At 57.1% G+C, this 57671-nt stretch carries 45 protein-coding genes, 3 tRNA genes and 4 pseudogenes (1 of these 52 running past the window's edge); 39 read left to right on the top strand and 13 right to left on the bottom strand.

The window, feature by feature from the left end; genetic code table 11:
- The 11 genes from A7P96_RS00265 to rpoC all read left to right on the top strand — a co-directional run.
- A tRNA-Thr gene (locus A7P96_RS00265) sits at positions 1-55 on the top strand (it extends 20 nt beyond the left edge of the window).
- Positions 56-93: 38 nt separating this feature from the next.
- Complete coding sequence (gene tuf / locus A7P96_RS00260; RefSeq protein ID WP_067523875.1) at positions 94-1278, top strand: elongation factor Tu; 1185 nt, start codon at positions 94-96, stop codon at positions 1276-1278.
- A gap of 7 nt (positions 1279-1285) precedes the next feature.
- Positions 1286-1361: transfer RNA gene (locus tag A7P96_RS00255), tRNA-Trp, on the top strand.
- Positions 1362-1440: 79 nt separating this feature from the next.
- Positions 1441-1884: a preprotein translocase subunit SecE gene (secE, locus tag A7P96_RS00250; RefSeq protein ID WP_082887870.1), complete on the top strand. Its 444-nt coding sequence runs from the start codon at positions 1441-1443 to the stop codon at positions 1882-1884.
- Positions 1885-1905: 21 nt separating this feature from the next.
- Positions 1906-2448, top strand: coding sequence for a transcription termination/antitermination protein NusG (gene nusG, locus A7P96_RS00245; RefSeq protein WP_067523873.1), 543 nt, complete (start codon positions 1906-1908; stop codon positions 2446-2448).
- 97 nt (positions 2449-2545) lie between these two features.
- On the top strand, positions 2546-2977 hold the full coding sequence (gene rplK / locus A7P96_RS00240) for a 50S ribosomal protein L11 (protein WP_067448345.1): 432 nt from the start codon (positions 2546-2548) through the stop codon (positions 2975-2977).
- On the top strand, positions 2977-3672 hold the full coding sequence (gene rplA / locus A7P96_RS00235; RefSeq protein ID WP_064106419.1) for a 50S ribosomal protein L1: 696 nt from the start codon (positions 2977-2979) through the stop codon (positions 3670-3672). The genes rplK and rplA overlap by 1 nt, the downstream gene beginning before the upstream one ends.
- Positions 3673-3906: 234 nt before the next feature.
- Positions 3907-4410: a 50S ribosomal protein L10 gene (rplJ, locus tag A7P96_RS00230; protein ID WP_067523871.1), complete on the top strand. Its 504-nt coding sequence runs from the start codon at positions 3907-3909 to the stop codon at positions 4408-4410.
- Positions 4411-4457: 47 nt separating this feature from the next.
- Positions 4458-4829 (top strand): 50S ribosomal protein L7/L12, encoded by a 372-nt coding sequence (rplL, locus tag A7P96_RS00225; protein ID WP_067448349.1) that lies wholly within the window; start codon positions 4458-4460, stop codon positions 4827-4829.
- Between the two features lie 194 nt (positions 4830-5023).
- Positions 5024-9205: a DNA-directed RNA polymerase subunit beta gene (rpoB, locus tag A7P96_RS00220; RefSeq protein WP_067523869.1), complete on the top strand. Its 4182-nt coding sequence runs from the start codon at positions 5024-5026 to the stop codon at positions 9203-9205.
- Positions 9206-9400: 195 nt separating this feature from the next.
- A complete protein-coding gene (rpoC, locus tag A7P96_RS00215; RefSeq protein ID WP_067523868.1) occupies positions 9401-13576 on the top strand; it encodes a DNA-directed RNA polymerase subunit beta' in 4176 nt (1391 codons plus the stop codon).
- 279 nt (positions 13577-13855) lie between these two features.
- On the opposite strand, the gene A7P96_RS00210 is transcribed toward rpoC, so the two are convergent.
- The gene (locus tag A7P96_RS00210) at positions 13856-14650 is read right to left on the bottom strand and encodes a DUF5339 domain-containing protein (RefSeq protein WP_067523867.1); all 795 of its coding nucleotides are present in this window, start codon (positions 14648-14650) and stop codon (positions 13856-13858) included.
- Positions 14651-14808: 158 nt separating this feature from the next.
- On the opposite strand from A7P96_RS00210, the pseudogene A7P96_RS00205 reads away from it, so the two are divergent.
- Positions 14809-15558: pseudogene (locus tag A7P96_RS00205) on the top strand (DUF4198 domain-containing protein).
- A 227-nt stretch (positions 15559-15785) separates the two neighbouring features.
- Here A7P96_RS00205 and A7P96_RS10055 read toward each other — a convergent pair.
- Positions 15786-16022 (bottom strand): annotated as a pseudogene (locus A7P96_RS10055) (NnrS family protein); the annotation flags it as partial.
- Positions 16023-16126: 104 nt separating this feature from the next.
- A complete protein-coding gene (locus A7P96_RS00195; RefSeq protein WP_067448359.1) occupies positions 16127-16735 on the bottom strand; it encodes a nucleoside triphosphate pyrophosphatase in 609 nt (202 codons plus the stop codon).
- A 224-nt stretch (positions 16736-16959) separates the two neighbouring features.
- On the opposite strand from A7P96_RS00195, the gene dnaJ reads away from it, so the two are divergent.
- Both dnaJ and A7P96_RS00180 read left to right on the top strand, forming a co-directional pair.
- A complete protein-coding gene (dnaJ, locus tag A7P96_RS00190; protein WP_067523864.1) occupies positions 16960-18084 on the top strand; it encodes a molecular chaperone DnaJ in 1125 nt (374 codons plus the stop codon).
- A 329-nt stretch (positions 18085-18413) separates the two neighbouring features.
- Complete coding sequence (locus A7P96_RS00180; RefSeq protein WP_067523860.1) at positions 18414-19214, top strand: class I SAM-dependent methyltransferase; 801 nt, start codon at positions 18414-18416, stop codon at positions 19212-19214.
- A gap of 165 nt (positions 19215-19379) precedes the next feature.
- On the opposite strand, the gene A7P96_RS00175 is transcribed toward A7P96_RS00180, so the two are convergent.
- Positions 19380-20183 (bottom strand): factor H binding protein domain-containing protein, encoded by an 804-nt coding sequence (locus tag A7P96_RS00175; RefSeq protein ID WP_067523858.1) that lies wholly within the window; start codon positions 20181-20183, stop codon positions 19380-19382.
- Positions 20184-20568: 385 nt separating this feature from the next.
- Between A7P96_RS00175 and A7P96_RS00170 the strand changes: the two genes are divergently transcribed.
- Entirely contained in the window at positions 20569-22008 is a 1440-nt protein-coding gene (locus A7P96_RS00170; protein ID WP_067523855.1) for a porin family protein, read from the top strand.
- Positions 22009-22286: 278 nt separating this feature from the next.
- Here A7P96_RS00170 and A7P96_RS00165 read toward each other — a convergent pair whose 3' ends face one another.
- From A7P96_RS00165 to A7P96_RS00155, 3 genes are read right to left on the bottom strand one after another with little or no spacing between them, the layout of a single operon-like run.
- Positions 22287-23078: an SPOR domain-containing protein gene (locus A7P96_RS00165; RefSeq protein WP_067523851.1), complete on the bottom strand. Its 792-nt coding sequence runs from the start codon at positions 23076-23078 to the stop codon at positions 22287-22289.
- Positions 23075-24805 carry a biotin--[acetyl-CoA-carboxylase] ligase gene (locus tag A7P96_RS00160; protein ID WP_067523849.1) on the bottom strand — a complete coding sequence of 577 codons (1731 nt, stop codon included), beginning with the start codon at positions 24803-24805 and terminating at the stop codon, positions 23075-23077. Before A7P96_RS00160 ends, A7P96_RS00165 begins: the two co-directional genes overlap by 4 nt.
- Positions 24802-25305 (bottom strand): adenylyltransferase/cytidyltransferase family protein, encoded by a 504-nt coding sequence (locus tag A7P96_RS00155; protein WP_067523848.1) that lies wholly within the window; start codon positions 25303-25305, stop codon positions 24802-24804. Before A7P96_RS00155 ends, A7P96_RS00160 begins: the two co-directional genes overlap by 4 nt.
- A 183-nt stretch (positions 25306-25488) precedes the next feature.
- On the opposite strand from A7P96_RS00155, the gene A7P96_RS00150 reads away from it, so the two are divergent.
- The 3 genes from A7P96_RS00150 (at position 25489) to A7P96_RS00140 (ending at position 29534) form a co-directional block, all read left to right on the top strand.
- Entirely contained in the window at positions 25489-26142 is a 654-nt protein-coding gene (locus A7P96_RS00150) for a cell division ATP-binding protein FtsE (protein WP_067523847.1), read from the top strand.
- Positions 26139-27056 carry a permease-like cell division protein FtsX gene (ftsX, locus tag A7P96_RS00145; RefSeq protein ID WP_067523846.1) on the top strand — a complete coding sequence of 306 codons (918 nt, stop codon included), beginning with the start codon at positions 26139-26141 and terminating at the stop codon, positions 27054-27056. Before A7P96_RS00150 ends, ftsX begins: the two co-directional genes overlap by 4 nt.
- Before the next feature lie 450 nt (positions 27057-27506).
- Positions 27507-29534, top strand: coding sequence for a site-specific recombinase (locus A7P96_RS00140; protein WP_067523844.1), 2028 nt, complete (start codon positions 27507-27509; stop codon positions 29532-29534).
- Positions 29535-29743: 209 nt separating this feature from the next.
- On the opposite strand, the gene A7P96_RS00135 is transcribed toward A7P96_RS00140, so the two are convergent.
- Complete coding sequence (locus A7P96_RS00135; protein WP_067523842.1) at positions 29744-30142, bottom strand: VOC family protein; 399 nt, start codon at positions 30140-30142, stop codon at positions 29744-29746.
- 234 nt (positions 30143-30376) lie between these two features.
- Here A7P96_RS00135 and A7P96_RS00130 point away from each other — a divergent pair, with 234 nt between their 5' ends.
- From A7P96_RS00130 to glnE, 3 genes are all read left to right on the top strand, one after another.
- Positions 30377-30682, top strand: a complete 306-nt coding sequence (locus A7P96_RS00130; protein ID WP_067523840.1) for a hypothetical protein — start codon at positions 30377-30379, stop codon at positions 30680-30682.
- Between the two features lie 86 nt (positions 30683-30768).
- On the top strand, positions 30769-31218 hold the full coding sequence (locus tag A7P96_RS00125; protein ID WP_067523838.1) for an EVE domain-containing protein: 450 nt from the start codon (positions 30769-30771) through the stop codon (positions 31216-31218).
- A 124-nt stretch (positions 31219-31342) separates the two neighbouring features.
- Positions 31343-34027, top strand: coding sequence for a bifunctional [glutamate--ammonia ligase]-adenylyl-L-tyrosine phosphorylase/[glutamate--ammonia-ligase] adenylyltransferase (glnE, locus tag A7P96_RS00120; RefSeq protein ID WP_067523836.1), 2685 nt, complete (start codon positions 31343-31345; stop codon positions 34025-34027).
- 50 nt (positions 34028-34077) lie between these two features.
- Here glnE and A7P96_RS00115 read toward each other — a convergent pair whose 3' ends face one another.
- From A7P96_RS00115 to A7P96_RS00105, 3 genes are all read right to left on the bottom strand, one after another.
- Positions 34078-34371, bottom strand: a complete 294-nt coding sequence (locus A7P96_RS00115) for a chaperone modulator CbpM (RefSeq protein ID WP_067523834.1) — start codon at positions 34369-34371, stop codon at positions 34078-34080.
- A 3-nt stretch (positions 34372-34374) separates the two neighbouring features.
- The gene (locus A7P96_RS00110) at positions 34375-35340 is read right to left on the bottom strand and encodes a DnaJ C-terminal domain-containing protein (RefSeq protein WP_067523831.1); all 966 of its coding nucleotides are present in this window, start codon (positions 35338-35340) and stop codon (positions 34375-34377) included.
- A gap of 256 nt (positions 35341-35596) precedes the next feature.
- Positions 35597-37114 carry a polyamine aminopropyltransferase gene (locus A7P96_RS00105; RefSeq protein ID WP_067448385.1) on the bottom strand — a complete coding sequence of 506 codons (1518 nt, stop codon included), beginning with the start codon at positions 37112-37114 and terminating at the stop codon, positions 35597-35599.
- A gap of 545 nt (positions 37115-37659) precedes the next feature.
- On the opposite strand from A7P96_RS00105, the gene A7P96_RS00100 reads away from it, so the two are divergent.
- The 5 genes from A7P96_RS00100 to speD all read left to right on the top strand — a co-directional run bounded on the left by A7P96_RS00100 (position 37660) and on the right by speD (position 41708).
- Entirely contained in the window at positions 37660-38058 is a 399-nt protein-coding gene (locus A7P96_RS00100) for a DUF350 domain-containing protein (protein WP_067523829.1), read from the top strand.
- A gap of 141 nt (positions 38059-38199) precedes the next feature.
- Positions 38200-39240, top strand: coding sequence for an SPFH domain-containing protein (locus A7P96_RS00095; protein WP_067523951.1), 1041 nt, complete (start codon positions 38200-38202; stop codon positions 39238-39240).
- 36 nt (positions 39241-39276) lie between these two features.
- Positions 39277-39633, top strand: coding sequence for a hypothetical protein (locus A7P96_RS00090; RefSeq protein WP_067523827.1), 357 nt, complete (start codon positions 39277-39279; stop codon positions 39631-39633).
- A gap of 9 nt (positions 39634-39642) precedes the next feature.
- Positions 39643-41202 (top strand): DUF4178 domain-containing protein, encoded by a 1560-nt coding sequence (locus A7P96_RS00085; protein ID WP_082887869.1) that lies wholly within the window; start codon positions 39643-39645, stop codon positions 41200-41202.
- Positions 41203-41354: 152 nt separating this feature from the next.
- Entirely contained in the window at positions 41355-41708 is a 354-nt protein-coding gene (gene speD / locus A7P96_RS00080; RefSeq protein WP_067523822.1) for an adenosylmethionine decarboxylase, read from the top strand.
- A 75-nt stretch (positions 41709-41783) separates the two neighbouring features.
- On the opposite strand, the pseudogene sstT reads toward speD, so the two are convergent.
- A pseudogene (gene sstT / locus A7P96_RS00075) lies at positions 41784-43026 on the bottom strand (serine/threonine transporter SstT).
- 389 nt (positions 43027-43415) lie between these two features.
- On the opposite strand from sstT, the gene A7P96_RS00070 reads away from it, so the two are divergent.
- Together A7P96_RS00070 and A7P96_RS00065 are read left to right on the top strand one after the other, a co-directional pair.
- Complete coding sequence (locus tag A7P96_RS00070; protein ID WP_067523950.1) at positions 43416-45257, top strand: autotransporter assembly complex family protein; 1842 nt, start codon at positions 43416-43418, stop codon at positions 45255-45257.
- Positions 45258-49154, top strand: coding sequence for a translocation/assembly module TamB domain-containing protein (locus tag A7P96_RS00065; protein ID WP_067523821.1), 3897 nt, complete (start codon positions 45258-45260; stop codon positions 49152-49154).
- Between the two features lie 144 nt (positions 49155-49298).
- Here the strand turns inward: A7P96_RS00065 and waaA are convergent, their stop codons facing one another.
- The gene (gene waaA, locus A7P96_RS00060) at positions 49299-50567 is read right to left on the bottom strand and encodes a lipid IV(A) 3-deoxy-D-manno-octulosonic acid transferase (RefSeq protein WP_067523820.1); all 1269 of its coding nucleotides are present in this window, start codon (positions 50565-50567) and stop codon (positions 49299-49301) included.
- Here waaA and A7P96_RS11330 point away from each other — a divergent pair.
- The 11 genes and pseudogenes from A7P96_RS11330 to A7P96_RS00010 all read left to right on the top strand — a co-directional run bounded on the left by A7P96_RS11330 (position 50566) and on the right by A7P96_RS00010 (position 57550).
- On the top strand, positions 50566-50700 hold the full coding sequence (locus A7P96_RS11330; protein WP_255361150.1) for a hypothetical protein: 135 nt from the start codon (positions 50566-50568) through the stop codon (positions 50698-50700). The two genes, waaA and A7P96_RS11330, sit on opposite strands and share 2 nt — an antisense overlap.
- Before the next feature lie 56 nt (positions 50701-50756).
- Entirely contained in the window at positions 50757-51026 is a 270-nt protein-coding gene (locus A7P96_RS00055) for a hypothetical protein (protein ID WP_067442397.1), read from the top strand.
- A 178-nt stretch (positions 51027-51204) separates the two neighbouring features.
- Positions 51205-51561, top strand: coding sequence for a RidA family protein (locus tag A7P96_RS00050; RefSeq protein ID WP_067523818.1), 357 nt, complete (start codon positions 51205-51207; stop codon positions 51559-51561).
- A 143-nt stretch (positions 51562-51704) separates the two neighbouring features.
- Entirely contained in the window at positions 51705-52817 is a 1113-nt protein-coding gene (gene lptF / locus A7P96_RS00045) for an LPS export ABC transporter permease LptF (protein ID WP_067523816.1), read from the top strand.
- Positions 52814-53884, top strand: coding sequence for an LPS export ABC transporter permease LptG (gene lptG, locus A7P96_RS00040; protein ID WP_067523811.1), 1071 nt, complete (start codon positions 52814-52816; stop codon positions 53882-53884). Before lptF ends, lptG begins: the two co-directional genes overlap by 4 nt.
- Before the next feature lie 84 nt (positions 53885-53968).
- A complete protein-coding gene (locus tag A7P96_RS00035; protein ID WP_067523809.1) occupies positions 53969-54589 on the top strand; it encodes a riboflavin synthase in 621 nt (206 codons plus the stop codon).
- The gene (locus tag A7P96_RS00030) at positions 54586-55206 is read left to right on the top strand and encodes a lysophospholipid acyltransferase family protein (protein WP_067523807.1); all 621 of its coding nucleotides are present in this window, start codon (positions 54586-54588) and stop codon (positions 55204-55206) included. Before A7P96_RS00035 ends, A7P96_RS00030 begins: the two co-directional genes overlap by 4 nt.
- Before the next feature lie 8 nt (positions 55207-55214).
- The gene (locus tag A7P96_RS00025) at positions 55215-56021 is read left to right on the top strand and encodes an RNA methyltransferase (protein ID WP_067523805.1); all 807 of its coding nucleotides are present in this window, start codon (positions 55215-55217) and stop codon (positions 56019-56021) included.
- Between the two features lie 304 nt (positions 56022-56325).
- On the top strand, positions 56326-56949 hold the full coding sequence (gene sodA, locus A7P96_RS00020; RefSeq protein WP_067442411.1) for a superoxide dismutase [Mn]: 624 nt from the start codon (positions 56326-56328) through the stop codon (positions 56947-56949).
- A 97-nt stretch (positions 56950-57046) separates the two neighbouring features.
- A pseudogene (gene yhbY / locus A7P96_RS00015) lies at positions 57047-57330 on the top strand (ribosome assembly RNA-binding protein YhbY).
- Positions 57331-57465: 135 nt separating this feature from the next.
- Positions 57466-57550, top strand: a tRNA-Leu gene (locus A7P96_RS00010).
- Positions 57551-57671: the final 121 nt, after the last annotated feature.

The following is a 57671-nucleotide window of genomic DNA, read 5'->3' as shown; positions in this document are numbered from 1 at the left end:
GAGCACTCCCTTGGTAAGGGAGAGGTCGGCAGTTCAAATCTGCCCATGGGCACCACCTCATTTTTTACTTGTTTAACTACATAGGAAATTGCCATGGCTAAGGAAAAATTCGAACGTAGCAAACCGCACGTAAACGTTGGTACCATTGGTCACGTTGACCATGGTAAGACCACACTGACAGCAGCATTGACCACCATTTTGGCCGAAAAATTCGGTGGTCAGGCCAAGGCTTATGACCAGATTGACAACGCCCCGGAAGAAAAAGCTCGCGGTATTACCATTAACACTGCTCACGTAGAATATGAAACCGAGACCCGTCACTATGCTCACGTAGATTGTCCTGGTCACGCCGACTATGTAAAAAACATGATTACCGGTGCTGCCCAGATGGACGGCGCTATCCTGGTGGTGTCCGCTGCCGATGGTCCCATGCCGCAGACCCGCGAACACATCTTGCTTGCCCGTCAGGTAGGCGTACCCTACATTCTCGTATTTATGAACAAATGCGATATGGTAGATGATGCCGAACTGCTCGAACTGGTTGAGATGGAAGTCCGCGATCTGCTCTCCAGCTATGATTTCCCTGGCGACGACTGCCCGATCGTACAAGGTTCCGCCCTCAAAGCCCTCGAGGGCGATGTTGGCTACAAAGAAAAAATCTTCGAACTGGCCGCCGCTCTGGATAGTTACATCCCCACTCCCCAGCGCGCCGTAGCCAAACCTTTTCTGTTGCCGATTGAAGACGTATTCTCTATCTCTGGTCGCGGTACAGTGGTAACCGGTCGTGTAGAGCGCGGTATTATCAAGGTGGTTGAAGAGATCGAAATCGTTGGTCTGAAACCCACCCAGCAAACCACCTGTACCGGTGTGGAAATGTTCCGCAAGTTGTTGGACGAAGGCCGGGCAGGCGATAACGTAGGAGTGCTGCTGCGTGGTACCAAACGCGAAGAAGTGGAGCGCGGGCAAGTGTTGGCCAAACCCGGCACTATTACCCCGCATACCAAATTCAAAGCCGAAGTATATGTGCTGAGCAAAGAAGAAGGAGGTCGTCACACCCCGTTCTTTGCCAACTACCGCCCCCAATTCTACTTCCGTACCACTGACGTAACCGGTGCCGTAGAGCTGGAGCCTGGTGTGGAAATGGTCATGCCCGGTGAGAACGTAACAATCATTGTAGAGTTGATTGCTCCGATTGCTATGGAAGAAGGCCTGCGCTTTGCAATTCGCGAAGGTGGTCGTACGGTAGGTGCCGGTGTGGTGGCTTCCGTGATTGCTTAAAGGGTAGAGGCCAGTAGCTCAATTGGTAGAGTATCGGTCTCCAAAACCGAGGGTTGGGGGTTCGAGACCCTCCTGGCCTGCCAAAAGAAAGACTAACCGGCCAACCGGTTAGTCTTTTGTTTTATATTAAATAGAAAAATATGAAATTTAGGGTGGTTGCAAATGAGTGATCGTAAGCAGAAGGTAAAAGAGATGGCGGTAGCCTCGCTGAAACAGTCTCGCCAGGAATTGCGTGATCGAAGGCGGGGTGTTCAGCGAAAGACTGGAAGAGAAAATGTCGCTAAATTATGTTTGGCAGCTGCCTTAGTTGCCGGGGGGGTGATTGGCTTTTCATTTTTGTCCCAACAGCCGCTGTATGTGCGAGGCATTATTTTAGGAGTTCCGTTGTTGCTGTCTGGATTAATTGTTCTCTTTTGGTGTGATGCCAGTCCTAGTTTAATTCGATATATCAAAGATTCTGTTGTAGAAATTAAGAAAGTTGTTTGGCCGCCTAAAAATGAGGCTTGGCGGAATACATTTTTTGTTTTAGTGTTCACGGCTGTGCTGACTTTATTCTTGTGGCTGGTAGATTCTTTTTTAGTGTGGTTATTTACGCAAAGTACGTAATTTGCAGGGGGTGTCGAGAGAATGGCTAAAGATTGGTATGTTATCCAAGCATATTCTGGATTTGAAAAGAATGTTCAGAAAACTTTAAAGGAGCGGATTGCGAGAGAGGGGGTGGAGGGGCTTTTTGGTCAGATTCTGGTGCCAGTTGAGGAAGTTGTTGGTATTAAGAATGGCCGGAAGACGGTTAGTGAGCGTAAATTTTTTCCAGGTTATGTGTTAATAGAGATGGAAATGACGGATGAGTCATGGCACTTGGTTAAGAGTACGCCCAGGGTTAATGGGTTTATTGGAGGTATGGCTAATAGGCCCTTGCCAATTTCTCAGCGAGAAGTTGATGCGATCATGTCCCAAGTGTCGGATGTTGCTGGTTCTGAGAAAAAGCCTAGGCCGCGAGTTGAGTTTGTGGTGGGGCAGCAGATTAGGGTAAGTGAAGGCCCATTTTCTGATTTTAACGGGTTGGTTGATGTTGTGGATTATGAACGTAATAAGTTGCGAGTTCTGGTTCAAATTTTTGGTCGAGAAACACCCGTTGAGCTAGATTTTAGTCAGGTGGAGAAAATTTAGTCTGATTGCTTGGCAATAAGCAAGATTTTATTTATAATATGCGGCTTATCTTGGGGAGCAGAATTTCTGCGTATTACCCGTTATTTAGGAGCTAAATGTGGCAAAGAAAATTGTAGGTTATATCAAGTTGCAGATTCCTGCAGGGAAGGCTAATCCTTCTCCTCCAGTTGGTCCGGCACTGGGCCAGCGTGGTTTAAATATCATGGAATTTTGTAAGGCATTTAATGCGGCTACACAAAATGTGGAGCCTGGTTTGCCTATTCCTGTAGTAATTACTGCGTTTGCGGATAAGTCTTTTACGTTTGTAATGAAAACTCCTCCGGCCAGTATTTTGCTGAAGAAGGCTGCTGGTTTGCAGAAAGGTAGTTCAAATCCGCTGACCAGTAAGGTGGGTAAAGTTACCCGTGCTCAGTTGGAAGAAATTGCCAAGATTAAAGAGCCTGATTTGACTGCAGCTGATTTGGATGCAGCAGTTCGTACTATCGCTGGTTCTGCCCGTTCCATGGGCTTGGATGTGGAGGGTGTGTAATGGCTAAGTTGTCTAAACGTTTCCAGGGTCTGCGCTCTTCTATTGACTCAAATGTACATTACTCAATTGATGAAGCAATTGAGTTGGTAAAGAAGACTGCTACAGCCAAATTTGATGAGTCTGTTGATGTTGCTATCAATTTGGGCGTGGATTCGCGTAAATCTGATCAAGTAATCCGTGGGTCTGTTGTGTTGCCCAAAGGTACTGGTAAGACTGTTCGTGTGGCAGTATTTACTCAAGGTGCCAATGTTGAAGCAGCAAAAGAAGCAGGGGCTGATGTGGTTGGGTTTGAGGATCTGGCCGCAGAAGTAAAAGCAGGAAATTTAGATTTTGATGTTGTTATTGCCTCTCCTGATGCGATGCGTATCGTTGGTCAGTTAGGTACTATCTTGGGGCCGCGCGGTTTAATGCCAAATCCGAAGGTGGGCACGGTTACGCCAAATGTGGCAGAAGCTGTGCGTAATGCCAAAGCTGGTCAGGTTCAGTATCGCACTGATAAGGCTGGTGTGGTGCATGCCACAATTGGCCGTGCTTCTTTTGCGGCGGCTGATTTGCGCGAAAATTTTAATACTTTGTTGGATGCGGTAGTAAAGGCGAAGCCCGCTGCTACCAAAGGCCAATATCTGAAGAAAATCGCATTATCTAGCACTATGGGACCTGGTGTTCGTGTAGATGTTGGTAGCGTGTCTAGTTAAAAGAAATTTTCAGGTAGCCTTTGGCGGGTTGCTGAGGCTACCTGAAATATGGACTGCTTATACTTGATTGTAAGTAGAGTCCAAGACCGTAGGGATCGTAAGATTTAATATTTTACCCTACGTAGACGGTGGTCCTGAGATTATGAGCAAGCAATTGCTTGCAAAATGTCTTTTCAGGTTGCCGAACTGGTGGATGTCATTAGACATTCTTTGATAAACAGTAGGAGGTAGACCTTGAGTCTTAGTATTGAAACTAAAAAAGCAGTTGTGGAAGAGATTGTTGCCGGTATCGGCAATGCTCAGACCATGGTGCTTGCCGAATACCGCGGTATCCGCGTTGCTAGCATGACCGAATTGCGTGCCAATGCACGTAAGGAAGGTGTGTATTTGCGTGTTTTGAAAAACACGTTGGCTCGTCGTGCGGTAGAAGGCACCTCTTTTGCAGGGTTAGCCGAACATATGGTTGGCCCGTTGGTATATGCAGCATCTGAAGATGCTGTAGCTGCTGCAAAAGTGTTGCACCAATTCTCTAAAAAAGATGAGAAGCTGATCATTAAAGCAGGCTCTTATGACGGTGCGGTGATGGATGCCGCTCAGGTGGGTCAGCTGGCTGCAATTCCGAGTCGCGAAGAATTGCTGTCCAAATTGCTGTTCCTCATGCAGGCTCCATTGTCTGGCATGGCTCGCGGCTTGGCTGCTCTGGCTGAGAAAAAAGCTGCTGAAGAAGCATCTGCTTAACCATTATTTATATTTTACTTATTCATTAAATTTAGGAGTTTGATAGCATGGCTATTACTAAAGAAGACATTTTGGAAGCAATTGGCAGTTTGACTGTAATGGAGTTGAACGACTTGGTAAAAGAATTTGAAACCAAGTTTGGCGTTTCTGCCGCTGCCGTTGCTATTGCTGCTGGCTCTGGTGCTGCTGGTGGTGAAGCTGAAGCTAAGTCTGAGGTAGACGTAATTTTGGCTGCTGCTGGTGATCAGAAAGTAGGCGTGATTAAAGTGGTTCGTGCCATTACTGGCTTGGGCTTGAAAGAAGCCAAAGATATGGTTGACGGCGCTCCGAAAACCATCAAAGAAGGCGTCACTCCTGCTGAAGCTGAAGAAATCAAAAAACAGCTGGAAGAAGCTGGTGCCAAAGTGGAAATCAAATAAGTATTTTCTTGCTAACAGGCTGGCAGGTTTCTGCCAGCCTTGTTTTGCTTGGAGATTGGGAATAAATAATAATTTGCATATATTTACCATATACCGCCACTCAAATGGCAAATATATGCAAATTTCAGGTGGCGGCGGATATTGCTGCTGTTCAAGTTGGAGTCAACCTTTCTCATTATCTGGAGTGTTCAACAATGAGTTATTCAGTTACCGAAAAAAAGCGTATCCGAAAGAGTTTTGCCAAACGCGATAGCGTGTTGGAAGTGCCGTATTTGTTGGCTACCCAGCTGGAGTCTTACCACAAATTTCTCCAGCAGGAAACTGCTTTCGATAAGCGCTTGGATGAAGGCTTGCAGGCTGCATTTAATTCTATTTTCCCGATTGTGAGCCACAATGGATATTCTCGGTTGGAATTTACTCATTACATCTTAGGTGAACCTTTATTTGATATTGCTGAATGCCAACTGCGTGGCATTACTTATGCCGCCCCTTTACGAGCCCGAATTCGCTTGGTGATTCTAGATAAAGAATCTTCCAAGCCTAATGTGGTGAAAGAAGTGCGCGAGAATGAAGTTTATATGGGCGAAATCCCGCTGATGACTCCTTATGGTTCATTCATCATTAACGGCACTGAGCGTGTCATTGTGTCTCAGCTGCACCGCTCTCCGGGCGTGTTTTTCGAGCATGACCGGGGTAAAACCCATTCTTCAGGCAAGCTGCTGTTTTCTGCCCGCATCATCCCCTATCGCGGCTCATGGCTAGATTTGGAGTTTGACCCGAAAGACTTGCTCTATTTCCGTATCGACCGCCGTCGCAAAATGCCAGTAACCATTTTGCTGAAAGCATTGGGATACAGCGCTGAGCAGATCTTAGATACCTTCTATGACAAAGAAACATTTTACCTAAGCAAAGATGGTGTGGAGACCGAGCTGGTTTTGTCGCGTTTAAAGGGTGAAACCGTGAAAACCGATATTTACGATGCGGACGGCAAGGTGCTGGTTGCCGCGGGCAAGCGGGTTACCGCCAAAGGGTTGCGTGATATTGAGAAAGCTGGCTTGAAGCGCTTACGGGTGGATGCCGAGGCTTTGATCGGCAAAATGCTGGCTAAAGACGTTATCGTACCCGATACCGGTGAAATTCTGGCACCAGCCAATAGCGAAATTACCGAAGAATTGCTGGCACAGTTGGAAATTCAGGGTGTGAGTGAAATCCAAACCTTATATATCAGCGAGTTGGGGTATGGCGGCTATATTTCCTCTACGTTGCAAGTAGATGAAACTGCTGACCAAATGGCCGCACGTATTGCCATTTACCGCATGATGCGCCCTGGCGAACCGCCCACCGAAGAAGCAGTAGAAATGCTGTTTGATCGCCTGTTCTTTAATGAGGCCAGCTATGACTTGTCGCGCGTTGGCCGCATGAAATTCAATACCCGCACCTATGAGCAAAAACTGTCTGAAGACCAGCAGCGGTCTTGGTATGGCCGTCTGTTAAACGAAATCCTGGCCGGTGCAGCTGAAAAAGGCGGGTTTATTCTTAGCACGGAAGACATTATTGCCTCTATCGCTACGCTGGTTGAGTTGCGCAACGGCCATGGTGAAGTGGATGATATTGACCACCTGGGTAACCGTCGCGTGCGTTCCGTGGGCGAATTGACTGAAAACCAGTTCCGCTCTGGCTTGGCCCGTGTGGAGCGCGCAGTAAAAGAGCGCCTGAATCAGGCAGAAGCTGACAACCTGATGCCGACCGATTTGATCAACGCCAAACCGGTATCGGCTGCCATCAAAGAATTTTTTGGCTCCAGCCAACTATCACAGTTTATGGATCAGACCAATCCGCTATCGGAAGTAACCCATAAACGCCGTGTATCTGCACTCGGTCCGGGCGGCCTGACCCGTGAACGTGCTGGCTTTGAAGTGCGAGATGTACACCCGACTCATTATGGCCGTGTGTGCCCGATTGAAACGCCTGAAGGTCCGAACATCGGCCTGATTAACTCATTATCTGTTTATGCTCGCACCAACGATTACGGCTTCTTGGAAACTCCGTACCGCCGCGTGGTGGATGGCAAAGTTACTGATAAAATCGACTATCTGTCTGCCATCGAAGAAGGCCGTTATGTGATTGCGCAGGCCAACGCCGAAGTGGATAAGAAAGGCTACCTGAAAGGTGATTTGATTACCTGCCGCGAAAAAGGTGAAACCATCATGGCCAGCGCTGACCGCGTGCAGTATATGGACGTGGCCACCGGCCAAGTGGTATCCGTAGCCGCCTCGCTGATTCCCTTCTTGGAGCACGATGACGCCAACCGTGCCTTGATGGGTGCCAACATGCAACGTCAGGCCGTACCCTGCCTGCGTGCCGAAAAACCGCTGGTTGGCACCGGCATCGAACGCTCCGTGGCTGTGGACTCCGCCACCGCTATCGTGGCTCGTCGCGGCGGTGTGGTGGAATACGTGGATGCCAACCGTATCGTGGTTCGCGTGCACGACGAAGAAACCGTAGCGGGCGAAGTGGGTGTAGACATCTATAACCTGGTGAAATTCACCCGCTCCAACCAATCTACCAACATCAACCAACGTCCAGCGGTGAAAGCCGGTGATGTGTTGCAGCGAGGTGATTTGATTGCCGATGGCGCTTCTACTGACCTGGGCGAACTTGCGCTTGGCCAGAACATGACCATCGCCTTCATGCCTTGGAACGGCTACAACTACGAAGACTCGATTCTGATTTCCGAGAAAGTGGCTGCCGCCGACCGCTACACCTCCATCCACATCGAAGAGCTCAATGTGGTGGCGCGTGACACCAAGCTGGGTGCGGAAGAAATCACCCGCGATATTCCCAATTTGTCTGAACGCATGCAAAACCGTTTGGACGAAAGCGGCATCGTATATATTGGCGCCGAAGTGGAAGCTGGCGACGTATTGGTGGGCAAAGTAACGCCCAAAGGCGAAACCCAGCTCACGCCGGAAGAAAAACTGCTGCGTGCCATCTTCGGTGAAAAAGCCTCCGATGTGAAAGATACCTCGCTGCGTATGCCCACCGGCATGAGCGGCACGGTAATCGACGTACAAGTGTTCACCCGCGAAGGCATCCAGCGCGACAAACGTGCCCAATCCATTATTGATGCCGAGCTGAAACGCTACCGCTTGGATTTGAACGATCAACTGCGTATTTTCGATAACGATGCCTTCGACCGTATCGAGCGCATGATTGTCGGTCAAAAAGCCAATGGCGGCCCGATGAAACTGGGCAAAGGCAAAGAAATTACTGCTGAATACCTAGCTTCTCTGCCGACCAAGCACGATTGGTTCGACATCCGTCTGTCAGACGAAGAGCTGGCCAAACAGCTTGAATTGATTAAGCTCAGCCTGCAGCAGAAACGCGAAGAGGCCGACGAGCAATACGAAATTAAGAAGAAAAAAATGACCCAGGGCGACGAGCTGCCGCCCGGTGTGCAGAAAATGGTCAAAGTGTTCATCGCCATCAAACGCCGCCTGCAAGCCGGTGACAAAATGGCCGGCCGCCACGGTAACAAAGGCGTGGTATCGCGCATTCTGCCGGTGGAAGACATGCCCTACATGGCCGATGGCCGCACCGTAGATATCGTGCTCAATCCGCTGGGCGTACCTTCGCGTATGAACATCGGCCAGATTCTGGAAGTGCATTTGGGCTGGGCTGCCAAAGGTATCGGCCAGCGCATTGAAAAAATGTTGGCCGAACAGCGCAAAGTGAAAGAAATCCGTGCTTTCTTAGAAAAACTCTATAACGGCAGCGGTAAAAAAGAAGACCTGAAATCTCTCAGCGATGAAGAAATCCTCACTTTGGCCGAAAACCTCAAGGGTGGTGCTACCTTCGCTTCGCCGGTGTTCGACGGTGCCAAAGAGCAGGAAATCTACGACATGCTCGAATTGGCCTACCCGAGCGACGACCCCGAAGTGCAGAAACTGGGTTTCAACGACACCAAAACCCAAATCACCCTGTACGACGGCCGTTCCGGCGAACCGTTCGACCGCAAGGTAACCGTGGGCGTGATGCACTATCTGAAGCTGCACCACTTGGTGGACGAAAAAATGCACGCTCGCTCCACCGGCCCATACTCGCTCGTTACCCAGCAGCCGCTCGGTGGTAAAGCCCAGTTTGGTGGCCAGCGTTTCGGTGAGATGGAGGTGTGGGCGTTGGAAGCCTATGGCGCCGCCTACACGCTGCAAGAAATGCTGACCGTGAAATCGGACGACGTAACCGGCCGTACGAAGATGTATGAAAACATCGTCAAAGGCGAACACAAAATCGAAGCCGGCATGCCCGAATCGTTTAACGTGTTGGTAAAAGAAATCCGTTCGCTGGGCTTGGATATCGATATGGAGCGGTATTAAACGGGGCTTTTCAGGTAGCCTTTAAGGCTACCTGAAAATAGAAACGGCCATTGTGCCGGCGTGATATATCCCGCCGAGCCGCCGTTTGCTGCCGGACAAAAATCTGGCCAAGCTGCCCGCCCATATTTTTCAGGTAGCCTCAAAGGCTGTCTGAAGTAGAGTGAGCAAAATACAAAATCCTGATTGGGAGCAAAAATGAATCTGTCGAACCTGTTTAACCCCCTGCAAGCTGCCGGCATGGAAGAAGAATTCGATGCCATCAAAATCGGCATTGCCTCGCCCGAAACCATCCGCTCTTGGTCTTACGGTGAAGTGAAGAAGCCGGAAACCATCAACTACCGTACCTTCAAACCCGAGCGCGACGGCCTATTCTGCGCCAAAATCTTCGGCCCGGTAAAAGACTACGAATGCTTGTGCGGAAAATATAAGCGATTGAAGTTCAAAGGTGTAACCTGCGAAAAATGCGGTGTGGAAGTTACCCTTTCTAAAGTGCGTCGCGAGCGCATGGGGCATATTGAGCTGGCCGCGCCTGTTGCCCATATTTGGTTCTTGAAATCACTGCCTTCCCGCCTCGGCATGGTGTTGGATATGACCTTGCGCGATATTGAGCGCGTGCTGTATTTCGAAGCTTTTGTGGTAACCGACCCCGGCATGACCTCGCTGCAACGCCGCCAGCTGCTGACCGAGGAAGACTACTACGCCAAGCTGGAAGAGTATGGCGAAGACTTCGATGCCAAAATGGGCGCCGAAGGCATCCGCGAACTATTGCGCTCATTAGATGTGCCGGCCGAAATCGAAATCCTGCGGCAGGAATTGGAAAGCACCGGCTCCGAAACCAAAATCAAGAAGCTGGCTAAACGACTGAAAGTTCTGGAAGTCTTTCAGCGCAATGGCATGAAGCTGGAGTGGATGATTATGGACGTGTTGCCCGTGCTGCCGCCTGATTTGCGTCCGTTGGTGCCGTTGGATGGTGGGCGTTTCGCCACTTCCGATTTGAATGACCTCTATCGCCGCGTCATCAACCGCAACAACCGCCTCAAACGCCTGCTGGAGCTGCATGCGCCCGACATCATCGTGCGCAACGAAAAACGCATGCTGCAGGAAGCGGTGGACAGCCTGTTGGATAATGGCCGTCGCGGCAAGGCCATGACCGGTGCCAACAAACGCCCGCTCAAATCGCTGGCTGACATGATTAAAGGCAAAGGCGGCCGCTTCCGCCAAAACCTGTTGGGCAAACGCGTAGACTACTCCGGCCGTTCTGTGATTACCGTCGGCCCCTATCTGCGCCTGCACCAGTGCGGCCTGCCCAAACGCATGGCCTTGGAGCTATTCAAACCGTTCATCTTCCACAAACTGGAAGTGCGCGGCGAGGCGGCTACCGTGAAAGCTGCCAAAAAACTGGTGGAGCAGGAAGTGCCAGTGGTGTGGGATATTTTGGACGAAGTCATCCGTGAGCACCCGATTATGCTCAACCGTGCCCCGACTCTGCACCGCTTGGGAATTCAGGCTTTTGAGCCAATTTTGATTGAAGGCAAGGCTATCCAGCTGCATCCCTTGGTGTGCGCCGCTTTCAACGCTGACTTCGATGGCGACCAAATGGCCGTACACGTTCCCTTGAGCCTGGAAGCACAAATGGAAGCCCGCACTCTGATGCTGGCCTCCAACAATGTGCTCTCGCCCGCTAATGGTGAGCCGATTATCGTGCCGTCTCAAGATATTGTGTTGGGTCTATACTACATGACTCGCGACAAAATCAATGGTAAAGGCGAAGGTAGCCTGTTTTCCGACGTGAAAGAAGTACACCGCGCTTACTACACCAAGCAGGTGGAATTGGGCACCAAAATTACCGTGCGCCTGCAGGAATGGGTGAAAGACGACCAAGACGAGTTCGAGCCGATTACCAAGCGCTATGAAACCACAGTCGGCCGTGCCCTGCTTTCCGAAATTCTGCCCAAAGGCCTGCCGTTTGAATACATCAACAAGGCGTTGAAGAAAAAAGAAATCTCGCGCCTGATTAATGCCTCGTTCCGCCTGTGTGGCCTACGCGATACAGTGATTTTTGCAGACCACCTGATGTATACCGGCTTCAGCTTTGCAGCCAAAGGTGGCATCTCCATCTGCGTGGATGATATGGAGGTACCGAAAGAGAAAGTCAAACTCTTGGCCGAAGCCAACGCCGAAGTGAAGGAAATCGAAGATCAATACCGCCAAGGTTTGGTTACCAATGGCGAGCGCTACAACAAAGTGGTGGATATTTGGGGCCGTGCCGGCGATAAAATTGCCAAGGCGATGATGGACAATCTTTCCAAACAGAAAGTAATCGACCGCGAAGGCAAAGAAGTGGATCAGGAGTCGTTCAACTCCATCTACATGATGGCTGACTCCGGTGCGCGTGGTTCTGCCGCCCAGATTAAACAGCTTTCCGGTATGCGTGGTTTGATGGCCAAGCCGGACGGTTCGATTATCGAAACCCCGATTACTTCCAACTTCCGCGAAGGTCTCACCGTATTGCAATACTTTATCGCCACCCACGGTGCGCGCAAAGGTCTGGCCGATACCGCGTTGAAAACTGCCAACTCAGGTTACCTAACCCGCCGCTTGGTGGACGTGACCCAAGACTTGGTGGTAGTGGAAGACGATTGTGGTACCAACGACGGCTTCGTGATGAAAGCTGTGGTACAGGGCGGCGATGTGATTGAAGCCCTGCGCGACCGCATTTTGGGCCGCGTAACTGCACAAGACGTGGTGGATCCCTCCAGTGGCGCCACCTTGGTGGAGGCCGGAACCCTACTCAACGAGCAGCTGGTAGATTTAATCGACCGTTCCGGCGTGGACGAAGTGAAAGTCCGCACCCCGATTACTTGTAAGACCCGCTATGGTTTGTGTGCCAAGTGCTACGGCCGAGACTTGGCGCGCGGCAAGCTGGTGAACACCGGCGAAGCCGTGGGCGTGATTGCCGCCCAATCCATCGGTGAGCCCGGTACACAGTTGACTATGCGTACCTTCCACATTGGTGGTGCCGCCTCCCGTGCTGCCGCCGCCAGCCAGGTGGAAGCTAAATCCAACGGCACTGCCCGCTTCAGCAGCCAGATGCGCTATGTAGCCAACAACAAAGGCGAGTTGGTGGTCATCGGCCGCTCGTGTGAGTTAGTGATTCACGACGAAGTAGGTCGCGAGCGCGAACGCCACAAAGTGCCCTACGGCGCCACTTTGCTGGTGCAGGACGGCTCTGCGGTTAAAGCCGGCCAAACCCTAGCCACTTGGGATCCGCACACTCGCCCGATGATTACCGAATACGCCGGCCGTGTACGCTTTGAAAACGTGGAAGAAGGCGTAACCGTTACCCGTCAAACTGACGAAATCACCGGCCTCTCCACTTTGGTGGTGATCGATGGTAAACGCCGCACCAGCACCAGCAAGCTGCTGCGCCCCACCGTGAAACTGTTGGATGGGAACGGCGAAGAGGTAACTATGCCCGGCACTGAAACTCCTGTTTCCATGGCCTTTCCCGTGGGTGCGGTGATTACCGTGCGCGAAGATCAGGAAGTGGGCAAGGGCGACGTACTGGCGCGTATCCCGCAGGCCTCTTCCAAAACCCGCGACATTACTGGTGGCCTGCCACGTGTGGCCGAGCTGTTTGAAGCCCGCGTGCCCAAAGATGCCGGCATGCTGGCCGAAGTAACCGGCACGGTGTCTTTCGGTAAAGAAACCAAAGGCAAACAGCGCCTGGTGATTACTGATTTGGAGGGTGCGGCACACGAAACTCTGATTTCCAAAGAGAAACAGATTCTGGTGCACGACGGCCAAGTGGTGAACCGCGGCGAGATTATCGTGGACGGCTCGGTTGACCCGCACGACATTCTGCGCCTGCAAGGCATCGAAGCGCTGGCACGCTACATCGTGCAGGAAGTGCAAGAAGTATACCGCCTGCAAGGTGTGCGCATTTCCGATAAGCACATCGAAGTGATCATCCGCCAGATGCTGCGCCGCGTGAACATTGCCGACGCCGGCGAAACCGGTTTCATCACCGGCGAGCAGGTGGAGCGTGGCGACGTAATGCAGGCCAACGAACGCGCCGTTGCCGAAGGCAAAGAACCGGCACGCTTCGACAATATCCTGCTGGGTATCACCAAGGCTTCGCTCTCTACCGACAGCTTCATTTCCGCGGCCTCCTTCCAGGAAACTACCCGCGTGCTTACCGAAGCCGCCATCATGGGCAAGAAAGACGACCTGCGCGGTCTGAAGGAAAACGTTATTGTCGGCCGCCTGATTCCGGCCGGTACCGGCCTCACTTACCACCGCAGCCGCCGTGCGCAGTGGCAGGCGCATCACGAGGCGCAAGTGAACGAGCAGGTGGATGAAGCCGAATAAGGCTACCTGAAAAGCAAAAGGCTGAAACCGTAATAAGCGGTTTCAGCCTTTTTCGTGGTCGGGTGGCTTGGCTGGCTGATGGGGGTTAGGTTTTCAGGTAGCCTGCTATAGCTGGGGCAATTATTGATTCATACCAGGCAGCAAGCCGCAGACAGCACAGCTAGTACGGCAAAGTGAGCCAGCGCAGTATGCAGTGAAGTACCTTAGCTATACGAACTGTGTAAAAGGCTACCTGAAAAGCCAATCAAGTATTTCAGGTAGCCTTTTGATCATTTTGCTTCAGCGCTTATGCACTGCCGAAGCAGCTTGCGGTTTGGCTTCGGCGGGCTTGGCTGGCGGCGGGTTGGTATTAGCCGGCTTGCTGTCTGCGGCTTTTTGTTCGCAATCCATCTGCTGCACCATTTCTTCAAACTGCCGGCTCACCACTTCACAGCCTTCGGCATCTAATTGCGAGAGGTCGCCGCGTGTGGCTTCTAGCGATTGCAACAGTGCATCGGCCTGGCCGTCGGGGGCTTGGCGGAAGCAGGCGCGGGCTCGTTGGAAATAGGTTTCGCACACGGGGTTCATGTGGTCGGCAGTGGTGGGCGGCAGGGCGTGCTCCGGTTCGGGGTTGGCTTCAGCAGCAGTGAGCGGGTCGTCTTCGGTATTGCCGTCCGACACTTCGGGAGTAACCAGCTCAACCGACACAGTAGCTGTTTCGATGCCGGATGCGCTGCCTGCGGCCGATGCCGAGGCCTGTGAAGCCGCAGTCTCAGCGGCGGGGGCAGGATGTTTGCGGCTGCCGCCTACCAAGAGCCCGAAGGCGAGCAGCAGGCAGCCGGCCACTACGGCGGCTACGGCCAACAGCTGCGGTTTTTCACGCACTTGCTGTGGCAGGGTACGCAGTTTTCCCCGCAGTTTCTGCCACTGAGCGCGCAAGTTTCCCCGCCATTTGGATGGCCGGGCGTTCGGCTTAGCTTGCTGTTTTTGCCGCAGGGCTTGCGGTTTTGCCTGCAGCTGCTGCCGGTATCGTTTCCAGTCTGGTTTGCCTTGCATGGTAATGAATGTCGATATGGTAAGGAGGCTGTTGCGCATCTTACACGTAAGCTGTGCTGCTCGGGAAGGGCGGCGACAGGGCTGGGCGATTTTTCCCGAATAGGCGAGCTAATGCCATAAGAAGAGATAAGTGCTTTTGTTATATATGTTTTTTGGATGAAATGGTTATGGTATAACATCCAATTTGTGCAAACAATCTGCAAAGGAGTTTTTATTTTCGCCGTTCATTGTCTACCGTGCTGTTGGCCGGCTTATCAGTGGCCGCGCACGGTCATGAGGTGTGGATGAATGCTGCGCACACGCATGGCGGCGGGGTGTTGAAGGCCGAACTGAGCTATGGGCACTATCCCGAGTTGGGGCCGATTACTGCCGACCGTTTGTTGCTGTTTCCCAAGCCACTGCAATTGCTCACGCCACAGGGCAAAATTGATTTGATGCGGCGCGGGCAGCATAATTATCAGTTTGAAATGCCGCGTGCGGTGGCAGAACCTGACGCAGATGAAAGATGCCACTTATTGCGAGCAAACCAGTATGTTTGGCAAAGCGGTGGTGAACATAGGGCACGAGAGCGCGAGTAAGGAGCTGATCAGCCGGCTGGTGGGTGATTTGCTGGAGATTGTGCCGTTGCAAAACCCGGCCAACGTGCGCGTGGATAAAGTGTTGCCGGTGCGGGTGTTGTTCCGTGGCGAGCCGCTACCGGATGCTACGGTGGTGGCCACGTTTGATGGCTTCTCCCACCGCGATCCGGTCGATAAATCACACCGCCTCGAACCACAGGCGTTCTCCGGCACCACCCGCGCCGACGGCATGGTGAGCACATTCCGCTGCGCCAAGGCAGCTGGAAAGTGCGCGTGGTGCACAAAACCGATTTCGCCGATCAGGCTGTATGCGACCAGCTGACTGCCTATGCCACGCTAACCTTCGAGATCGGCAGCAGCCATCATTGAGTTGGCGGTTTCAGGTAGCCTGCAACTCGACTTTTCTTGCCGTCTACCATCAGTGCGGTCAGCCAATGCAGGTAGTACCAAGTGTAGGGCAGCAGCGAGGCGGTAAAAGAGCTACAAGCCGGGCTGGTGGGCTTGCCGGGTGCAGATACATCAGCATCGCCGTGGTGGCCTGCGGCAAGGCGGCTGCCGCCATCAGCCAAAACGCCAGCGGCATGGAGGCGTACCCAAGTGCGTGGCTGTTTCGTCCAAGTGGTCACTGCCGTGAGCAGGAAAGCCACTACCACCGCGCCGGCATAGCCCCAAATCATTTCGTGGGCATGCCAGAAATAATTGGGCAGCGCGGCCGTGCCTTGATAGCCGAAGCTCCACAGCAGGATGGAAAGCGTACCGTAGAGGGCGGCCAGCGGGTAGAAGGGGCGGAAGGCTATGCCCCAAACGGGATGGTTTTTGGAAAGCAGATTCATGATGTGTCGATTATTGGTTTGTAGGGGGAGGGGTTAAACGGGGAAGGCTACCTGAAAAACGGCAGGCTTTTCAGGTAGCCCTTAAATCATGCGGCAATACGTTTTCAGGTAGCCTCGGCAAACGGCGGCACGGGCGCGCCCAATTGGCGCAGCAGCTGCACGGTTTCAAACACGGGCAGCCCCATCACGCCGCTGAAGCTGCCGGAAAGGTGCGCCACAAACACGCCGCCAATGCCTTGGATGCCGTATGCACCCGCTTTATCCAGCGGTTCGCCGCTGGCAATATAGGCCGCGATTTCCTGCGCGCTCAGTTCTTTAAACCTCACATCGCTGCGCTGTGCCGTTTCCAGCGTTTGGCCGCCGAGCGATACGCATACCGCCGTCCACACTTGGTGTTCGCGCCCGGAAAGGCTTTCCAGCAGCTCGCGGGCGTGCGCCGCATCGCGCGGTTTGCCCAAAATGGCATTGTCCAGCGCCACCACCGTGTCGGCGCTCAACAGCGGCTGTGCCAAGGCAAGGCCGCGTTGCGCCGCCAGCCGGCGTGCTGCCGCGTTTTTCTGCCGTGCCATCCGCGCCACATAATCCACCACCGCCTCGCCCGGCTGCGCCGTTTCGTCGGTTTCCGCCGTCAGCAGCACGGGCTGGAAACCTAATGAAACCAGAATTTCGCGGCGGCGCGGGCTGGCCGAGGCCAGATAGATGGTGTTGGGCATGGCGTTTCTTTTCTTTACATAGCTGCGGAAGCCGCTAAGGCTACCTGAAAATCCCGTTTCCCGCGATAGCTAAAACGGGTGAATTTGTGCGGGCGGGGTGGTGCAGCGGATTCACACGCTGCAACGCCGGCGGGTGGAAGCAAAGTTAATCTGCCATAGAGCTTGTTTTTCCCGCTCCTGCCCTAATCTTGCGCGGCAAACCGTTTATTTACCCATTAGCAACCATGAGCGATCAAGACTATTATCAAACCCTCGGCGTCTCCCGCGATGCTTCCGACGACGAAATCAAAAAGGCCTACCGCAAGCTGGCGATGAAATACCATCCCGACCGCAACCCCGATAATAAGGAAGCGGAAGAGAAATTCAAAATCATCCAAAAAGCCTACGAAATCCTTTCCGACCGCGAAAAACGCAGCCGCTACGACCAATTCGGCCAGGCCGGCGTAGACGGCAATGCCGGCGGCTTTGGCGGTTTCGGCGGCGCAGCCGGCTTCGATTTCGGCGACATTTTCAGTCAGATGTTCGGCGGCGGAGGCGGCGCGCGTCAGCAGAACTTCCAAGGCAAAGACCTGCGCTACGATATTGAAATCACGCTGGAAGAAGCCGCAGCCGGCAGCAAAAAACGCATCACCATCCCTTCGCACGAAGAGTGCGACATCTGCCACGGCTCCGGCGCCAAACCCGGCACCTCCGCCACCACTTGTTCCACCTGCCACGGTTCCGGCGTGGTGCACGTGCGCCAGGCCATTTTCCAATTGCAGCAAACCTGCCCCACCTGCGGCGGCTCTGGCCGTGAAATCAAAGAGCCGTGCGTTAAATGCCACGGTGCAGGCCGCGTGAAGAGCCGCAAAACTCTGGATGTGAACATCCCCGCCGGCATCGAAAACGAGCAGCCCATCCGCCTCGCCGGCGAGGGCGAGCCCGGCTCGCACGGCGCGCCCGCCGGCGATTTGTATGTGGTGGTGCATATCCGCCGCCACGAAATCTTCGAGCGCAACGGCTTGGATCTGCACTGCGAATTGCCCGTGAGCTTCACCATCGCCGCGCTGGGCGGCGAAGTGGAAGTGCCCACGCTCAACGGCCGCGTGAAGCTGAATATTCCGAAAGAAACCCAAACCGGCCGCCGCATGCGCGTGAAAGGCAAGGGCATGAAATCGCTGCGTTCTTCCTCTATTGGCGATCTGTATTGCCACATCGTGGTGGAAACCCCGGTCAACCTCACCGAGCGCCAGCGCGAATTGCTGGAAGAGTTTGAAAAAATCTCCACCGGCCTCGACCGCGCCCAAACCCCGCGCCAGAAATCGTTTATGGACAAACTGCGCGATTTGAAAAACGATTTGTTCGACTAAGGCGGCAGCCAAACGTGCAAAAGGCTACCTGAAATCCCGATAGGGCGTTTCAGGTAGCCTTTCTTTATTCAGGTAGCCAGCCGCTTGCCGCGAGCACGTTTTTGCAGTATAACCACCCCGCGCCACATAAAACAACACCATCATTCATCGGCGCTTCAAGCCACTTTTCCGTTTTCCCAAGCTGCCGCCAGCCGCACCGCATCAGCGCGTGTGGCTGAAACCGCCGCCTGTTTTTCAGGTAGCCTTTCGGAAATCATTTGCGTGGTCATGACACACGCAAGCCCTTGGGCGCGGCAGCCCCGCTCACCGCATCCACACAGGAGAATCTTATGAAGAAAGACCAAACCGGCCATCATTTCCTCGCCCGCCTCGGCAAAACCCGCCTGCGCCCCGGCGGCCGTTTCGCCACCGAATGGCTGATCAACCAAACCCGCTTCGCCCCCGATACGCAGGTGCTTGAAGTGGCCTGCAATATGGGCACCACTGCCGTAGGGCTGGCACAGCGTTTCGGCTGCCACATTACCGGCGTGGATTTAGATGAAAACGCGTTGAATAAAGCCCGGCAAAACATCCGTGCCGCCGGGCTGGAACACCTGGTGCAGGTGCAGCACGCCAACGCTACCAAGCTGCCCTTCCCCGACAACAGCTTCGATGTCGTCATCAACGAAGCCATGCTCACCATGCTGCCGCTGGCCAACAAAGAAATGGCCGTGGCCGAATACTTCCGCGTGCTCAAACCCGGCGGCGTGCTGCTCACGCACGATGTGGTGGTGAGCGAGCACAACACCGAAGAGGCCGTGGAACGCCTGCGTGACACCATCCAAGTGAAAGTTACCCCGCTCACCGAAAGCGCCTGGACCGATCTTTTCCACCGCAGCGGTTTCAGCAGCATCACCACCATCAGCGGCGGCATGACCCTGCTTTCGCCCAAAGGACTGATTTACGACGAAGGCTGGCGGCGCGCCTTCCAAATCGTGAAAAACGCGCTCAAAGCCGAAAACCGCGCCGCCTTCAAACGGATGTACCGCACCTTCAACGACCCGGCCAAAACCATGGGCTATATTGCTGTGCACAGCTGCAAGGCTGTCGATGCCGTCAGCCCGGGTGCTGTAGGAGTGCAAAACGGTTGAATGCCTTGTGCTATGTCAGATGTAGGAAAGGCTACCTGAAAGTTTTCAGGTAGCCTTTTGCAATTCGCGATGGCTGTGTTTTGCCGTTATGGGTTGGCGCGTTTCAGTTGGGAATTTGAGCAAAAAAGCATGAGCAAAACTTGCCAGCTATCGCTTTAAGCAGGGTTAATTCACACGACTGCCGGAGAAGCCGACTTCCCGATTAACACTGCCGGGAGGGGTGGTAAAGTTATGTGCTTTACCAGCGATTTCGTTGGCATTCGGGCCGAAGATATTGAGATGGTAATTGCCGTTTCCTCGGCGTTGGGATTCGGCAACGCCGGTAATGTTGGAATTATGGCGGTCTAAATTACCGGTGCGCAGGTTGATGTCGCCGAAATCCGGCAGGCCGGTAATTCGGCCGGAGCCCGTACGACTGCCGTAATTGATGCTGTAATCCAACCTGCCGTTGCGTTCATCCGAGCCGGCGAAAGCATGGCCTTGATAACGAACGGTACCGGTGGTTGGCAGTTGGTTTTCTTGAGTAAGCGTGCCTTGGATGCTTCTGATCTGGAATTCGTTTGCTCCTGTCGCTGTGCCATCTGGAGCATAGCGGTTTCTAACGTGCGCACCAACGATAGCGCTATAAGAACGTTTGTACATCTCTAATTGGCCGTCTTCCAAACTACGACCGTTACTTTTCAGTACATAGTGAAAACCGGTTAGCCTGTTTTGCCAGTTATGGCCGATATCCAACGTGCTGTTATTCCTATAATCCCGACCGTCAATATTGATTGTGTCTGCCACCATATTATTACCAGTTCGCAACAATCCGTTACCGTTCTGGTCGTTAATCGCAAGAGAAGGTTTACCGTGCGGTTTTGGTGTAAACGGGTCGGTAATCGCATTGGCCAGCGAGTTGCCGGCGCTGCCGCAGCCTCCCAAAGCGAGGGCTGTAATCATGATGTAAAGAGTGTGATGTTTTTTCATGGCGAAATCCTTTCATTTTTCAGGGAACACTGCTTAAAGCAGAGACAGTATAGCACGCCTCTTGGTAGGAAATATGGGTGAATATTAAAATATTTGGAATTTATAGCATGATAGCGACAAGCTTGTTGGTTAATTTTGGCAATTAAGAGTTATGTTCTTTTTTTGGATATAAGGTGCATTAAAGAGGACGTGAATGGTTGAGATAAAGCAGCTAACCTGCTTGAAAACAGAATGGAAATTCGCCATTTTTTCTACAAAACCTACTGTGGAAGAGTGTAATCGTTATAGTTTTCTGTGCTTTACGAATGTTGGTTTAGGTTTGGCGGGCATACTGAATCCGCTATAATCCGCCCGTTTTATGGATTTGCCTCAAGGAAAGCGTTTAATGAGCATACAGAGAAAGCCTTGGCTGGTGGTTGCCTGCCTGCTGCTGTTGCCTTTTCAGGTGGCCTTGGCCGCACCGTCGGAAGATAGGCTGGCAACCGAGCCAGATACCGGTTTCGACATCACACCTGCTGCCACGCCGCAGGCAGAAACCCCGCCCACACCCGCCGCGCCGCCCGACAGGCGCCTGCAAATGAGCCGCGAAGAGCTGCTGCAACGCCCCGAGATGCTGCAACAGGCGCTCAGCTATGCCGTGCTCACCCACAATGCCGAAGGCGCGGCGCTGTTGCTGCCGATTTATCTTGAACTGCCCGGGCCGCACGATGCACTGCTGGTGGCTTTGGCACAGGCGCTGATTGCTCGCGCTGAGGGCGACTACCAACACGCCATCGGCCTCTACCGCACCGTATTGGCAGCCGACCCCGACATCCCACCCGTGCGCCTTTCGCTGGCGCAGAGCCTGTTTGAAAACCGTGCCGACAAAGATGCGCGGCAAGAGTTCGAACATTTCCGCCAAACCCCCAATCTCGCGCCCGAGCTGCAACAGATTGCCGGGCAATACCTCGAAGCCCTGCGCAAACGCGACCGCTGGAGCTTCGGCGGCAGCGTAAACTTCATCAGCGACAGCAATGTAAACAACGCCGGCCGCGAGCGCGAAATCCGCACCCCGCGCGGTGTGTGGACGCTGCCCGAGCCTGAATCCGCTCAAGGCTTCGCCTACCGCCTCAACGCCGATCGCGACTGGAACGTACACGGCAACCTCTACTGGCGGCTCAGTCTCGATGACTACGGCAAATTCTATTGGAACAACCACAAATACGACGACCAAATCGCCCGCTTCAGCAGCGGCCCCGCCTATAAAACCGCCCGTGCCGAAGCCGCCGTTACCCCCTATTACGAACGCCGCTGGTATGGCACACACAAATACTCGCGTGAAGTCGGCGTACGCGCCGAATGGCAATATTGGCTCACCCCGCGCCATAAAATATTGAGCGCGCTTGAAATCGGCGAGCAGCACCACGACCGCCGCCGCTGGCTCGACGGCGACAGCTACACCGCTTCCGGCACCTGGCTCTTCGTGCGCAGCCCCACCCAATATTTCAGCTTCGGCCTCGACTGGCTGCGCAAAACCGCCGCCGACAACAGCGAATCCTACACCCGCAAAGGCCTGCGCCTGGGCTGGACTCAGCAATGGGGCTGGGGGCTCACCACCTCCGCCCAAATCAGCGCCGGCCACCGCAGCTACGACGCCCCCGACCTATTCCGCATCACCCGCCGTGACCACGAGCTCACCGCCAGCCTCGCGCTCTCTCACCGCAAGCTCCAATTCGCCGGCATTACCCCGCAGCTGGTGGCCACCTGGCAGCGCGTAAACAGCAGCCACTTCTTCTACCCCTACCGCAAAGGCAACGTGTTTATCCAGTTTGGACGTTCGTTTTAGCAGGGCAGGGCGGTGATGGGAAAGGCTACCTGAAAAATCTCAGGTAGCCTCAAAACGGCGGTGCGGGGCAATGTTGCTTTACCGCGCAGCTATTGCAGCTCAGCATTGTTAGGCCAATATTTTAAGTTTCGCGCCTTTTGAATTTAGCTTCGCAGCAACTCGCATTGTTCGTTTGAGCTTTATGGGTCTGATTTGCGTATCTATGCCGCCCTGGTTGCCAATATGCTTAAAGGCTACCTGAAATTTCAGGTAGCCTTTTGCTTATTCGCTCAAATCGTTTATCTACGACAAGGGGCACGGCGTAGGTGGGAGTAGCGGCTGATAACGCTGCTGATACCGGCGGCAGCGTTATCGTCTACGTTCATAAACGTTATCTGCATTTTGGATTCGCCCAATTCGGCAGATTGTTCGCCGCCGCTTGAACCGGTACGGATGATTTGCGGATTGAGGCCGGCTTGGCGGGCTCTGGCGGCGGTTTGCTCGGCCTGCTGTTCGCTGCTAAACGAGCCGAGGCTCATGCGGCCGCCGGCGACGCTGGCGTTACGGAAACCCTGCGAACGCACTTTGGCGGTGAATTCCTGCACGTCACCTTCAATGGTTACGCTCACTTGGTAGCGTTCGCTGCCACGCTGGGGGCGGCCTGAGTCGCGGCGGCGCTCCACTACGCGAGTGGCAGCATGCGGCCAGCGGGCGAGCAGGCCTTTGATGCGGTGGTAGTCGTCTTCCGGCAACACAGCCACGGCGGTGCAGGCGGTGTTGGGCGCGCGAATGCCGCTTTCGGGGGTGGGCTTGGGCTGGGCTTCGCCGGCGGGTTTGGCCGGGGTGTTGGGGCGGCCAGGGGCAGCAGGTGCAGTACGGGGGCGGCCTGCGTCCACCGGAAGCACGGGCGTAGCCGTCTGCTGCGGAGCAACTGGCTGGGCGGGGGCGGCATGCACCACCACAGTGGTGGGCTGCGGCTGTTGCGGCTGCACAACGGGCGCGGGCTGCTGTTGTTGCGCCATGCGCGTTACCAGCATCCCGCCAAAAACGATGATGTTTAATGCCACCAAAACAGCAAACAGCCACTTCATGTTTGTGCAGCCCAGTTGAGTAATCCGTGAAGCACGAGATTATCCACAATTTGAATGGGGTTGTCCAAAGCAAATTGTTCAGGTAGCCCTTGTTTTACTTTGGCAGCGCCGCCGCCGGTGATGATCACGGCCACGGTTTGGCCGGGGTGTTTCTGCTGCAGGCGGGTGTGCATCAGCAAAACCGCGCCACAAATGGCATCGAGCATGCCGCCGGCCATGGCGTTGGCGGTGGTGGTGCCAAAGGGGTAGGCGCGGCCGGCGGGGCGGTTGAGGTTGGCGGTGTGTTGCGCCATCGCCTCTTTCATCAGGTTGAAGCCGGGCATGATGCTGCCGCCCAAGTAATGATTGTCGGCGGTGAGGGCGTCGATGGTTACGGCGGTGCCACAGCTCACCACCACGCAGGCGTGTTCGGTGAAGAGGCGGCTGCCGAGGATGTTGAACCAGCGGTCGGCACCGTGCTCGCTCACGCGGCGGTAGTGGTTGCGGATGCCCAAGGCCTGCGGCATGGAGCCGAGCCATTCTGGCTCGCGACCAAGTTGTTCGGCCACGGCTTGCTGTTTGGCTTCGCCGCACACTGCCGAGCCGATGATGCGCACGTGTTCGCCGCCGTGCTCCTGCCAACTGTGGGCAAGCGGCTCGAGATTCCAATAGGCGGCTTTGTCTGCCGCCGTGATGCGGCCGTTTTCCACCCATGCCCATTTGAGCTTGCTGTTGCCCGCATCGAGCAGCAGCATTTTGCCCTGTTTGTCATCGGGCGTTGCGGCGTTTTGATTGTGCAGCGGGCGCAAGCTGATTTCGCCGCTTACCACATGATGCTCCGTACCTTCGGCATCGCGAATCCGCAACGCACCTCCTTCATCCACGCCCAAGGCCGTGCCTTGCAGCAGGGTTTGCCCGTCGCGCAGCAGGTGCACGGGCTGGTTTTGGTCGCGGTGGCAGGCGTGGTAACCCGCGAGGAAAGGGGCAAGGCCTTCGTGGTCGAACTGCTCGAAAGTGTTCGCCAGCTCGGGCAGCAGGCGTTCGGTGAGACGGCTCACGGCGATGTGGGGCGCGCTGCCTTGCACGGCTTCGGCATCAGCCACCGCTTTGGGCTGTACAAAATTGATGCCAATGCCGATCACAACCGCAGTTTGGCCGTTGCAGCGCACGGTTTCGGTGAGAATGCCGCCGAGCTTTTCGCCGCCGATGACCAAATCGTTCGGCCATTTAATCTGTGCGGGCACACCCAAATCGCGTAGCACGCGGCAGCAGGCCAGCACAGCGGCGAGCGTGAGGCCGCCTAGTTCGGCCGGCGGGCGGGAAAAACACCAGCCTGCGCTGAACATTAAGCATTCGCCGATGCGGCTCTGCCAGCTGCGCCCCTGGCGGCCGCGGCCTTGAGTTTGATCGTGCACAAATACGATACGGCGGTGGATCGGGCTGCCGGATTTGGCTTGGGCGATGAGGTAACTGTTGCTGGAGGGGTGCTCGTGCAATAGTTCGGCCTGCCAGCCGGCGGCTGCAGCCTGTTGTTGCAAAATGGCGTTATCCAAAATTGCCAAGGGTCGCACCAGCCGCCAGCGGCCGTCTTGTTGGCGCAGTAAGCCGCGGATGTGCGGCGGCACTTGCTGCCAGAGCGCGTTGAGCTGCGGCGGCTTGCGGCCAATGCGGCGTGCCAGTTCGGTAACGTGGTGCGGCCGGCCGTCTGCCAACACGGCCAGCAGCTGCCAGTGCACAGCCTGCATCATGAGCCTTGCCCCACGGCACGGATTTTGGCCAAGGTTTGAGTGGTGGAGGTTTGGTGCAGGAAGGGGATGGAATACACTTTGCCGCCGCGCGCCAGGATTTCGGCGGCGCCGACGATGTTTTCAGGTAGCCAGTCGCCGCCTTTCACCAAGATATCGGGGCATACCAATTCGATGAGTTCGGCCGGGGTGTCGCTGTCGAACCAAGTCACCAAATCCACGCTCGCCAGCGAGGCGGCCACGGCGGCACGATTGGCCAGCGGGTTGATGGGGCGGTCGCTGCCTTTGCCCAGCCGGCGCACGGAAGCGTCGGTATTGAGCGCGAGCACCATCACCGCGCCAAGCGCTCGGGCTTGGGCGAGGTAGGTAACGTGGCCGCGGTGCAGGATGTCGAAGCAGCCGTTGGTGAACACCAATGGGCGCGGCAGCTCGGCCAATTTCCCGGCCAGCGCCTCGGGCGGGCAGATTTTGCGTTCGAAATCGGGGGTGGGCCAGGCAGTCATGGCAGCTCTTCCAAAGTAATAAATCGCGGATGATACCATTTCTGCGCCGCCGCTTGGTGTTGGGCGGGCGGGAATTGCCGTATAATCCACAGGCTGTTTTCAGGTAGCCTCCCGTTTCAGGTAGCCTCAAACGGCGTTTTCCAAAAGGCTACCTGAAACCCATTCACTCCCAATCCCCACATCATGATCCGTTTCGAACAAGTTTCCAAAACCTATCCCGGCGGCTTCCGCGCCCTGCAAAACGTCAGCTTCAAAATCAGCAAGGGCGAGATGATTTTCGTGGCCGGGCATTCCGGCGCGGGCAAATCCACCGTGCTCAAGCTGATTGCCGGCATCACCAAGCCCACTTCCGGCAAAGTGTGGATGAACAACCAAGATCTCGGCACGCTCAACGACAGCCGCCTGGGCTATCTGCGCCAGCACATCGGCCTGGTGTTTCAAGACCACAAAATCCTGTTCGACCGCAACGTGCTGCAAAACGTATTGCTGCCGCTGCGCATCATCGGCTACGACCGCGCAACCGCCGAAAAACGCGCTTGCATCGCCATTGAAAAAGTGGGCTTGGGCGGGCGAGAAACGGCCGATCCGATTACCCTGTCCGGCGGCGAGCAGCAGCGCCTGTGCATTGCCCGCGCCGTGGTGCACCAGCCCGGCCTCCTGATTGCCGACGAGCCCTCCGCCAATCTCGACCGCGCCTACGCGCTCGACATCATGGAGCTCTTCAAAACCTTCCACGAAGCCGGCACCACCGTCATCGTGGCCGCCCACGACGAAACCCTGATGGCCGACTACGGCCACCGCATTTTGCGTTTGCAGGAAGGCAGGTTTGCCGCATGAAACACTATCTCTCTCTGCATCTGGAAGCCGCCTGCCAGGCCTTTGCCCGCCTCGTGCGCCAGCCCTTGGGCACATTGATGGTGCTGCTGATGCTGGCCGCCGCCATGACCTTGCCGCTGATGCTTTATTTGGGCGTGCAAAGCAGCACCGAAGTACTCGGCCGGCTCAACCAAGCCCCGCAGATGACAATCTACCTCACGCCCGAAGCCGCCGAGGCCGACATCGCCGCCATCCGCGCCAAGCTGGCGGAAGACAGCCGCATCGAAAAAGCCGAATACGTGAGCAAACAGCAGGGCATGGCCGAGCTGCAGCAGGCGTTTCAAGGGCAGGATTTGGTGTCGATGCTCGATACCAACCCGCTGCCCGACGCCTTCGTGATCACGCCCAAAGACGGCGCCACCCCCGAAGAGCAAACCGCCCTGCGGGCCGATTTGGCCGCGCTGCCCAAGGCCGAGAGCGTGCAAATGGATGCCGAATGGATGCAAACCCTGTTCCAAATCAACGAATTCGTGCATCAAGTGTTCCGCTTTTTGGTGATCACGCTGGGTGCGGCGCTGGTGTTGGTGGCGTATAACACCAGCCGCCTGCAAATCCTCAGCCGGCGCGAAGAAATCGAAATCACCAAGCTGTTGGGCGCGCCCGCTTCCTTCATCCGCCGCCCCTTCCTCTATCAGGCCTTGTGGCAGGGCGTGCTGTCTTCCGCCCTGAGCCTGGTGCTGTGCGGCTGGCTGATGCGCAACACCCGCCCGCTGGTGGACCGCATTTTCAGCCCCTACGGCCTGAACTTAGACTGGCGCTTCTTCCACGGCTGGGAAATGGCCGTGATTATCGCCGTGGTGTGCGGCCTGGGCATGGCCGGCGCCTGGCTGGCCGGCAGCCGCCATTTGCAGGAATTCAAAGCCAAGAGCCATTAACAGCCAAAGGCTACCTGAAAGCCCTCAAACCATTTTTCAGGTAGCCCGATGCCATACCGTAAAGGCTACCTGAAAAACCAAAAGCTCCGGCAAACCGCAGTCCCTTTGGCATATAGTGAATTAAAATAAGAATGCTACTGCGTTGGCTCGCCTTGCCGTATTGCTCATACTGTCTGCGGCTCGCCGCCTTGTCCCATTCTTATTTTAATCCACTATAAAGTTTCAGGTAGCCTTTAATCACGCCATGAGGCTACCTGAAAACTGGAAACCCTTTGCCAATCAATCTTCAGCCCACCCTATACCTTCCCATTTCCCAGCCCGCCTTTTTGCCCGAAAACGGCAATCTGTTACAATCGCTCCCCCTTTTTTTCGTGAGGCTACCTGAAAAGGTGGCCGCAGTTTTTCGCACATCCGCTGCCGACTCTGGCCAGAGCAACAAAAAGGAAGCCCATGTTCACACGCAAACCCCAACACACGCTACCTGAAACCATCAGCCGCACCGCCGCCGAAGGCAATGCGCTGGGCGTGTTGCAGACAGTGGCGACTTGGCTGCGGCAGGGCGGCGCGGCGGGTGCGCCGGTGCGCTTAGGCATCTTGTGCCGCCATTTGCGGCAAGAGGGCGGCGAAGGCAAAACCATCGCCACCCTGTTGTGTCGCTGGCTCTCCAGCGTGCGCGTGTATCCCACCCTGATTACCATCGGCATTTTCTCCCGCTCCGGCTTCGGCCACGAATTCCGCCACCGCCTCTACGAGCACATCAATCCCGCCTACAAAGACTGCAACGACCTGCGCGACGTGCTCGCGCTGCTGTTTTGCGGCAGCAACGACGGCGAATGGCTCGCCGCCATCCCGCTTTCCGCCTGGCTGCGCCTCCTCAGCACCATCCAACGGCAAACCGAGCCCGCCGTGCGCGAAATGTGCGGCCGCCACCTGCGCGACGAAAGCCTGTATGCCGTGGAAATGCTCTCCATATGGGTGGCCGCCGAAGACCTCGATCACGACCTCATCCGCCTCGAGCCCAGGCTGCTGGATGTGGATTCGCCCTTCGTTGGCCTCATGCGCGAAGTGTCCGACTGGCTCGACTTCCAACGCAGCCGCCAGCCCGGCTCCCGCACCACCTACGATGCCGGCCATTTAAACGTGATGCTGGCGCAATGCCGCACCCTCATCGAACGCCTGCAACGCAAAGGCACCGGCGCCGGCGCCGGCTCCTCCATGGCCGTGGCGCACCTGTTGCAACGCCTCCAGCAAACCCTCACCCGCATGGAACGGCTCATGGCGCTGTTTGCCGCGCGCACCCGCACCCAAAGCCTGCTGCGCACCCTGCTGTTGGCCAACGAAATCGCTGTGGCCGTGGTGGTGCAGCGGCGCATCATGCCCCTGTGGCGCAGCAACGTGAAAATGCTCGCCCGCAGCATCAGCCAGAACTCCAGCCGCCACGGTGAACACTACATCACCCGCAACCGCAGCGAATACTGGGGCATGCTGCGCTCCGCAGCCGGCGGCGGCGTGCTCATCGCCCTGATGGCGCTGCTCAAAATCCACATCGGCAGCCTGCCCGGCGGCCACCTCTACCACGCCGTGCTCGCCAGCCTCAACTACGGCATCGGCTTCGTGCTCATCCACATGCTGCACTTCACCGTGGCCACCAAACAGCCCGCCATGACCGCCGCCCGCTTCGCCCAAGCCGTGGAACGCAGCAGCAGCGGCCGCGCCGTAAACCAAAAGCTCGCCCAGCTATTGATTGACGTAATCCGCTCGCAGGGCGTGGCCGTGTTCGGCAACGTAGTCGTCGCCGTGCTGCTCGCCACCTTCATCAGCCACGCCTTCGCCCACCATTTCGGCCGCCCCCTGCTGGATACGGCCACCACCGCCTACCAGCTCAAATCCCTCGCCGTGTTCAGCACCCCCGCGCTCTTGTTTGCCGCCATCGCCGGCGTGTGGCTGTTTTGCTCAGGCATCATCGCCGGCTTCTTCGACAACCGCGCCGACTACCTCAACCTCAAACTGCGCCTGCGCGAACACCCCCTGCTCAAACGCATCCTGCCCGCCGCTTGGCGGCAGCGTTTGGCCGACTACATCCACAACCACTACGGCGCCATCATGGGCAACTTCTGCTTCGGCTGGCTCCTCGGCATGACCGGCTACCTCGGCCACCTCACCGGCCTGCCGCTCGACATCCGCCACGTTGCCTTCTCCTCCGCCAACCTGGGCTACGCCGCCGTGAGCGGCGACATCGGCTTCTTCTCCTTCGCCGCCCATTTATTGATGGTGCTGCTCATCGGCGCGGTGAACCTGCTGGTGAGCTTCTCCATCACCCTATGGGTGGCCCTGCGCTCGCGCGACGCCGTACTGGACAACCCGCTGCAAATCATCGGCAGCACCATCGCGCTGGTGAAACAAAAACCCAAAAGCCTGTTCTTCCCGCCAATCGACACGCCCGAAGCCGAGAAAAAACCCGCCACGCCGAGCAAATAGCGGCATAGCGGGTAGGGAAGGCTACCTGAAAAAGGTTTGGACCAAGCAGCCGCAGCTCGGATTCTTGAATCCGACATTTCAGGCATGGTGGCAACGAGTAATAATGGCAGCGTTGCAGGTTTGTCGGATACCAGTATCCGACCTATGCTTCCTGCCGAGGGAAAAAAGGCTACCTGAAAACTTCAGGTAGCCTCTCTTCTCAGCCGAATCTATTCGTTCCAAGCCATTGCTTCGATTTTGTGCCCGTCCAAATCGCGCACGAAGCAGCCATAGTAGGCGTCGCCGTAGTGCGGGCGTTTGCCGGGCGCGCCGTCGGGCTTCGCGCCATGGGCGAGGGCGGCGGCGTAGAAGGCATCCACTTGTGCGTTGTTTTCTGCCAAAAAGGCGATGTGTACGCCGTTGGCAGTTTGCGCGGGCTGCCCGTCGTGCGGTGCCTGAATCCAGAATTCAGGGAAGGCGCGACCATAGGCGATGGCGCGATGTTCGCTCAAATCCAGCACGCGGCGGATGCCCATCGGGGCGAGCACGGCATCATAAAAGGCGACGGCCTGATCAAATTGATTCGTGCCGAGGGAAACATGCGATAGGGCGCTTTGCAGTTGGGTCATGGTAAACTCCTTTTGCGATGAGGAAACTATTCAATAATTTTAATTGATTAGGAAGGGTGGATTCAAGAATCCGGCCTGCACCCAAGTAAAGGCTACCTGAAAAAGATTTGGACGAAGCAGCCGCAGCTCGGATTCTTGAACCCGACACCCATCCCCAAAGTTACCTAAAAACCGTACGGGTATAAATATCCGCTCTAAACTCACTATGCTTATTTAGATATACAAGGAAATAAAATGGATAGTATAGATATATTTATTGATTCTTACCTTGATATTTCATTTAGGGCAATGACAAGGGAAGGGATTACTGATGATGACTGCGATAATCTGATCAATTCTTTATCGGTTGTCAAAGGAGAATATCAGGATAACGACTTGATTCCTAAAAAACTTGTGAACGTATTTATTGATATGCTGTTATATCTTTGGCATTGTTTAGAACAACAAGAAAATATCTATAACAATATAGAGCAGGCAAATAAACTAAAATATTTAGTAAACCAATTACAATATATTGCGTCATCCATGACAGCAAGCTAGGACGGGTACTCGCTGCCTACTACATATTCCCTGCCTACTACATATTCCCTGCAGGCTACCTGAAACCCATCTGAAAAAGGACACCCATGAAATACTGGATCGGCACGGTTTCCAAAGAGCACGTCCTGCGCGGCGTGGCAGGCGGCTTCTGCCAAGTGTGCCACGGCAAAGCCGCGCCGCTCAACCGTATGCAACGCGGCGACTGGCTGCTCTATTACAGCCCGAAAATCCGCTTAGACGGCCACGACAAACTGCAATCCTTCACCGCACTCGGGCAGATTACCGACAACCAGGCCTACCCGTTTCAGATGAGCGCAAGCTTTATCCCCTTCCGCCGCAACGTGGGCTATGCCGAAATCCGGCGCGAATGCCCGATTGCCGTTATCCGCACGCATCCGGAATGGAAAAAATATGCCGCCCGGCTGCGCTACGGCCATTTTGAAATTAGCGAAGATTTCTTCAACTTCGTGTGCGCCTACATGCTGGCGCAGCCCGAAACCCCCGAAACCAACGCCCGGCAAGAAAGCCTGTTTTAGCGGGCAGCCATGCCGAAGCTGCCCCTCCATTTTCAATGTACTCAATCTAAGGCTACCTGAAAGCTTCAGGTAGCCTATAATCTGCCCGTTTGATTTATACCCTCCGCACACAAGGAATCCCCCCATGCCTGCCGATATGATTGCCCATGCCCGCCGTTTTTCCCTTTGGCTGTCGCGCCAGCTGGATGGCGGGCAAATCAATGTTGCACGTTTGCAGCCCATGCTCGCGCAGCCTTTGCAGCCGCAGGATTTGGCCGCCTTCGCGCCGTGGGCAGATGTCGCGGCAGCGGCGGATGAGGCCGAGCTGGCGCGGCAGTTGCGGCTGTTGCGCCGTTATGTACTGGCGCAGATTATGGTGCGCGATTTGTGTGGTGCAGCTGAGCTTTCGGAGGTAACGGCTTCCATCACGCATCTGGCCGATTTTGCGGTGAACACCGCGCTCGCTTTTGCCGAGGCGCACTACACCGCGCTCTACGGCACGCCCATCGGCCGCTATAGCGGCGCGGCGCAGCATTTGAGCGTGGTGGCCATGGGCAAGGCGGGCGGGTTTGAATTAAACGTGTCGTCTGATTTGGATTTGATTTTCGTCTATCCCGAATCGGGCGAAACCGACGGGCGGCGCAGCCGCAGCAATCAGGAGTTTTTCACCAAGGTGGGGCAGAAGCTGATTGCGCTGTTGAACGACATCACTGCCGACGGCCAAGTGTTCCGCATCGATATGCGCCTGCGCCCCGACGGCGACAGCGGCGCGCTGGTGTTGAGCGAAACCGCGCTGGAGCAGTATTTGGTGGCACAGGGGCGCGAATGGGAGCGTTATGCCTGGTGCAAAGGCCGTGTGGTTACGCCGTATGCCAACGGCATCCGCAGTGTGGTGCAGCCTTTCGTGTTCCGCAAATATCTGGACTACGGCGCCTACGAAGCCCTGCGCGGGCTGCACCGCCAAATTCGCAGCGAAGTGAGCAAAAAAGGCATGGCCGGCAACATCAAGCTCGGCGCGGGCGGCATCCGCGAAGTGGAATTTATCGCGCAGGTATTCCAGATGATTCGCGGCGGGCAAAACCGCAGCCTCCAGCTCAAAGGCACGCAGGAAACGCTGGCCGCGCTGGCCGAGACCGGCATTCTCGCGCCCGAATCTGCCGCCCGGCTGCTCGAAGCCTACCGCTTCCTGCGCCGCCTCGAACACCGCCTGCAATACTGGGACGACCAGCAAACCCAAACGCTACCTGAAAACCCCGACCAGCAGCAGCTGTTGGCCGAAAGCATGGGCTTTGCCAACTACGAAGAATTTTCAGGTAGCCTCAACGCGCAGCGCGCCCAGGTGAGCGCCCAGTTCAACCAAACCTTAAGCAGCCCCGAAGAGAGCGACAGCGAGGCCGAACAGCCGCTGGCCGGCCTGTGGCAAGACGATGCCGAAGCCGCCGAATGGGCGGCGCAGCTGGCCGACTTGGGCTTTGCCAACGCGCCCGAAGCCGCCGAGCGGCTGGCGCACATCCGCAGCAGCAGCCGCTACCGGCATTTGTCTGCCCGCGCCCAGCAGCGTTTCGACGCCGTGCTGCCGCGCGTGGTGGCTGCCGCCGCCGAAAGCAGCCGCCCCGAAGCCGCCCTGCCGCGCCTGCTCGACTTTCTCGACAGCATCAGCCGCCGCTCCGCCTACCTCTCCTTTTTGCAGGAATACCCCGCCGCGCTCGCCCAAGTGGCCGAACTCATGGCGCAAAGCCCCTGGCTGGCCGAATATTTGCAACAACACCCCGTGCTGCTGGACGAATTATTGTCCGCCCAATTAATGGAACACCCCAACTGGCCGCAATTCATCGGCGCACTTTCAGGTAGCCTCCAAACCGCCGGCGACCCCGAAGCCAAAATGGACGTGCTGCGCCGCTTCAAACACGCCCAAACCTTCCGCCTGGCCGTGCAGGATTTGGCCGGCCGCTGGCCGCTCGAAGCCCTGAGCGACCAGCTCTCTTATCTGGCCGACATCCTGCTCGAACACACCATGTGGCAGGTGTGGCAGGCCATGCCCAAAACCCACCGCCCCATCCCCCGCTTCGCCATCATCGGCTACGGAAAGCTCGGCGGCAAAGAGCTGGCCTACGGTTCCGATTTGGATTTGGTGTATCTGTATGACGACGGCGCGCCCGAAGCCGCCGACATCTACAGCAAATATGCCCGCCGCCTCACCACCTGGCTCTCCGGCAGCACCGGTGCGGGCAACCTCTACCAAACCGACCTGCGCCTGCGCCCCAACGGCGACAGCGGCTTCCAAGCCCACAGCCTCGAAGCCTTCGCCAAATACCAGCACGAAAACGCCTGGATTTGGGAGCACCAAGCCCTCAGCCGCGCCCGGTTCGTGGCCGGCAGCCCCGAAGTGGGGCGCAAGTTTGAAGCCATCCGCCGCCAAATCCTCAGCCTGCCGCGCGAAGAAAACCCGCTGCGGCAGGAAATCGCCCAAATGCGCAGCAAAATGCTGCCCACCCACCCCGCCCGCGAAGACAACGTGAAATACGCCCGCGGCGGCGTGGTGGACGTGGAATTCATCGTGCAATTCTTCGTGCTGCTCCATGCCCGGCAGTATCCCGAGCTCCTGGAAAACTACGGCAACATCGCCCTGCTCAATATGGCCGCCCGCCGCGGCCTGCTCAGCCAAGATGCCGCCGCGCGCACCGCCGCCGCCTACCGCCACTACCGCCAAGTGCAACACCGCCAGCAGCTGCACGGTGCGGGCGCGGTACAAGTGGACGACACCCTGCGCGAACACTACGAACAAGTGGCCGCACTGTGGCGCGAAGTGTTCGGCGAAGAAATCCGCTAAAACGAAAAAGGCTACCTGAAATTTTCAAGTAGCCTTTTTACTTAGCAACATTACAGCGGCAAAGCTCGGTTTGAATCCTCCAAACGGCCTTTGCGCAGGGTTTCCAATTCATCGAGCAGCTGCAGGATTAGCGCAGTAGCGGGCACGCTGGTTTCGAAATCGCGGCTGATGCGGCGGGCGCGGCGGATGCGGGCGAGCTGCCAGCCGCTGAAGCCGGCCTCGCGCGGGCTGCCCTGCACAGAAATGATTTCTTCCTCGATTACATTAACCACCCAATCGGCATCGCCGTCGCAGGCGCGCACGATTTCGTTGAAGGTGAGCTGAATATCTTGTTCGCGGTTCATGGTTTATCCTTTCATTCCGTAATGCTCGGCCAGCTGCTGCCAGGCTGCACGGTCGGCTTCGCTCATGGTTTCCGGCAGGGTGATGTTGATGATGAGGTAGAGGTCGCCGGCTTCTTTGGCGGGAATGCCTTTGCCTTTGAGGCGCAGGTTTTGGCCGCTGCGGCTGTTGGCGGGAATGTTGATGTTGAGTTTGCCGGCGGGCGTGTCGATGGCGGTTTTACCGCCGAGCGCGGCTATCCAGGGCATCACATCGATGCGCTGGTACACGTCTTTGCGGTTTTTCACATACAGCGTGTCGCTTTCGCGGAAGCGGATTTTTAAATAGAGGTCGCCGTTTGCGCCGCCGTTGAAGCCGGGCAGGCCTTGGCCGCGCAGTCGGATTTGCTGGCCTTCGCTGATGCCTTGGGGGATTTTCACCTGCAGGGTTTTGCGTTCGTAGGCCATTTGGCCGCCCGCGCCGATGGTGGGCATATCTAGGCTGAGCGAGCGTTCGCCGCCGGTGTAGGCTGCGGCGAGGTCGATCGCCAGCTCGGCGTGCTGGTCTTCGCCGGGAAGGGGGCCGGTTTGGCGCTGGCGGCCTGCCCCGGCGTGGCCGAAGGCGGAGAAGATGTCGTCGAAGCGGAAGTCACCGCTGCCGAAGGGCTGGCCTTCACCGAAGCGGCTGCTGTCGAAGTGGTAGTATTGCCCGAAGTCTTGGCCGGGGTCGAAACCGCCCGCGCCGCCGTGGGCACTGCCGGCGCGGCCGAAGGGGTTGGCCAGCATTTCATCGTATTCGGCGCGTTTGGCCTCGTCTTTCAGGGTGTTGTAGGCGAGGTTGATTTCGCTGGTTTTTTGGTCGGCATCGGAGTCTTTGCTGATGTCGGGATGGTATTGGCGCACCAGCTTGCGGTAGGCCTTTTTGATGTCGGCCAGGCTGGCATCTTTGGCTACGCCGAGGATGTCGTAGTAGGTTTTCTGGTTGGCACTCATATGTTGGATATTTTGTGGAATGGATAAAATTAGGAGGCACCTCTTGAGCTGAACGCGAGGCTAGGGCTTGCTGAAAGCCGTAGGGCAGAGGTGTTGCGGCTGCAAATACAAAGAACAGGTGGGGCTGGACATAGGGAAATCAATACACGGTTTGCAGCAGGCAAATCCCGCATTCGCTCGATAAAGGTATACTTAATCAGGCCGTTTTGTTTGAGCGGTTGGGAAAGGCTACCTGAAAGTTTCAGGTAGCCTTTTCTCACCGTATCACATTGCGCCAATCCTGCTCGAAATAATGCACCAGAATCTGTGTGTTCAAATAATTTGGCTGCACATCGCGGCGCGCCATATCGGGCGGGAAGCGGAACATTTCGGCGGCGGTGTCGGCGTTTAGAAAGCGGGTGGGCACGCTGAATTGCGCGGGCACGGGGAAATCGGGCTCGCGGGCGGCCAGCACGAAGCCCCATTCGCCGAAGGAGGGCACATACACATGATAGGGCGCGGTGGCGAGCCCGGCGGCCTCCAGCGTGGCCACCACCGACCAATAGGCGTTCGGGGCGAAATAGGGCGAGGTGGATTGCACCACGATCTTGCCGCCGGGCGCGAGATGCCGCGCCACCAGCCGATACATGGGCACGGAATAGAGCTTGCCCAGCGAGAAGTTGGAGGGGTCGGGCAGGTCGATGATGATGACGTTGAACTTTTCCTGCGCCTGTTCCAGCCATTTGGCGGCGTCGTCGTTCACCACGCGCACTTTGGGGCTGGCGAGCGAGCCGGCGTTGAGGCGGCTTAATTTGGCGGAGGTGCGGAAGGTGCTGGTCATTTGCGGGTCGAGGTCGACCAGGGTGATGCCCTTCACTTGCGGGTATTTCAGCACTTCGCGCGCGGCCAGGCCGTCGCCGCCGCCCAAAATCAGCACGTTTTGCGCCTGCCCGCCCACCATCTGCATGGCGGGCAGCACGAGGGCTTCGTGGTAGCGGGCTTCGTCGCGCGAGGAGAATTGCAGGTTGCCGTTGATGTAGAGGCGCAGGTCGTCGTGCCATTTGGTGATCACCAGGCGCTGGTAGGGCGAATGGCTTTCGTATACCACCGGGTCGCCGAAATAGCTTTGTTCGGCCAGAAAGGTGATGCGGTTGGCGGCGGCGAAGGCGGCCAGCAGGCAGGCCAGCACGATGACGCCGCGCAGCTGGATGGCGCGGTAGCGCGGCAGCTCTGCTTTGAAGGCGCGGGCGGTGAGCACGGCCACGGCGGCGTTGAGCAGGCCGAACAGCAGGGCGGAACGCGCCATGCCCAGCCGGGGCGCGAGCACCAGCGGGAACAGCAGCGACACGGCCAGCGCGCCCAGGTAGTCGAAGGTGAGCACTTTGGCCACCAGGTCTTTAAAATCGGCCTGCCGCCGGTTCAGCACGCGCATCACCAGCGGGATTTCCATGCCCACCACGATGCCCACCACCAGCACCAGCGCATACAGCAGCGTGCGGAACGGCGCGGCAGCCAGCCCGAACACCACAAACAACACCAAGGCCGACACCCCGCCGAGGATGCCCACCAGCAATTCGATTTCGATAAAGCGCGAAAGCGCGTCTTCATCGCGGATGTATTTGGTGAGGTGCGCGCCGATGCCCATGGCGAAGAGGTAGAGACCGATGATGGAGGAAAACTGCAAAATGCTGTCGCCCAGCAAATAGCTGGCCAGCGCGGCAATGATGAGTTCATACGCCAGCCCGCAGCTGGCTACGATGAAGACGGAGATGATTAGGGTGCGGTCGGGTTTCATGTTTCAGGTAGCCTTGGTTATGCGGCGGATTATATAGCAGGCTGCCAACAACTGGCATGGTCGAGCCTGAACAAGGCATCCTTACCTAAATTTTCCATGGAAGCTGGTGTATGGGATATTTTATTCACAAGGCACGAATTGAATTTCAGGCAGCTTTCACCGTCTGCACTCTATCCCCCTTTGCGCCTCATGCCGGCGCGGGGCACTTCCTTTTCTTTGCTTCGCCAAAGAAAAGGAAGCAAAAGAAAGGCGACTGCGGGCACAGGTTTGGCTCCGCCAAACTTCCCTCACTCCGCGCGGTTTTTCGGGCGGGCTCGCAACTTGCGGCTGCGCCGCTTCAAACATGCAAGCCCTTGTTCCCCGAAAAACCGCACTCCGTTCGGCTGCGCCAGCAGAGAAAATGTAGCTGCAACCATTCGTGCCAAATATTCTGTGCTTCGTTAAGTAGGAAGTTTAATGATGAATGTAGCCTGTTTGTATGGCATAATCAGCCGCATATTGCCGCTGTGGCGGCCTTTTTTCCACCCTGATTGCAAAGGCAACCCATGAGCATTTCCCTGCAACAATATCTGTCGTATCTGCAATACCTGGCCGTGGGCCTGGGCATGACTTCACTGTTCGCCGTCGTGTATCTGCGCATCACTCCGGCCGACGAATTAAAGCTGATTAAAAACGGCAACTTGGCCTGCGCCCTTTCCTTCGGCGGCGCGCTCATCGGCTTCTGCCTGCCTTTGGCCTCCAGCATCGCCCACAGCGTTGGGCTTTTGGATTTCGTGCTTTGGGGTTGGGCTGCTGCGGCGATTCAGATTGTGGTGTATTTCGCCGCCACCCGCCTCGTGCCTGATTCCGCTGCCGAGCTGGCCGGCAATAACGTGGCCGTGGGCACGCTCTGTGCCGTGATTTCCGTGGCGGTGGGGCTGCTCAACGCCGCCTGTTTGGCGTAATAACGCATGCACAACAGGCTACCTGAAATTTCGTTTCACAGAAATTTGTCCCATTTTAGCTTCGCAGAAACTTAGCTTCCTGCGGAAACCTCGTTTTCAGGTAGCCTTCCCCTTATCCTAATCAAGAAAGGAATCCCCATGCTGGGCAATTTCATCAAGAAGCAGTTTATCGACGTTATCGAATGGCCGAATCCCGAAGAAGGGCTGCTGATGTGGCGCTTCCCCGTGGCCGACCAGGAAATCCAAAACGGCGCCAGCCTCACCGTACGCGAAGCGCAGGCCGCCCTGTTTGTGGACGAAGGCAAAGCCGCCGACGTGTTCCAGCCCGGCCGCTACACGCTCACCACCCAAACCCTGCCCATCCTCACCAACCTGAAAAACTGGGATAAATTATTCCAGTCGCCCTTCAAATCCGACGTTTACTTCTTCAACACCCGCCAGCAGCTCGCCCGCCGCTGGGGCACTTCCCAGCCGGTTACCGTGCGCGATGCCGATTTCGGCGTGATTCAGCTGCGCTCCTTCGGCATGTATGCCTACCGCATCAGCGATCCCGCCGCCTTCTTCCGCGAAGTTACCGGCGTGGGCGCCTCCTACAGCGGCGAGCAGCTCGAACAGCAGCTGCGCAACCTCGCCATGACCCAGCTGGCTGCTGCATTCGGCACTTCCGGCATCCCGTTCCTCGATATGGCCGCCAACCAAGTGCTGCTGTCTCAGAAAATGAACGAGCTGCTGCTGCCCGAGTTTGGCAAACTCGGCCTCACGCTGGAAAACTTCACCGTGGAAAGCGTGAGCCTGCCCGAAAACGTGCAAAAAGCACTGGACAGCAAAATGTCGATGGGCATCATCGGTGATATGGGCAAATTCACCCAATACCAAACCGCCACCGCTATTCCGATGGCTGCGCAAAACGAAGGCGGCATCGCCGGTATCGGCGCCGGCCTCGGTGTGGGTGCCGGCATCGGCCAGGCCATGGCCGGCGCCATGAGCGGCATGACGCAGCCTCAACAGCCTGCCCAAGCTGCCCCCGCTCCTGCCGCCCAGCCTGCTGTTCCGGCTGCTCCCGCCGCCGAAGACCCGCAAGCCAAGCTGGCCAAACTCAAAACCCTGCTCGACGGCAACCTGATTTCTGCCGAAGACTACGAGAAGGCCAAAGCCGAAGTGCTCAAGCAGTTGATTGGTTGATCAGCTGAGGCTACCTGAAAGCCAAATCCCACCATCATGCCAACCACAAACCCCGTACAAGTCATCGCCAAACATCTGCAAAGCCGGCCCACCATTCTCGATTTTGCAAAGGAATTGCAAACCATTGCCGACTTGCAGGCCGTTGCGCCGGAGCAGGCTGCCGCCGATTGGGATGCGTTCAGCGCCGTGGTGAGCCGCCTCCGCGATTCGCACCAAATCAACGGCATTTTCTGCCTTACGCCACAAAACCAGCCTATCTTTCTGGAGTTTGCAGGCTACCTGAAAGCCGTTGCCCAATTAGCCAGCCGTGATTATGCCCGTTTGTGCGACGGCTTCGATTTAACGGCCGCCGAGATTGCTGCTAAATTTGCCGCCAAACCGCCCGCCCTTTAGGAACCCATCATGAGCGAACCCTTCTTCAAAGCCGACTGCCCCAGCTGCGGCGCGCCCGTGCACGCGCATTTGGCCACAGCGGTTACGCTGGTGTGCGGCTTCTGCCACAGCCTATTGGTGCGCCAAGGCGCAGGCATTATCGACAGCGGCCGCGATTCCGCCCTGTTAGAGGACTTCAGCCCGCTGCAAATCGGCACCTCCGGCACATTTGCCAACCGCCCGTTTGCCATCATCGGCCGCCTGCAGGCCAAATACGATGCCGGCATGTGGAACGAGTGGTATGTGCAGTTTGAAGACGGCGCCAACGGCTGGCTCTCCGAATCGGGCGACCAATACGTCTTCACCCTGCCAGCTGCCGAACCTTTGCAGGAAATCCCGGAATTTTCCAGCCTGGTGGCCGGCCGCAGCAGCCTGATATACCGCAACAAACGCTTCTGGGCGGCCGACGTGCGCGATATCGTGCTGGAGCAGGCCGCCGCACAGGGCGAGCTGCCCTTTGCCGTGCCGCCGCAGATGAAGAACCAAGTAGCCGACTGGCGCTGCGAGCAAGCCTTCCTCACACTGGATTATGCCGAATCGCCGCCCGAAATCTTTATCGGGCAGGGAGTGAGGCTGGCCGACTTACAACTCGCCAACATCCGTAGCAGCGAGCAGGTGGCCGATAGCGCAGGTCGGCTAAAAGGCACACGTCAGGCCGAAAGTTGCCCGAACTGCGGCTCGCCCGTTCAATGGATTACCGGCCTCACGCCTTCCATCCTCTGCCCCAGCTGCGGCAGCGGTCTGGATGCGGCAGAAGGCAAGCTGGAATTGCTAGAAGCCAATAATAGGCGCGATGCGCAAGCCTATGCGTTCACCCTGAAAATCGGCTCGGAAGCCCGCATTAACAACCGCACCTACATCCTCATCGGCGCGGTGCGTAAAGACGAACTGGAGCCGGAAGATGCGTTCAACCTGATGTTCGGCCAAAAGCCGCTCGGCATCGTGCCCGTCGGGCGTTGGACGGAATACCTGCTCTTCGAGCCGCAGGCCGGCTTTATGTGGCTGGTGGAAAGCGGTGACGGTGAATGGAGCGTGTCGGAAACGCTCAATGTGTGGCCGCGCCTATATGGCGATTTGTTCCAGCCGCAAGGCCTACCCAAACTCTACGATTACGGCGGCCGCGTGGTTTTCGCTGCCGGCGCGTTTTACTGGCACATCCGCCAAGGTGATGTGGATTTCTACAGCGACTACCGCCTCAACAGCAACGGCAAACTCTGCGCCGAATGCAACCGGCACGAAGCCGCCTGGAGCCAAAGCACCACCGTTCCCTACCATACCGTGTTTAGCTGGTTCGGGATCGAGAACGATACTCCGCAATACAGCGCCAATATGCATGCGGACCGTCCGTCGAACGGGCTGATGCTGCTGCTTATAATAGTGTTTGTCATCATCAACGTGCCGGCGTGGTTGAATATGCTGGCTTCAGAAGAAGATGTATCCCTTGCCGCAATGCTGTCGGTGATGGTGCTGTATTTCCTGGGGAAGCGCGGCAATGTGTTCAGTGGCGATGACGACGATGAAGATGAGTGAAACAAAATGTCGAGAAATACTTATTTGATTTTTAGCATCATAGCTATGCTGGTCAGCACCTTTTACAACTACAGCTTCATGGGCAGCAGCGGCAGCAGCCGTTCCTACAACGGCTCGCGCGTGGGCGGTGGCTATTCTTCTGGATGGCATAAATGAGCCATAGCCCCGGCAGCCATGGCCTGCTTGATTTATACGGTTGTCCGCCCGAATTGCTGCGCAACGAAGGCTACCTGAAAACTGCATTGGAGCATACTGCCCGCCACATCGGCGCCACCGTGCTCGAGAGCCGTTTCCACACCTTCGGCGGCGAAGGCGGTGTAACCGGCGTACTGCTCTTGGCCGAATCCCACCTCAGCATCCACACCTGGCCCGAACACGGTTTCGCCGCCATCGATATCTTCCTCTGCGGCCACCTGCGGCCTGAAGCAGCAAAAGAAACACTGCAACACGCCCTGGAAGCTGAACACAGCGTTTGGCAAACCCATCCGCGCGGTAGTGAGTTATAGGTTTGCGGCAGATAGATGGGAAAGGCTACCTGAAAATTTTCAGGTAGCCTTTCTTTTAGCTCTTAATCCAAACAATCAGCGTTTGTTTGACTGATCCACGGCAGCGGTAAAAAGCACGTCGGTGGAGGAATTAAGGGCGGTTTCGGCAGAGTCTTGAATCACGCCGATGATGAAGCCCACCCCCACCTCCTGCATGGCGATGTCGTTGGGGATGTTGAACAGGCTGCAGGCCATGGGAATCAGCAGCAGCGAGCCGCCGGCCACGCCAGATGCACCGCAGGCGCCGATGGCGGCAATCGCGCTTAAGAGCAGAGCCGTCCAGAAATCCACGGCGATGCCCAAGGTGTGCACCGCGGCCAAGGTGAGCACAGTAATAGTGATGGCGGCACCAGCCATGTTGATGGAAGCACCCAGCGGGATGGATACGGAATAGGTGTTTTCATGCAAACCGAGTTTTTTCGCCAAAGCCATATTCACGGGAATGTTGGCAGCGGAAGAACGGGTAAAGAAGGCGGTTACGCCGCTTTCGCGCAGGCAGGTAAACACCAGCGGGAAAGGGTTGCGGCGGGTTTGGGCGAACACGATGATGGGGTTCACCACCAGTGCCACAAACAGCATCGCGCCCAGCAATACGGCCAACAGGTGCAGATAGAAGCCCAGTTTGTCGAAACCTTCTTTCACGATGGTGACCAACACCAGCCCGAAAATGCCCAAGGGGGCAAAGCGGATGATGCCGTGCACCACTTTGGAAATGGCTTCGGCCACGTCGTTGATCAGTGTGCGGGTTTGCTCGCTAGCTTGGCGGAAAGCCGTGCCGAGCACCAACGCCCAGGCGAGGATGCCGATGTAGTTGGCATTGGCCAGTGCCTGAATCGGATTGGAAACCAGGTTCATCAGCAGGTGGCGCATCACTTCGCCAATGCTGGTGGGCGCTTCATTGCTGGCCGCTTCCACGCCGCTGAGCAGCAGCTGCGAGGGGAACAGGAAGCTCGCACCCACGGCCACTACCGAGGCAGCAAACGTGCTCACCAGATACAGCACCAAAATCGGGCGGATATTGGTGGGGTTGCCGCTACGGTGCTGCGAGATGGCGGAAGCTACCAGAGCAAACACCAAAATCGGTGCCACAGCTTTAGAGCGCGCCCACAAACAGGCTGCCCAAAATCACGCCTACTTCCACCACCGCCCCGGCGGCAGTGGTGTTGCGCGCCAGTACGCCCACCAAAATGCCGAGCACGAGGCCGATGGCAATCTGCGTTACCAGCCCCAGGCTGCTGAAAAGGCCGAACGGGCTTTCCCTTTGAGTGTTGTTTTGCATACGAATCCCTAGATTGTGTGATTGTTATGGCTAAAGCCCATTGTTTTCTAGCGTATCGGCTCGCTTCAGCTATGGTTCCGGGTGAAAAAAGGAGTTCAGTTTAACAGAAATGAACGTATCAGCACAAATATTTACCAACAGCAACTGCCTGCACGGGCCGCCTGTGGCGGAGCAGGCAAGTTTTTCAGGTAACCTTTAGATGGATTGAGGCTACCTGAAAAACACAATAACAGGCAGTTTAGATAATCAAACTCAACCATACCTTTCGGGCAGCCTTTACTACCTTGATTTCTTTTGCCTGCCTTTACTATAAAACGTAAGGCAAAAATGCTAATATGCCGCCGTTTGCCGCACACACCGGCTTGATGTTTATTGATTGCAGATTGCCCATGAAAACCCCACTATTTCCTCTCGCCGTGATCGCCGCCCTGCTATTGAGCCTGCCCGCCCGTGCCGACGGCAAGGCAGGGGAGGCGGCTGCCAATTCGGCGCAAAAAAATAAAGAAAAAGAATCGATCGAGCAGCCCACCACGGTTAATCCCAACAAACTGCCTTTCCCCATTTCCATTGATGCGCCTGCCGATTTGGCCGCACTTTTGCGCGAGCATCTTTCCATTATCAACCGCCAAACCGAGCCGGATGCGGATATTGACCAAGAACAAATGCAGTTTTTGGCCGAAGAAGCGCCAGACGAAATCAAACAGATTGTGCGCTCACAAGGCTATTTCCGCGCCGATACTCAGGTAACCCCACATGGCCGCGGCTGGCGCATCACGGTAAAACCCGGGCCGCGCCCGCAGGTGAGCAATGTGGAAGTGTCGATTGTGGGCAAGGTGTTGGAAGACGCCGAATTGGCCAACTACTATAAACGCGCCATGGCCAACTGGGCCTTGCCGGTGGGTCAGCCGTTTGTGAACAGCGAGTGGAGCAGCAGCAAAGACGCGGTGCTCTCCGCCGTGCGCCGCTATAAATATCCGCTGGCCTCGCTCACCGAAAGCCGCGCCACCATCAACCCGCAAACCAGCGAAGCCGTGCTCTCTGTGAGCGTAGACAGCAAACAACCGGTGTATTTCGGCGATATTCAAGTGAGCGGCAACAAGCGTTACCCTGCCTCGGTAATTACCGGCATGGCGCAGTTTAAGCCCGGCGAACCCTACGATTTCGACAAAATCCTGGATTACCAACAGGCACTGGAACAAGACAGCCACTACAGCCGCGCGCAGGTGGAGGCCGATTTCTCCAAAATGGTGGACGACCACGTGCCGCTGTTGGTGTCGGTGAGCGAAGTGCCGCGCCAGAAATTCGATATCGGCCTGCGCTACGACTCCAAAGACGGCCCCGGCATCCGCCTGGGTTACGAACACTACAATGTGTTCAACCGAGGCTATGTGTTTGCCGGCGCCACCGACGTAAACCGCTACGAAAAAAGCGCCAGCATCGGCCTGAGCCAACCGCGCAACAGCAACGGCTGGTATTGGACAGGCAACATCGCCTACAACAGCTCCACCACGCAGAAGCTGGATAAAAACACCCTCCAATCCGGCATCTGGCGCGTGCGCGACCGCGACGGCATCGAGGCACGTTTCGGGCTGGAATACATCACCGAATCACGCCGCGTTGTGGGCGGCCCCGACTTCGGCCGCAGCAATGTGCTGATGCTCACCGCCGCCTGGCGCCGCCAAAACATCGAAACCCTGCTGCGTCCGGCCAACGGCTATTATTTGGAAGGCAAGGTAGGCTCCACCGTCGGCTCGCTCGGCTCTTCCGCCGTAGTGCAGCGTGTGCACGGCCGCGCCGGCTACTATTTCACGCCTGAAGAACACAAAAACATCGGCACCTTCATCGCACGCGGCGAACTGGGCTACACCCATTCCAACCAAGATTTGGATGTGCCCTCCGTATTACTATTCCGCAGCGGCGGTGCCAACAGCGTGCGCGGCTATGAGCAAGACAGTATCGGCCTGAAAGGCCCGAATAATTCCGTGCTGCCCGACCGCGCCTTGGCCGTGGCCAGCTTCGAATATCAAAAACCAATCGGCAAAAACTTCGCGTTGGCGCTGTTTCACGATATGGGCTCGGTGAGCCACAACTTCACCAACATGAACTGGCATCACGGCAGCGGCGTCGGCCTGCGCTGGTTTAGCCCGATTGCCCCCTTCTCCTTCGATTTGGCCTACGGCCACCAAGACCGCAAACTGCGCTGGCACATCAGCCTGGGAACCCGATTCTAAATGACCGACACCGCCCTACCCGTTGATTCCGACACCCTGCCGCCCGAAGCTGAAAATGAAGCCGCTGCCGGCAACACTCCGCCGAAGAAGCCGCGCCGCCGCTGGCTGCGCCGCCTGCTTTCCGCCTTTTTGCTGCTGCTCACGCTTCTGGTGGCAGCCGTGGTGTGGCTGGTGGGCACCGAATCCGGCCTGCGCTTCGGCATCACCAAAATCCCCTCCTGGTTCGGTGTGAACATCAGCGTGAAGGAATTGAACGGCAGCCTGTGGCGCGGCTTTCAAGGCAGCGGCATTCAGGTAGCCACCGAGGGTACCGATTTAGACATCAGCAGCGTGGCGCTGCAATGGCAGCCTAATGAATTGTGGCACCGGCAGCTGCACGTCAACCGCCTGGCCGCCGGCGATATCCGAATCATCAGCAAACCCATCCCGCCCAAAGAAGACCGCCCGCCGATGAAGCTACCTGAAAGCGTGGATTTGCCCTTGGGCGTACAGATCGAGAAAATCGAAGTCGGCCGCATCCTGCTGGGCAAAAGCAACAACCCGGTGGTGGAATCCGGCGCGGTCAGCTACCAGTTCGACCACCAAAACCACAAGCTCAACATCGTTTCCCTGCGCCTGCCCTGGCATAATTTCAGCGGTAGTACCACACTCAACACCGCCACCCCCTTCAAGCTCGACGGCCAAATCGTGGGCAGCGGCGAGCTGGACGGCAAACAGGCCGACAGCGCCGTGGCCATGAACGGCAGCCTGCAAAACCCCGAGTTGCTCGTCCAGCTGGACAACGGTGATTCCCACTTTGCCGTAAACGGTAAACTGCGTCCCTTCGAGCCGCTGCTCAACCGCAAAATCGTCAACCTCAACATCGACGGCCGTCAAATCAACCCCGCATGGTTCGATCCCTCCCTGCCCACCGCCGATTTGGTGTTCAACCTCGCGCTCAATCCCGCCGAAGAAGCCGATACCCTCGCCGGCCTGCTCGAAGTGCGCAACCAAGCCCCCGCGCCCATCAACGGCAACGGCATCCCCGTAGCCAGCATCAACGGCAAACTCAAAGTAGACACCAGCGGCAAACTGCATCTGGACAATGTCGATACCGAGCTGGCCGCCGGCGGCCGCATCACATTCAACGGCAACATCGACAGTGCCAACCAGAACATGGTCGTGGATGCCGCCGTGCAGCAATTCAAACTGCAAGACATCCTCAAACAAAAGCTCGACCTCAGCCTAGACGGCGACATCAAGCTTTCAGGTAGCCTTGGCAGCCCGCAGGCCGATTGGCAGCTTAAAGCCGGCCAAACCGCCACCAGCGGTACCTTCCAGCTGCTCACCGACAAAACCAACCGCCAGCGCAGCATCAGTCTGCAACAAGTGAAAATCACCCCCGCAAACGACGGCGAAATGCACGGCGAAGCCCTGCTCGAGCTCTTCCAAGGCCGCAAAATCACCGCCCGCGTTAACAGCACCCGCTTCAACCCCGCCGCCGTGCTGGCCGATTTGCCGCAAGGCAGCATGAACGGCAGCGTAAAGCTCGACGGCAGCCTCGGCCAAAACCCCGATTTGCACCTCCTGCTCGATTGGCAAAACAGCCAGCTCTCCGGCGCACCCCTCGCCGGCAAGGCCGATTTGCGTTATCAAAACGACCACCTGCCCAAAGCCGACCTCCACCTTTTGCTCGGCCGCAACCGCATCCACGCCGACGGCAGCTTCGGTAAGGCAGGCGACCGCCTCAATCTCGACATCGACGCGCCCAACCTCAATCTCTTCGGCTTCGGCCTCACAGGCTACCTGAAAGCCCAAGGTTTCCTCTCCGGCGATCCCGCCAAGCTCACCGCCGACCTGCACGGCCATGCTGACAGCCTTGCCGTGCAGAACGTCGTGCGCATCGACCACCTCGATTTCGACCTCAAAGGCTCGCCCGACCTCAACCAGCCGCTCAACATCAAGCTCGACGGCCGGAAAATCCACATCGGCAGCACCCAAATCGACAACATCAACCTCAACGCCAACGGCAGCGGCAAAAGCCACAGCATCACCGGCAACAGCAGCCTCAGCCTCAGCGGCAAGCCCTTCCGTCTCAATCTGGCCGCCAACGGCGGGCTGAACAACGAACAGCAGTGGAACGGCCGCATCGGCCAGCTCGACATCAGCGGCGCCTTCAACCTCAAGCTGCTCAACCCCATCCAAATCGAAGCCGGCGCCAAACGCGTGCGTCTCGACAACGCCCGCTGGGCAGCCATGGGCGGCAGCCTCAACCTACACAATTTCGTGTGGGAAAAACAAAGCGGCATCAGCAGCAAAGGCAACGCTACCAATCTGCACCTGCAAGAGCTGGACAACCTAATCGGCCTGGGCAAAGACGACAAATCCGTCAAGCTGCAGCTCGTGGTGGCCGGCGATTGGGACTTGCGCTACAGCCGCGACGCCACAGGCTACCTGAAACTCACCCAGCAATCCGGCGACGTGGTTATCCCCTATCGCCAGCAGGCGCTGGGCTTGAGCAACCTCGTGCTCGACACCCGCTTCCAAAGCGGCCGCATCGACAACCGCCTCACCGGCAAAACCCGCTATGGCACGCTAGACGCCTCCGTGGCCGTGAGCCAGCAGTTTGGCAATGCCATCAGCCAAGCCCCGATAAATGGTTACCTGAAACTCGACATCCCCGAGCTCGACGCCATCCGTAACCTCCTGCCCGGCGGCATGAGCGCCAAAGGCGCACTCGCCATCGACACCACCGTGTCCGGCAACGTGGGCGAGCCCAACCTCAACGGTACCGCTACCGGCAAAAACCTCTACTACCGCGACCGCAACACCGGCGTGATTCTGGATAACGGCAGCCTCAGCTCCCGCTTCCAAGGCCGCGACTGGGTAATCGACTCGCTCAAATTCACCCGCAAAGACGGCAGCGTCGAGCTCAAAGGCCGCGTCAACCTCACCGGCACCACCCCCGATGTAGACGTAAACGCCCAATTCACCCGCTACCCCATCCTCGACAACCCCAACCGCAAGCTCACCCTCAGCGGCAACAGCCAACTGCTCTACAACCCCGGGCGCGGCATGGCGCTCAACGGCGAGCTCAAAGTGGATAGCGGCCACTTCGGCTTCCAAAAATCCAGCATGCCCGGGCTCGATGACGACGTGGTGGTGCTCGGCGAAGAAAAACCCGCCGAAACCAGCACCGCCACCCCCATCGAGATGAACATAACCCTCGACTTGAACGACAACTTCCGCTTCAGCGGCCAAGGGCTGGATGTATTGCTCGGCGGCAAGCTCACTCTCAGCGCCAAACCCAAAGAGAACGTGCGCGCAGTGGGCACCGTAAACATCGTGCGCGGCCAATACAAAGCCTACGGCCAAGACCTCGTCATCAACAAAGGCCACATCTCCTTCGTCGGCCCCATCGCCTCGCCCAACCTCAACCTGCGCGCCACCCGCAAATACTCCCCCGTGGGCGCCGGCGTGGAAGTGCTCGGCAGTCTCGACAACCCGCGCGTGAGCCTCGTATCCAACGAGCCGATGAGCGACAAAGATAAACTATCCTGGCTCATCCTCGGCCGCGCCAGCAGCGGTAACGAAAGCGACGAAGCCACCGTGGCCGCCGCCGCCGGCGCCTTCCTGGCCGGCAACATCAACGACAAAATCGGCCTCCTCGACGACTTCGGCATGACCACCCGCCGTACCCGCAACACCCAAACCGGCGAGCTCAACCCCGCCGAACAAGTCATCACCTTCGGCAAGCGCATCACCAACGAGCTCTATCTAGGCTACGAATACAGCGTAACCAGCGCCAACCAGGCCGTGAAGCTGATCTGGCAGATCAACAGCACCCTGCAGGCCATCAGCCGCGTGGGCACTGACTCTGTGGGCGGTGAAGTGCGTTACACCATCCGCTTCGATTAGCGCGCCATTCGACCAAGCTGCCGCTACAAAGTTTTGGCTTGGCTGGATGTTTGGTTGTGCAGAAATTTGCGTTGCCCGTTTGAACGGCGTTGAAGCTCACATTTTAGCTTTGCAGAAACCCGGCTTCTTTCGGAAACCTCGTTTTCAGGCAGCCTCCTCCAAGGCCGTGCATATGGCTTCGGCAATCCGCTCGCTCGCGCCTTGGTGGGCTTGGATAAAACCGGCGGCTTGGGCGGAGAAGCGTTCGCGTTCGGCGGGGTTGGCCAGCCAGCGTTGTACGGCGGCATACCATTCGGCGGGAGTGGCTACCTGAAGCGCGGCGCCGGCAGCCAATGCGCCCGCGCAGGCGGCGGCGAAGTTGTAGGTGGAATAGCCGAACAGGGCGGGTTTGCCGCAGGCGATGGGTTCGATGATGTTTTGGCAGCCGGTGTCCACCAGGCTGCCGCCCACAAAGGCCATATCGGCGGCCAGATAGTAGGCGAACAGCTCGCCCATGCTGTCGCCCAGCCACACTTGCGTGTCGGGGCGCACGGGGGCTTCGTCGCTGCGCCGCTGCACGCGCAGGCCGAGTGCAGCCGCGCCTTCAGCCACGGTATCGAAGCGCTCGGGATGGCGCGGCACGATTACTAAAAGCGCATCGCCTTGATACTGCCGCCACTCTTGCAGCAGCAGCAGCGCTTCGTCTTGATTTTGATGAAACCGCGTGCTGGCACACACCACAACGGGACGGCTGCCGATGCGTTGCTTAAACGCTGCGGCCAGCCCGCGCATGGCTGCGGGCGGGGCGATGTCGTATTTGGTGTTGCCGCACACCAGCACGTTTTCCGCGCCGATGCCGCGCAGGCGTTCGGCATCGGCTTCGGTTTGGGCGAGCACGCGGCGGAAGGATTGCAGGGCGGGGGCAAACAGGGACGGCCAGCGGCGGTAGCCCTGCGCGGATTGCTCGGAGAGGCGGGCGTTGGCCAGGAACACGGGCAGATTGGCCGCGCGGCATGCAGCCAGCAGGTTCGGCCAGATTTCGGTTTCCATGATGATGCCGAAACGCGGCTTATGCTGGGCGAGGAAGGCGGCTGTCCAAGCCGGGTGGTCGTAGGGCAGATAGCGGCATTGGGCATCGGGAAACAAGCTCTCGGCGGTGGCGCGGCCGGTGGGCGTCATTTGCGTGAGCAGCAGCGGGGTATCGGGAAAACGGCGGCGCAAAGCCTGCACCAGCGGCACGGCGGCGCGGGTTTCGCCCACGGACACGGCATGCACCCAAATAGCGTGCTGCACAGGATTATCCAGCGGCTCGCCGAAACGCTCGCCTTGATGCAGCAGATAGGCGGGGGAACGGCGGCTGCGCTTGGCGAGCAGGTGGCGGGCCAGCGGGCGGCCGAGGAGGCGGGTAAGCAGGCGGTAGAGGGCGGGGAGCATGGGATGGTTTGTTTTTGCAGAGATTCAGCCTTGGCTGCGCCAAGACATTATTTTAGCTGCGCCGAAGCTTACGCTTTCAGGTAGCTTGGAGGTAGTTTGGAGGCTACCTGAAAAAATGAATTTGGTGAAGTGAAATATAACGCTACGGCCGGTGTTTTCAGGTAGCCTCACAGTGATACAGAAAGGTCAATGGAAATGGAACAAAACAAACCGCAAGAAGCAGTTTCCGCCAAACCGCCTTACCCATGGCGGGTGCCGATTGTTCGCGCACTATTAGGTGGCCCGCTGGAGGTGTGGTTGATGGCTTTTTACCTATGGTTTCAAAACGGCTGGATTTCCCGAGTCGATTTTGTTGAAGTGATTGGTGCAGCAGTTTTGTTTTTATGGGTTGCGTTGATAAACTGGGATGTCAGCACGTTGTATAGCCGCCAGCAAATGTTTATAAAATGCTGGTTATGATGAGCTGCAGTGCAAATATCTATGATTTTGTTGGAATTTCTGTCCAAGCCGCAGCCGCAATAAGTCGGGCACTCATACCCAGCCTACGGGCTACCTGAAAGCATGAGTTTCAACGAAATTAAAAATTTCAGGTAGCCTTCTCCCCGTTTCTCCCACTCCTCCAAAGAAAGGATTTGCCATGACTATCTGCCACCATCTCCCCGCCGCACGCTATTCTGAAGCTGTGATAGCCAACGGTTTCGTTTTCCTCTCTGGCCAAGTACCTGCCAACCCCGAAGCCGATATCGAAGCGCAAACCGCCGATGTGCTTGCGCAAATCGACCAGATTCTGGCCGACTGCGGCTCAGACAAGGCACATATCTGCGAAGCGGTAATCTATTTGCCCGATATGGCCGACTACGCGGGCATGAACCGTGTTTGGGATGCCTGGGTAGCCCCTGGCAAAGCCCCCGCCCGCGCCTGCGTACAAGCCGCATTAGCAGATGCAGGCTGGAAAGTGGAAATCAAGATTACGGCTTTGCAGCGCACGGTATGACAGGCAGTGGCCTTCTGCCGTACAATCCGCGCCGTTTCTTTATTATATAGCTAAAGCACTTAATTTCTTTTTACAACAGTGGTTCGCCTTGTATGAAAGAATGTGCTTCAGACCACCTGAAATCGGCACAACTACGGAACGATATGGTTTATCAAAGAAAATTTATTAAAGAAGTGTCGCAAACGGCGGTGGGCGTATTCGTACTGCTCTTGGCTACGCTGGTGGTGGTGCAGGCGGTGAAACTGTTGGGCGGCGCAGCCGGCGGCAAGGTGGCGGCGGATGCAGTGGCCACGCTGGTGGCGTTTTGGACGGTGGCGCTGATGCCCATCGTGCTCATCCTCACGGCCTACATCAGCGCGCTCACGGTATTTTCCCGCTATTGGCGCGACAGCGAAATGACGGTTTGGCTTTCTTCCGGCCTCTCCCTCTACGGCTGGATTAAGCCGCTGATGGCTTTTGCCGTGCCTTTCGCCCTGCTCACGGCGCTGGTGTCGATGCTAGTAATGCCGTGGGCGGATGCGCGTAGCCACGAGTTTGCCGAGGTGCTAAAGCAGCGGCAGGATATTTCCATGGTGCGCCCGGGGGTGTTTCAGGAATTCGGCAGCAACACACCGCGCGTGTATTTTATGGAAAAATTCGATGCGGGCAGTGGTGATGCGGCCAATCTGTTTATTCGCGAGCAAAATGCGCAGGGGCGCGATACGCTGATTACCGCCGAGCGCGGCCGTTTTGTCGAAGCAGGCAATAAGCGTACGCTGGAATTGTTTAACGGCCGCCGCTACAGTGGCATACCCGGCATGGCGGATTACGACGAAGTATCGTTTGAGCGGCTGCATTTGGTGGTGGGCACCGCGCCCAAGCTGGTGCAGCGCGATATTCACCGCCGCACCGTGCCCACCGCCAAACTGTGGGGCAATACCAACCCAGAGTTGCGCGGCGAATTAATGTGGCGTATCACCATGCCGGTGAGCGTGCTGATTTTGGCGCTGTTGGCGCTACCACTCTCATATATGGATAACCGCAGCGGCCGCAGCTACAGCCTCTTAATCGCCATCGGCATGTTTCTGCTCTATCAGAACGGCCTCACGCTGGTGCGCGACGGCATCAGCAGCGGCAAAATTCCGCTGTGGCCGGGCTTGATTGTGCCGCATCTATTGATGCTGATGCTGGCCGTGCTGCTGTTGCGCGTGCGCAGCCAGCCCTCGCGGCCGTTTTGGCAGGCCTTGCGCCTGGCCTTGGGAGGCAAACCGGCATGAAACTGCTCACCCGTTATCTAATCCGCCGCTTGGGCACGGCCACGCTCTACGCGCTTATGGCCTTAGTGGCGCTGTTCTCGTTTTTTGAAGTGATTAATGCCGTGGACGACGTGGGCAACGGCAACTACACCGTGCTCACCCTGATTCTGTATGTGGGCATGCGCCTGTTCGGGCACATGTATACCCTGCTGCCGCTGGCCGTGCTCATCGGCTGCCTGGCCGCCTTGAGCCAGCTCGCCTCCGCCAGCGAATGGACGGTTATCCGCACCAGCGGCGCCTCGCTCAAGCGCATCATCGCCACCGTGGCCTCGGTGGGCTTGCTGGCCGGGCTGATCGGCGTGGCTTTAGGCGAATGGGTTGCCCCCTATATGGAACAACGCGCCGAGCGGCTGCGCCTGCATGCCGTGCAGCAAACCGTGAGCCTGGGCGGCAGCGGCCTGTGGTTTCGGCAGGGCAGCGACAACATCAACGTGCGCGAAATGCTGCCCGACGGCCGCCTGCTCGGCATCCGCATCTACCGCTACAACCAACACGCCGCGCTGGAATCCGCTTGGCAGGCCGCCGAAGGCCGTGTAAACAGCAACGGCACTTGGACGCTCAAACAGGTGGCGCGCACCCATATTGCCGCCGAGCGCACCCAAACCGAACGGCTGGCCAGCGCCGAATGGCCAAGCGACGTGGGCGTGGAGCTGCTCGGCGTGCTTTTGGTCGACACCGACCAAATGTCGGCCCGCAGCCTGAAAATGTATATCGACCACCTGCAAAGCAACGGCCAGCAAACCGCCGCCTATGCCACCGCCTGGTGGCGCAAGCTGCTCTACCCGCTGATTTGCACGGTGATGGCCTTGGTGGCGCTCGCCTTCACCCCGCAAAGCTCGCGCCACGGCAACATCGGCGTGCGCCTGTTCCTCGGCATCTGCCTGGGCCTTGCCTTCCACTTCGCCGGGCTGCTCTCCGGCTACATCGCCCAACTCTCCAACATGCCGCCCCTCGGCGCCGCCATCCTGCCCGGCACGGTGTTTGCCATCGCCGCCGCCTGGCTGATTAGGCGGCAGGAAGCGCGTTGAGGAAAGGCTACCTGAAAAACCAGGCTTGGCATTTTTCAGGTAGCCTTTATTCCGTTTCAAAATCAATATAATCAAGGAGAAACCATGTTTACAGGAATCGTACAAGGCTTGGGCGAAGTACTGGCCGTGGATCAGCGCGCGCCCGATTTCCGCAGCCACACCGTGCGCCTGCCCGATGGCGCGGATGCCGATTTGCGCGTGGGCGCATCGGTGGCGCACAACGGCTGCTGCCTCACCATCACTCGCGTATACGAAAACGGCGCGGCAGATTTCGACCTGATGGGCGAAACACTGGCCAAAACCAATCTGGGCGCATTGCAGCCGGGCGACAAAGTAAACATCGAGCGCGCCGCCCGCTTCGGCGACGAAATCGGCGGCCACAGCATGAGCGGCCACATCACGGCCACCGCCGAAATCAGCCGCATCGAAGCGAACGGGCTGAACCGCACTGTTTGGTTCAGGCTACCTGAAAACCTGAAAGGCTATGTTTTCCCTAAGGGATTCATCGGGCTGGACGGCTGCAGCCTCACCATCGGCACGGTAAGCGACAGCGAATTCAATGTGCACCTAATTCCCGAAACCCTGAGTCGCACGCTGTTTGGCAGCCGCCGCGCCGGCGAGCGGGTGAATGTGGAAATCGATCCGCAAACGCAGGTGATTGTGGACACCGTAGCGCGGATTTTGGCGGAAAGGGCAAAGGCATGATGCCGCTGCCGCCGCAAGTGCCGCGCCGGGGCGGCGGAATCAGCCGCCGAGTGGCGGCCGCTTTACTCCGGCTGTTGGGCTGGCGCGTTGCAGGCAGCGTGCCGGATGTGGCCAAATGTGTGGTGGTGGCCGTGCCGCATACGTCGAATTTCGACGGGCTATATGTGTTACCTGCTCTGTTGGCTTTGGATTTGAAAATGAGCATCTTCGGCAAGAAAAGCCTGTTTGCTGTGCCCGGTTTGGCGGCGTTTTTGCGCTGGGCGGGTGTGATGCCGCTGGATAGGGAACGCGCCGGCGGCGTGGTGGACGAAGCCGTGGCCACCTTCCACCGCAGCGGGCAGCTGTTTCTCGGCATCTCGCCGGAAGGCACGCGCCACGCCGCGCCCAAATGGAAAAGCGGCTACTGGCGGATTGCCCGCGGCGCCGGTGTGCCGGTATTGCCGGTGGCGATCGACTACGGGCGGCGCGAAGTGCGCTTCCTGCCGCTGTTTACCCCCACCGCCGACATGGCCGCCGACCACGCCGCACTGGCCGCGCTGTTTCGCGGCATCGAGCCGAAGCATAAGCATCGTTTGTCTTTGCCGCTGCGTGAAGCCCAGATGGCCGAAACCGATTGATAATTGATATGACCAACACCCCCACCGTTCCCGACTATCTGCGCCACATCCACGTGGTGCTCGCCCGCACCAGCCATCCCGGCAACATCGGCGCCGCCGCCCGCGCCATGAAAACCATGGGCTTGAGCCGCCTCACCCTGGTCGCGCCCAACCTGATGGCTACGCCGATGACCCCCGAGCCGCCTGCTTTCGATGCCGCCCAGGCCACCGCGTTCCAGCTGCCGGAAGAAAGCTTTATCCTCGCTTCCGGCGCGCGCGACGTGCTGGAGCAGGCGCAAATTGTGGCCACTTTGGATGAAGCGCTGGCCGACACCGTATTGAGCTGCGCCCTCACCAGCCGCCGCCGCGAGCTCTCCGCCCCGCTGCACACCCCGCGCGAACTCGTGCCCGAGCTGTTGCAGGCTGCGCAGCAAGGTTTTCAGGTAGCCCTCGTATTCGGCAACGAAACCTTCGGCCTGAACATCGATGAAGTGCAGCGCTGCAACCGCCTGCTCACCATCAGCGGCAATCCCGCCTATTTCTCGCTCAACCTCGCCCAGGCCGTGCAAGTGGTGTGCTACGAAATTTTCAGCCAAACCGGTATCGGCATGAGCCAGCTGCAACAAGCACATACGCCCGCCACACAAAGCCAAACGCGCGGCATGGTGGACCACTTGGAGCAAATCATCGAACAAACCGGCTTTGCCAACCGCCGCAACCAAGAACGCATGATGCGCCGCCTGCACAGCCTCTTCGATCGCGCCTCTCCCAGCCGCGAAGACATCGACCTGCTGCGCGGCCTGTGGAACAGGATTTTGCAGCAGCTGAGGGATTAAGGGCAGGGAAGGGGAAGGCTACCTGAAAGTTTCAGGTAAACTTCCATCTTGTGTAGTCGTTCCCAATAGGGATGAGACAAGGTGGCGAGCTGTAGATGGTATAAATAGTACGGCAAGGCGAGTCAAAGCCGTATCATCCCTATTATGGAAGGCTGTAAAAAACCTTGAATTGCCAGGGGATAACACTTATCATTACCACCCTTGTAGCTGAAGCAATTATTTCTTCCTAACAAGGCGAGTCAACGTAGCAGGAAGAAATAATTGCTTCAGCTATGCAAAACACATCTGAAAAAGGAAACAAATTATGGCATACCAACTGCCCGAACTACCCTATGCTTATGACGCGCTGGAGCCACATTTCGATACGCAAACCATGGAAATCCACCACAGCAAGCACCATCAGGCCTATGTAAATAATGCCAATGCCGTGTTGGCCAAACTGCCCGAGTGGGAAAAACTGTCCGCCGAAGAGCTGATTGCCCGCCTTGCCGAGCTGCCCGAAAACGTGCGTACTCCTCTGCGTAACAATGCCGGTGGTCACGCCAACCACAGCCTGTTTTGGCAAATCCTGAAAACCGGTACCACTCTGCAAGGCAAGCTCAAAGCCGCCATCGAGCGTGATTTCGGCAGCGTGGAAGCTTTCCAGGCCGAGTTTGAAAAAGCTGCTGCTACCCGTTTTGGCTCTGGTTGGGCTTGGCTGGTATATGAAAACGGCAAGCTCAAAGCCGTTTCCACTGCCAACCAAGACTCCCCGCTGATGGGACAGGCCGTATCCGGTGTGTCCGGCTACCCGATTATCGGCTTGGATGTGTGGGAACACGCCTACTACCTGAAATTCCAAAACCGTCGCCCCGACTACATCAAAGCCTTCTGGCAAGTAGTAAACTGGGACGAAGCCGCCCGCCGTTTTGAAAGCGTGGCTGCTTAAGTGTCTATCTTTCTGAAACAGGCTACCTGAAAGCCCGTTCGGCATTTTCAGGTAGCCTTTTCCAATTCCAATCACTTAGCAAATACCAATCAATAAAATGGCAACACTCAGCAACGAAGACATCCACTGCTTCAAACAACAAGCCCACCAACTGCGCCCCACCGTGCTCATCGGCAAACAAGGACTCACCGAGGCTGTTATCAAAGAAACCGACACCCGCCTCACCGCCCGCGAGCTGATTAAAGTGCAAGTGGCCGGCGACGACAGGCAGGAGCGCATCGCCATTGCCGAAGCCTCTGTGCCGCCACCGGCGCCGAACTGGTGCAGCACATCGGCAAACAGCTGGTGTTGTGGCGGCCGAAGCCCGAAGAAAAAGAGTAGGGCGGCTGCACATTTTTTCATGCAGGGCAGGCCAAAGCCGTATCAGTGTTGGTTGATTCGTTATTCCGCAATATAATCCGATTTCAAACAGCATCTTGCCAAACCGGCATATTGCAGTATAATGCCGCCTTTCCCGCGGACGTGGCGAAATTGGTAGACGCACCAGATTTAGGTTCTGGCGCCGAGAGGTGTGAGAGTTCGAGTCTCTCCGTCCGCACCATCTTCACAAAACAGCCCAAATTTTCGGGCTGTTTTTTTACGTCTAACGCCATCCAATGCAATTAGCCAAACTCAATACAGACAAGACTTTCAGGCTGATTCAAGTTATCCTTTCCCCTTCC

This window comes from Eikenella sp. NML03-A-027 (genome assembly GCF_001648395.1).
Classification (GTDB): domain Bacteria; phylum Pseudomonadota; class Gammaproteobacteria; order Burkholderiales; family Neisseriaceae; genus Eikenella; species Eikenella exigua.
The sequence above is the reverse complement of the archived record's forward strand: the minus strand, read 5'-3'. Positions and strand labels throughout refer to the sequence as shown.

Bases quoted from the DNA above. Each gene is read 5' to 3' on its own strand.
- tuf (WP_067523875.1), top strand. From the start codon at position 94: ATGGCTAAGGAAAAATTCGAACGTAGCAAACCGCACGTAAACGTTGGT.
- secE (WP_082887870.1), top strand. From the start codon at position 1,441: ATGAGTGATCGTAAGCAGAAGGTAAAAGAGATGGCGGTAGCCTCGCTG.
- nusG (WP_067523873.1), top strand. From the start codon at position 1,906: ATGGCTAAAGATTGGTATGTTATCCAAGCATATTCTGGATTTGAAAAG.
- rplA (WP_064106419.1), top strand. From the start codon at position 2,977: ATGGCTAAGTTGTCTAAACGTTTCCAGGGTCTGCGCTCTTCTATTGAC.
- rplL (WP_067448349.1), top strand. From the start codon at position 4,458: ATGGCTATTACTAAAGAAGACATTTTGGAAGCAATTGGCAGTTTGACT.
- rpoB (WP_067523869.1), top strand. From the start codon at position 5,024: ATGAGTTATTCAGTTACCGAAAAAAAGCGTATCCGAAAGAGTTTTGCC.
- rpoC (WP_067523868.1), top strand. From the start codon at position 9,401: ATGAATCTGTCGAACCTGTTTAACCCCCTGCAAGCTGCCGGCATGGAA.
- A7P96_RS00210 (WP_067523867.1), bottom strand. From the start codon at position 14,650: ATGCGCAACAGCCTCCTTACCATATCGACATTCATTACCATGCAAGGC.
- A7P96_RS00195 (WP_067448359.1), bottom strand. From the start codon at position 16,735: ATGCCCAACACCATCTATCTGGCCTCGGCCAGCCCGCGCCGCCGCGAA.
- dnaJ (WP_067523864.1), top strand. From the start codon at position 16,960: ATGAGCGATCAAGACTATTATCAAACCCTCGGCGTCTCCCGCGATGCT.
- A7P96_RS00180 (WP_067523860.1), top strand. From the start codon at position 18,414: ATGAAGAAAGACCAAACCGGCCATCATTTCCTCGCCCGCCTCGGCAAA.
- A7P96_RS00175 (WP_067523858.1), bottom strand. From the start codon at position 20,183: ATGAAAAAACATCACACTCTTTACATCATGATTACAGCCCTCGCTTTG.
- A7P96_RS00170 (WP_067523855.1), top strand. From the start codon at position 20,569: ATGAGCATACAGAGAAAGCCTTGGCTGGTGGTTGCCTGCCTGCTGCTG.
- A7P96_RS00165 (WP_067523851.1), bottom strand. From the start codon at position 23,078: ATGAAGTGGCTGTTTGCTGTTTTGGTGGCATTAAACATCATCGTTTTT.
- A7P96_RS00160 (WP_067523849.1), bottom strand. From the start codon at position 24,805: ATGATGCAGGCTGTGCACTGGCAGCTGCTGGCCGTGTTGGCAGACGGC.
- A7P96_RS00155 (WP_067523848.1), bottom strand. From the start codon at position 25,305: ATGACTGCCTGGCCCACCCCCGATTTCGAACGCAAAATCTGCCCGCCC.
- A7P96_RS00150 (WP_067523847.1), top strand. From the start codon at position 25,489: ATGATCCGTTTCGAACAAGTTTCCAAAACCTATCCCGGCGGCTTCCGC.
- ftsX (WP_067523846.1), top strand. From the start codon at position 26,139: ATGAAACACTATCTCTCTCTGCATCTGGAAGCCGCCTGCCAGGCCTTT.
- A7P96_RS00140 (WP_067523844.1), top strand. From the start codon at position 27,507: ATGTTCACACGCAAACCCCAACACACGCTACCTGAAACCATCAGCCGC.
- A7P96_RS00135 (WP_067523842.1), bottom strand. From the start codon at position 30,142: ATGACCCAACTGCAAAGCGCCCTATCGCATGTTTCCCTCGGCACGAAT.
- A7P96_RS00130 (WP_067523840.1), top strand. From the start codon at position 30,377: ATGGATAGTATAGATATATTTATTGATTCTTACCTTGATATTTCATTT.
- A7P96_RS00125 (WP_067523838.1), top strand. From the start codon at position 30,769: ATGAAATACTGGATCGGCACGGTTTCCAAAGAGCACGTCCTGCGCGGC.
- glnE (WP_067523836.1), top strand. From the start codon at position 31,343: ATGCCTGCCGATATGATTGCCCATGCCCGCCGTTTTTCCCTTTGGCTG.
- A7P96_RS00115 (WP_067523834.1), bottom strand. From the start codon at position 34,371: ATGAACCGCGAACAAGATATTCAGCTCACCTTCAACGAAATCGTGCGC.
- A7P96_RS00110 (WP_067523831.1), bottom strand. From the start codon at position 35,340: ATGAGTGCCAACCAGAAAACCTACTACGACATCCTCGGCGTAGCCAAA.
- A7P96_RS00105 (WP_067448385.1), bottom strand. From the start codon at position 37,114: ATGAAACCCGACCGCACCCTAATCATCTCCGTCTTCATCGTAGCCAGC.
- A7P96_RS00100 (WP_067523829.1), top strand. From the start codon at position 37,660: ATGAGCATTTCCCTGCAACAATATCTGTCGTATCTGCAATACCTGGCC.
- A7P96_RS00090 (WP_067523827.1), top strand. From the start codon at position 39,277: ATGCCAACCACAAACCCCGTACAAGTCATCGCCAAACATCTGCAAAGC.
- A7P96_RS00085 (WP_082887869.1), top strand. From the start codon at position 39,643: ATGAGCGAACCCTTCTTCAAAGCCGACTGCCCCAGCTGCGGCGCGCCC.
- speD (WP_067523822.1), top strand. From the start codon at position 41,355: ATGAGCCATAGCCCCGGCAGCCATGGCCTGCTTGATTTATACGGTTGT.
- A7P96_RS00070 (WP_067523950.1), top strand. From the start codon at position 43,416: ATGAAAACCCCACTATTTCCTCTCGCCGTGATCGCCGCCCTGCTATTG.
- A7P96_RS00065 (WP_067523821.1), top strand. From the start codon at position 45,258: ATGACCGACACCGCCCTACCCGTTGATTCCGACACCCTGCCGCCCGAA.
- A7P96_RS11330 (WP_255361150.1), top strand. From the start codon at position 50,566: ATGGGATGGTTTGTTTTTGCAGAGATTCAGCCTTGGCTGCGCCAAGAC.
- waaA (WP_067523820.1), bottom strand. From the start codon at position 50,567: ATGCTCCCCGCCCTCTACCGCCTGCTTACCCGCCTCCTCGGCCGCCCG.
- A7P96_RS00055 (WP_067442397.1), top strand. From the start codon at position 50,757: ATGGAAATGGAACAAAACAAACCGCAAGAAGCAGTTTCCGCCAAACCG.
- A7P96_RS00050 (WP_067523818.1), top strand. From the start codon at position 51,205: ATGACTATCTGCCACCATCTCCCCGCCGCACGCTATTCTGAAGCTGTG.
- lptF (WP_067523816.1), top strand. From the start codon at position 51,705: ATGGTTTATCAAAGAAAATTTATTAAAGAAGTGTCGCAAACGGCGGTG.
- lptG (WP_067523811.1), top strand. From the start codon at position 52,814: ATGAAACTGCTCACCCGTTATCTAATCCGCCGCTTGGGCACGGCCACG.
- A7P96_RS00035 (WP_067523809.1), top strand. From the start codon at position 53,969: ATGTTTACAGGAATCGTACAAGGCTTGGGCGAAGTACTGGCCGTGGAT.
- A7P96_RS00030 (WP_067523807.1), top strand. From the start codon at position 54,586: ATGATGCCGCTGCCGCCGCAAGTGCCGCGCCGGGGCGGCGGAATCAGC.
- A7P96_RS00025 (WP_067523805.1), top strand. From the start codon at position 55,215: ATGACCAACACCCCCACCGTTCCCGACTATCTGCGCCACATCCACGTG.
- sodA (WP_067442411.1), top strand. From the start codon at position 56,326: ATGGCATACCAACTGCCCGAACTACCCTATGCTTATGACGCGCTGGAG.